Origin of the sequence: Phascolarctobacterium succinatutens, from assembly GCF_958453765.1 — a bacterium.
GTDB classification, from domain to species: Bacteria; Bacillota; Negativicutes; order Acidaminococcales; family Acidaminococcaceae; genus Phascolarctobacterium_A; species Phascolarctobacterium_A succinatutens_B.
On the sequence record NZ_CAUDZA010000006.1, the window covers coordinates 1 to 56,506 of the forward strand.

A 56,506-nucleotide genomic window follows, 5' to 3' on the forward strand; every position below is an offset into this window, starting at 1 on the left:
GCAGTCATGTATTCATCAGCCAGAAGCAGGGTGTTCTTGGCTTCTTCAATTTTTTGCTTGGCAGCGGCGGTTTCCGCTTCCTCGAAGCCGTAAGCGCTACGCATTTCGGCGTCAATGCTTGTGTTTTCGTAGGCAGGGAAGGTTACAGCCGACACATCATTCAAACGCTTAAACTTCAAGATGGTGCGCGTGTGTGTCTCGACATTATAGCTAGCTTCTTCGATTTCTGCGAAAAAGCTGCAGGCCTCAATGTCGCCGCGTTTGATAAGCTCAAAGGTGTCGCGGCCGTCCTGGGTGTCTGCAATGTCAGCCGCAAAGTCAAGTCCGTGCTCCGTTACGGAGAGCTGCAGAGTGTTGTTCTTTGTGCGTGCCAGCAGCTTGTCAGTCTGATGGTTGCGTGTAAAGACGCAGTCAGACATGTCGCAGCCGTCAAGAGCGTGTGCGTCGATGATTTCACAATAGTCAATATCACCAATGCTGAACAGAACCGTCTTTTCACCGAAAAGCATTGCCGTTCCCGCAATTCGCCGCTGTTTATTATCGCTGTCGTCAGCGGCCGGAGCGGACCGAATGCAGAATTTAGGATTATACGGTGACGCGTAAAGCTTAGTGTTTTTTGTATCACTCACTCTTTTTCACCTCCTTCCACCTGTTCAGCGCCGATTTTGCCAGCCTGGTACTGGTTAGCAAGCTCTGCGTCAATATAGTTCAAAGATACCAAGCGCTTTTCGCCGCCCTCTACGGGGGCAAGGTTGAAGATTTCCCTTGCTTCGTTAACAGAGAGCATTCCGAACGGCATCAGTTCTTTGGTCAGGGTGATTTTGCTGCTTGTAGATGCATACTGCAGGCGGTTAGCTTCAAAGTGAATTCTGTTGCCTACAGCAATTTCTCTTTGCGTAAATATTTTTCTTGTAAGCTCCAGCCCTAAGCGGATCGCAATGGGTTCAATGACGCTTTCATAGAAAGCGCCCCATTGCTCTTCATTGTAGCGGGCCATTAAGATGTCCTCACTGACGTGGAAATAGGCCATTATGTCCTTGCGCACAACTTCCATTTGCTTGTCATCGGCCACGGTCGGCTGATTCTTCAGTTCGATGTATTCTGTTCTGGTGTCCAGCGCCGCAATGCCGCCATTATTGGATAGATTCATATAGTCTTTCACGAAGGCTTCCTGCTGCTTCTTTAAGTCATCATTATGCAGGTTTACATTTGATTTGATGATGCCCTTTAAGCGGTTATTGTTGTTTACCGCCGCCGCGAAGCCTTTGTTGACGATGTTCAGCAGGCCGATTTGCGGCTTTAGGGTTCTTTCGTTGTCCTCTCCGAAAAGGTCACTGGGGCCGAAGAAGCGGCGTAGATGGCACAGCTCTTCATAAGGGACAGTCATGCGAAAGCCGTTTCCAAACGTAAAACGAACGAAAAGCATCTTGTTTGATTCAAGAAATTCTGCCTGTGCATAGGCGATAGGGTAGAGGCCTATAGGATTGCCGCGCAGGTCCTTCGCAATATAAATAAAAGCGTTATTGTCTTTTGCCCATAGCGTAACAACTTTGTAGATGAATTCAAAGCTGTTCATGTACTCGTTGGGAGAGATTTCAAGCAGCGCCTGCAGCCTGCTGTCGCCGTCCTTGATGCCTCCGTCTATGATGCGCTGTACTTTGGGCTTCAGCTTGGCCGCATTCTCTGCCAGGCAGTCTATGCAGACGCGCGTAAACAGGTTTTGGTAGCTCTCAGCGCCGCCAGCCTGCGCCAGATTTACGTCCTGATTCAGAGACACAAAGCGTACAAGGTTGACGGGTTCCGCTGCCGGTGTCGGGTTTCGGCCGAAGATTTTACTATACATTGAGCGGAATATATTCATGTTTTCCTCCTAAACTAAAGCGTGAAAGAATTGTAATCTGCCAGGTGTTTTTCCATAGTGACGTAAGCGTCCAGCAAAGAAGCTGTACCGTCAATACGTCGGAGCTGATTGGCTTTCATAGGCTGTATATTGCCGTTGATGTCTATGTCAATGGCAGTGTTGGAAAGGCACCATTTCAAAATAGGGTTATTGTTGTAAATGATGCGTTTGGCTTTCAAGTCCGCGCCCATGTTGTGCATAGGACTGGAAAGTGTTTTTTTGCCTTGAATTACCTGCTCCATTGCTTCATGGCCGAAGTTGCTAATCATGTCGTCAACCCAGTATTTTGCGCTCCAGCTGTCATAGCCACACCAGAGCATCATCATGCCGTATTTGTTCACCAGCTCGCAGAACCATGCTGTCACGTCTTCGTAGCGAATTTTACTACCGGCACAAACGCGCATGAGGCCTTGCTGCACCCATAGATTATATTGGATTTTATCCTGTTCGCTGCGTTCTTCCAGCAGATCTTCGGGAAGCCAATACATCTGCATGACATATATAGGGCCGTCAGCCTGCTTTTTGAAGATGGCCGTCGCACAGGTTAAGTCCGTCGTGCGTGATAGGTCCGCTCCGCCGATAAAATAACGCGGTTTTAGTTGTTCGATGTTAAAGCGCTCTTCGTTATTGAGTGCCTCGAATGTCAGCCATGCACTGCCGGAGGTTTCACGCATATTGAAGTCCTTGCAAAGCAGGTTCTTGACAAGTTCCGGATTATGCTGCGCCTTTTTTACCTTGTTTTGCAGCTGCGCAAGGCTTTTTATGGTGCCTAAGCCAGGATTAGCTTTTATAAAGCATTCCGGCTTTTGCCATTCCTCGCGGTCGTCCAGTTCATAAACAAAGAAAAGGACATGTTCGTCTATATAGCTGCCGTTATCGTAACCATTGATAATGTCTTGAGCTTCGCTGTATTTAACATCAAAAATGCCTTCACGCACTGTTCCGGCGGTTGAGATAATCAAACACAACGGCTGCTCCCTGGCGCTCATACCGTCTACGAGTACGTCATAAAGGTTTCTGTCCTTGATGGCGTGCAGCTCGTCAATGATGGCCGCGTGTAGGTTTAGGCCGTCAAGCGTATTGCTGTCGCTGGACAACGGCCTGAATGTGCCGTCATTGAGCTTGCATTGTATTTCGCTGACAAGCAGCTTCGCCCGGCGCATTAAGGACGGGCTTTTCTGTACCATGCGTTTAGCTTCCAGCCAAACTATTTTTGCCTGGTCCTTCATTGTAGCAGCGCTGACGATTTCAGGGCCTTTTTCTTTATCGGCAAAAAGCATGTAATTACCGATGGCGCTTCCTATTGTGGATTTTCCATTCTTGCGTCCGACAATAAGCACGCTTTCGCGGTATTTTCTAAAGCCTGTCGTCTTTTCTACAAAGCCAAACGTGGCTGCAATGAAGGCTTTCTGCCATAGCTCCAGCCGGATGCCTTTACCGCCATTCCTGCCCTTGCTTTGCTTGCAGTATTTTTCGATAAAGGTAATAACCTTTTCCGCCTTTGCGCTGTCATAGATATACGGCCCGTCGGTATCGTCAAGGTCAGCGCAAAGCTTCTCCAGCGTGCGGGTGATTTTATGGCAGGCAATAATATCGCCGCGCTGGATGGCTGCGTAATATTCCCTGATAGGGTTAGCTGTTGCAGAAGTCTTCAAAGCCGTCATCCGGAGGCTTGCTGCTGGTATCGGAACGGGCCAGAAAGTCCGCCAGCTGCTTCATGATTGTCTGGTAATTTTTGTTGATGGAGTTATACAGCCTTGCCTTCGGACGCTCGCGCTCATAGGGCGGAGTGTTCTCCGATTGTGTGAACATTTCCGTAAGGCCATTCTGTTCAAGGTCTTTTTCCATGTCCTCCAGCTGTACCTTCATCCAGGCTGCCCTTTTGACAAGTCCGGCCAGGTATTCCTTTTCTTCGTGGTTACGTGCAGCGAAAATCTTATTCAGACGTGTAACCTCGCGCCGAACACGGCTGCTGGATGTCAAGGCTGCAGCTTTTACCTCTGGTTTTACCGCTTTTTCTTTTTTCTTAGGTGTTGCCATAAGCGCCGCCTCCTTTCATGTTTTAAGCTTCGCCGTTGTTGGCTTCGTCAGATACTTGCACAAGCTGGCCATTAGCGTCAAACGCCAGCCCGCGCCGCGTGGAGCCGAATTTCTGATAATGTTCGATGTTGTGGCATTCCTGGCAAAGGTATTCCAGGTTAGCCGGGTTTAGGCTGATGCTGTGGTCTGTGATGTTGTCGGGCGTTAATGCTGTTTTGTGATGCACGATTTTGCCGGGTTTGGCAATTCCGCGCCGCCTGCAGCGTTCACAAAGGCCTTGTACGCTTGTGATGTATGCCTTGCGGCATTTAAGCCACGCTTTTGACTTGTAAAATTGTTCCGCCCATGGTTTCATGCTTTTGCCTCTCTTTAATGTATTTGCCTATATCTAAAATAGCACACAAGCAGGTGACAAGGAGCGACATGTTTATGTGTTCGAATATGCGCATGTGATTTTTGTACAGAAAAACAGCTAAAAATAAAAAACTCTTCCAATAGTGCCGCAAAAAATTCCTTGCTTTTTCTTTCTTGTCATTTCTTTGGCTGAAAAAACCCTTGCTTCAGCGCCGAAAAGCCAGCGCCAAAGCCATATTCGGCGGTTAGGGAGTAAGGATACCACCAATTTTTTAGGGAGGGGGCCTTACGCGCGACCAATTTATTGTGTTAAGGTAGCGCGCCGGTACGGCGTTAAACGTGAAAAAAATCTCGATACGGGGGGGCTTGCATATCGTTGGCTAATTGTCAGAATATTCACTGATTTACGAATAAAAAAGAGCGGCTTGAACCGCTCGTGTGTTTGATTATATTTTTTTCTTGCGTTGTGCTGCCTTGGCAGCCGCTTCCAGGGCTACTCCATGAAGCCGTTGTGCCTGGCGCTCTGAATAGTTGATGAGCCTGGCAATCTCCGACCATCCTTTGCCGTGCAGATAGCGTTCGGCTAAGATGGTCTTGCAAGCCCGAGTCTTTTCCGGATCATGTTGGCCGTGCTTTGAAATCAGCAGGCTGTCTATGATTCTTTGTGCAGCGCGGTAGAGCTGTTTGTGTTTGTTAATCTTTGCCAATTGCTCAGCCTTCAGGTCTGAGTAGCTTTGCGGCTCATTGATTGTTTGCTCCAGGTGCTGCAGATGCTCAAGCTGGCCTTGCAGCCTGAGCACGTCCTGTTCTGCTACGATTACGCTTTGTAGTTTAGTTTTGATTCCTTGGCTGTCCATATTTTTCTCCCTCCGGTTTCAGATAGACAAACACTTCTAGCCTTGGCTCTTTGCGGTCTATGGTGAAGTCCATATCGCGAGCCAAGGCGAATTTATCGTTAGGATATACGCCAGCATCTTCCAGCGCATCCATGAGCAGCTTATGTGCATTATGCATATCTCTTGTTCTGCCGTCAGGCCAATAGGCAACCAGCTCGACAACTACCTTCACGCCTTTTGCCGGAGTCTGCCAGCCTTGCCGCCGCACTTCGGCCAGCGCCGTGAACCTGGCGTATTCCTTCCAGCTGCGGGCCTGTGGTGTGAGCACGCGGTCACGCTGGTTCGGTCTATAGTTTGGCGCATAGCAATGGTTCACGCTTGGAGGTATATCCAGCGTGATTCTAAGAGTCTTTTCCTGTGGCTCTGTTGATGTGTTTTTTTGTGGCATGGCTATTCCTTCTTTCTGGGGAGATTTTTATACAACGGTAATATTGATATGGCCAACCGGTCCATTCGCTTACACCGCTTACGATGCTGTCGGTTATTACCGTGTAGCCCTTTGGTGCTGTCGGATATTCACGCCAGCTGTCGGCCTTAACTTTGTAATTTTTTTCTATAGGCTTCTTCAGGTTCCGTGACGCACACCAGCGCTTGTGATGCACGCAGCGTTCCGGATCATTGAAAGTTTTATTTGTTTGCTTAATCAGATAATGAGCCAGGCGGTCATAATCGCCGCTGTTGTCGAGGTTGGTCGTGTGGATGCGGCCATGTCTCCAGGATGCAGCAATGTCAGCAAGGTCTATGCCCTTATTGATTACAAGATGATGATGCATAGACTTCTTGCCATACTCAGTTACGGCAATATATTTGAATTCCAGGGCGGCTCTTTTATATTTTTTCCTCATGGATAAAAGAAAAGCAGACAGGTCTTTCTTAGCAGCTTCAGGGTTGAGCGCTCTGTTCTCCGGGCTGTAGGTAAGGATAAGGTGGTAGTCGTTGGCTCCAAAGTTGGTATTGATCAGGCGAGAAAGCTTTTTCTGAGCGCGGCGTTCGTTAACCTTGGCCATGGCTTCAGATGTTTTTTCTATGCGCGGTCCTCTGGTCATATTTTTGCCCTTATAATTAAAGCTACAAGTTTTTTCAACTTCCAGGACTTCGCCGCAATAGATTTCTTTTTTCTTGTACACAATCAATCACCACCGGAGTCAAAGAGTAAATTTCTTTCGCAGCCCTATGGGTGCGATTAAGTTAATATGCTATATCAAGCTAATGCGAGGGGTTTAACCTCGCAGCTTTCTACTATAATATATATTTGTTTTATCGCGCACTTTAGGGCGCGGGCTGGATAAAGTGATATACTTCTTCTTTGGTTCTGCGCCATCTGTTTGCTTGTATATAACATATCGGCAGAAGCAGCCTGCGCCCTGTAATGCGCGTAAATTATTTAATTGTTTTTCCTATGGAAAACTTCATGGGTGCCGTCTATAAGCTCTTTTTCTTCTTGGCTAGTTTCATAGCCCAAGCTTTCCAGCCAGGTATAAAGTGCAATAATATCAGGCCTCTTGCGGTATACGGGCCGCTTTTTCGAGTCCCAGCCGTAGTAGCCTCTAAAGTCTGTACTATCAGCAAAGAGCTGATAAACACATTGAGTTACGTTGTTCCGCTTTAATTCATGCACCTTGTTGATAATCGCGATGCATCGTGCATCGTGTGAGCTGTAGGCTTTTTCAGGTATTCCTAAAACTTTAGCCAAGCCCTGATTGATTTGATTTGTAGTGTAGCGCGGTGCTTCTGATACAACTGCATACACAGCTCCCTGTAGGGCGAGCATTATCTGTTCGTTGGAATGACAGTAGAAGTTTTCAACGAAGTGCTTACGCAGCTCATAATATTTTTGGCTAACTGCTTCCAGATCAGCCCAGGCTTTGGCTATGTTTTCGCGCTCCTTCTGAGCTTCCTTTGAAGATTTTGCCGGGGCATGTTTTACTTTGGAATAAAATTCTAAGTTCTTTTCGCCTCTATCGTAATAAATATAGTGATGTCTCTGGCCTTCTGGAATGGTAGGCAAAGCAGCAATAAAGTTTTCGTCAACCTTGTCGCCTTCAGGTACCTTTACAGATGCCAATAATTTATATTTGCTGGCGTTCCAGACATCTGTTCTGGAAAGGACGGTAGCATTATTTAATTGCGGAATGCTTTTAATATCTTCCATGAAGGTCTTTTCTGCCTCTTCGGCTAAGGCTGATTTTACTGCAGGCATGAAGCCGAACGTGCCAATCTTTTCCAGCAGCTCGTTACGCTTTTCTTCGTCCTTCACTTTGCTTAATGCTTCAAATTCTACAAGCTTTGGCTGGCGTTCTTCGTAGGCTTTTTTTACTTTCGTCTTGTCAAACTGTGTAAGACGCAGGCTATCGCGCACGGTCGTTTCCGAAAAGCCACTGTATTCGCTGATTTTTCCGACTGGCCAGCCGAATTCTAACTGCAGCTGTTGAAAGCCAAGGCCTTCTTCCAGGGGCGTGAGCTGTCGGCGTTGCATGTTTTCATGGAGCATCAGGGCGATTTGTTCCGCCGGTGTTATCTCCATATCGATAGCGCAAGGCAATTCTTTAAAGCCTGCAGCCTTCGCCGCTGCCATGCGTCTATGGCCAATGATGACGGTATAGCTATCGTCAAGCATATCGCCGTTCTCGTCGCGATCAGGGACAACAGTAAGATTCTGTTTTATGCCGACGGCCTTAATGCTTTCGACCAGCTCCGAAAGGTCTCCTAGGTCTTTTCTGGGGTTATGCGGATGCGGGTGCAGCCATTCAATAGGCAGGTTAAAAACGCAGATTTTAGGTTTGTTGTCTATTCCGAACATGGTATCCTCCTTTGCAAATAGGCCGGGGACAGCGCCATGTTGTCCCCGGTTTTGGTCTTACTTATTTATTGAACGTCAACGATTTCGATGCCAACAAGGTAATTTGCCAGCTTGTCGCGGTGGACAGTCAAGGTTACATCGCCAGCGGTAACGTCAACAACATCGTTTATACCATCATAGAGAATAGTGCCTTCTACCGGTTCAAAGTCATCGCTGAGCCAGGAAGAGTCCTCATCAGTGTAAACAGCAAGGATTTCTGCTGCGCTGTCATCCTGCATATAATGGCGGGTTACAAGTTTGTTGCCGCCAAAGAGGTGAGTCAGCTCTACAATGTGGACCTTCTTTGCATCGCGCAGGGGTACATAATTTTTAATCATAATATCGGCTCCTTTCGTGCCTAAAAATATTTATTTAGAGAGGCAGAATAGCCTCGCATTATATTTCTTCATATACTCTTTATCTCAACCTTTTGGCCAACATTTATTATGTTTCCATTCTCTGATACGCTCATTGCGCATCGCACGACATTCAGCCGCTGCTTTGGCCTTAGCCTGGCGCTTCCCGTTCAGCACAGCCAAAACAAATTTATACTTTTTGTAATCGCTGCATATTCTGCCGCAACCCGGTGAACGCACGTCGCATTCTCTACAGGGGCACGCTATTGATATGTCATATGCTTTCGCGCCACCAAAAGCCGTAGCTGCTTTAATCATCTTGCTTATACGTCCTTTCTTCTTCCGTCGCAGAGCGCAGGCCGCAGCTGTTATTCTTCATCAAGATAGCCGCCACGTTCGTAGGCGCGTTGTGCTTCGTCAATAGTTGGCTGCTGGCGTTTGCCACAATAGGCATATTTGAAGGCTTCTTCTTTGAGCGACTCCATCAAGGCCTTTTCGGTCGGCAACAGCAGCTGCATAGGAATTTTCTTTTCTCCCTGTTGCCGGATAAGGGTTTCAGTACAGTAAAATTTTTGTGTCACAATCTGGAGCGGTGTAGGGCAAAGAGCCATGCCTTCCAGCAGGACAACGAGCTGCATACCGTAGCCGTATTTTGTGCTATCCAGAAAGTTTACCTTCGTAACTCTCAATATAATGTTTTGGCCATCGGCATTCTGCAGCGGGAATTCCAGGAAGCGGGCGGCTACGCTGGGGAGCAGCGCCCACAGTTTGCGAAAATCTTCGTGCGGCTTATCCGCGCGGCTGACAATGTTTTCCTCCGGTTCTGCATCTGCAGGACAGACGGTGTAGCGGATTTGAGTGCAGCCGCCTTTGCTCAAAATATATTTGACATCGTAGTTTTCCGTCATATTCTCACGTCCTCCTATTGTGCTGCAGCTTCATGCTTTGCTGCCTTCCAGGCGAGAAAGTCAGCGTATACGTCGGGATGGGTGGCGTAGTAGTGCTGAATGTAATCGCAAAGGGTAAGAGCACTTCTTTGAGTGATTTTGCCGGATGTACTGTTGATGATGATTTCTTTTTTCTTGCGTGCCATGATGCCCTCCTATTTCTTTAGCGTATACAGCGGAATGCGCAGCACATCGCCGGGCTGAATGAGCATGTAGCGGCTGTTGCCGAGGCCGTTTTCTTCGATGATGTAGAAAATCATTTCATCAAGATCATAGCGGTCTTGCTTTTTCAGGTACTTCAAAGCGAGGTCATAAACAGTGCCGCTAACGCCAACGGTGGCTGTGGTGTAATTACATACATAGCGGCTATCATCGTACAGACGCCAGCCATAGGCAAGGCCGACACCGATGCCCGCGCCAAGCAGAGCCGCGATAAGAATGGAGATAATTGTTTTCATGATTTGCTCCTTTCTGCTGTTACCAGCGCCGTGTCTTCCACGAAATTTTATGGGTGATTCTGATTTGAGGGTGGTTGACAATATCGCCGGAGCTTCTAAAATCAGCGGGCGCAGCACAAGGCTTTTCAATAGCAGCTTTTTCCTCTTCCTGCAGGTGGCAGTGCTTTTTCAGTTCAAGCACGCGGCCGCAACGCAGCCAAAGCAGATATGCAAAGCGGCGCAAGGGGATTTTACGGACAGCGCCAACGCCAATAACTACAATGTTAGTTATCTTTCTTTTCACGGATTATCGCCTCCTTACTCAGTCTGAAAAAGCGGTTGCTGGCGTAATTCACCAGCTTTTCATAAAGCTGCAGCTGCTCGATAAGCTCCATTTTGTTGCATTGGTGCCAAAAGTGCTTAGTGTGGCCATTTTCTAACGGCTCCTGCTTTTTTATCTGCTCAGCAACGCTTGCGAGCTGCTTGTCATTAGCGATAGCCTTCTGCAGACGTGCGGCCGTGCTTTTGGGGATGATGATATAGCAAAGGTCATTCTTCATTTTGTTCTGCCTCCGGAGCCAGCCAGGGATACTTTGCATAAATTTGCTTGAGAATGCTCTGAGCTGTATCAATGCTGCTGTGCAGGCGGTTGATGGTAAATTCCTGCATGGCAACATAGTCTTTGTTGTCTTTATGCGTTTGGATTTCCGCCAATCTGTTTTTCACTGCCATGTGGCAGCGGATGTTATTGCAGCGAAGAGCGTTGATAAGCTCAAAGGTCTGCATAGAGTCGAGCTTCAAGGTAAGAAAAGCCTTCGGCGTTTGGCCATTGTTATTCTTTTGCATGTTGTCCCTCCTGATGTTAATAGTCGCGCAGCTGCTTCAGCAGGCTTTTGGCGGCTTTGATTCTTTCTGTATAATCCTTGACGGTCGGACCGGTGCAGTTTTCATCTGTCTGCTTCAGTGACTGGAGTTTGTCGCTGACAACTTTGATGTAATTGCAAAGGCCGCGTTCTACTACGTTGTATTCTGCCGGAGTTTTGATTCTGAGTGTTTTGGTTACTGTTTTTGACATAGTATTCTCCTTAGAAGTTACGCAGCTGCTGTAGCAGGCCTTTGGCTGCCGCGATTTTTTCCTGATAATCTTCGATGTTGCCTTGTACTACATCTATGTGATTCTTCTGCAACCAATCTAATTGATGGCCGGCGAGCTGGATGTAGTTGCAGAGTGCAATGTCCAGAACGCAAACATCTGCCATTGATTTGACTACGAGATTCTTTGCCATGATGTACCTCCTAGATTACGATTGCCGTGATATAATAAAGTTAAAAACGAAAGCGGGTGTTTGGTTTGTATTCTTTAAGAAAAGCTGAGTATAAATTACTCAATACCATTTACCAGCAGCCAGGTGTCAGTATTGAAAGGCTGTCAAAGATACATGGGTTGCCTTATGAGTTGGTTGTTCAGACTATGGAGCCGATGGAATTAGCCGGCTGAGTGCAGATTAGTTATTACGATATGGATAACTGCCGCAAAGGCTCCCGCTATACCATAGAGCCGCCCGGTTTAATAGCTTTGGCAGATTACAAGGAAAAGAAGAGAAGCTCCTTCTGGGATCTGTTTGAGGACAGATTCTGGAAGGGTGCAACTCTTTCAATCTCCATAGCAGCGCTCATTATATCCGGGCTGTCCTATTACCACAGTTTGAAGACTGAGGAAAAGGTCAGGATAGAGATAAACAGCGCTACCAGCGCCATCACCATCGGCAGCCAGTCCCAAAATGTCAACGATTCCAGAAATTCGTTCGAGAAGAACGGAATGCAGTTGAAGAAATAGAGCTTCAGAATGCTCCAGTCTATGCCCTGCTGCGCAGGGCTTTTCTTTTTGTCATCGTTCATGTGTGTGCCTCCTGATGCTTTTCGTACTCTGCTTGAGAAATTAATAAGCCTGATTCACTAATAGTTATCATTTCCGGCGGTATTCCAAAAGTCTTCTGGATGCTGTCAGCCAGCCGATAAGCTTCTAACTGTGTTGTAAAGCCGCCTATATTAATATAGTGCTGCTTTAAGACGCAGTTTTTTTCTTCACGCTTGCCAAAGAGCTTGCGCAAGAATACGCTTATTCCCATGCCCTTTTTGTTGTCGTTCATGTTTGCACCTCTCTTTGTCGCGTGTTATGCGACTAACTGAGTAAAAAAAATAGCATTAACATCATCGCCTTGAATATCAACGATGTCGATTATTTTGTCAACGTCCTTAACCAAAAGCCCTTCACCGTTATGTTTCAGTTTTCTATACAAAGTCGAAGGACTAATGTTCATACGGCGAGCGATTCCGGGAATAGTTAAGCCAGCTTCGCAAATTTTTCCTTTCAGTTTTTTCACATCTACCATAATAAAGCTCCTTTCTATTTATTCGCATATATGCGATTTACTTAAGTTTATCACCTAAGCTTTATTGTGTCAACTGAATTTTCGCATGAAATGCGATTTATTTTCTTTTTTTGCGTTTCTTGTTGCAGATTTGCAAATTTGTAGTATAATCTTCTTAGAGGTGATTTACATGAATATTGGTGAAAGAATAAAGGCTCGCCGTTTGGAATTAGGTTTGACTGCCGACCAGTTAGCTGAACGCGTTGGAAAAAATCGTGCAACTATATATAGATACGAAAACGGAGAAATTGAAAATATGCCGTTGTCTATTATGGCGCCACTTGCTAAAGCATTAGGAATAACTCCTGCTGAGTTATTTGGTAGGTCTTTAGGTGGTGATGTTAGTAGTTCTGAATTTGAGTTAATAAAAAAATATCGCCAGCTAAACGCCAGCGATAAATTAGAAATACGCAACATGATTGATTTTAAGCTTTTCCGGTATGCTCAATCTTCAGAGGAAGAAGAAAGCAATTGCGTATAATTCATTGCGGGAGGAAGAAGTAAATGCAGCTGTTCGGAAAAGCCGGATAACTGCAATGTGAGAAAAGTTCACATTGCAAACAAAATACAAAAATGCCGCCAGCGCGGTGCTGACGGCGGATGATAATGTTTAAGTTTCTTTCAACGTATATTCTTTTAAAATCATGTCTTTGTCCTGCCAAATGATGTAGCGCACTTCTTGCAGGTCTTCCATGCCATAGCCTTCTATCTGGCGCAAGGAAAAAGACTTCTCGCTTTTTATGAAGTGCTCGCCCCAACCAGACGCGACAAGAGCGCCAGCCTTATACGCTTCGTAGTAATGCGGCTTGTTGTCGCAGCCAAGCTTTTCCAAAATTGTTTCTTCAACGAATATCGGATTTTTCCCAAAGTAAAAATTTATAATGTTGGCCAGCGCAACGGCTTTATCGCGTAGCCATACAGGCCATAAAATACCTAAAAGAGCAGCGCAGATAATAGTACAGGCAATACGTGTTGATTCGCTCAGCGACAAGCCCTGCAAGCTGCAAATATTGTCAAGGCTCGCAACTAAAAGCCATGCTGTACCACCGAAAAGAAAATACGCCAAAACTTCATTATTCAACTTTTCTTTTTGAGGATTTCCGTTCATCAGTTTACAAGCTGCTAAGCCTATGAACCCCGGAACAGCTTGTGCAATGTTTTGCAATAAATTTAACTCCATAATATCACTCCGTTCTGAAAGAAGGTGAAGTAATGCGTAAGCCGAACCCTGTGCCGCCTGGCACGGTTACCAGAAGCGACAACTTTTCAATGCCATTGCCTCCGGTAAAGCAAAAGCCATCGCCACAGCCGCCTAAGCAAAAATAAATTTTATCGTGCTTGTTGTTTCGTGATTCTAGCCTCTGGCTATATTATATCATGTATTTTCTAATATCAATATGACTAGTTTTTAAAATAACGCCAGTAAGGTGCTGGCTGTTAGGAAGAAGAGAATTGCATATAATTCATTGTGGGAGGAAGAAGTAAATGCAGCTGTTCGTAAAAGCCGGATAACTGCAGATAACAAATATAATACAAAAATGCCGCCAGCGCAGTGCTGGCGGCAAAGAAGGTATTGAAGCAAAAATATCAATCACTATATATTGTGTTGTTAAGATGGGTAACTTTAGTATTTTAACACAACGCTTTTGAAAAAGCAAGTTTTTGTTGACAAATTTAATTATTCTGCTATAATGATTAGTACAGCGATAGTGCAGAACCTGAGGGCGATGCACGGAGGCTTGCTAATCTGCGGATTGGCAAGCCTTTTTTCGTTATATAGGAGGAATTTTATGGATAAGCCATTCAAAACATATCGGCAGCAGTTGACAATTCTTAGAGGTCGTAACCTTGTTATTAAAGACGGCAGTAAAGCAATACAGATTTTAAAAAATGAAGGCTATTATAATATCATCAACGGTTATAAAGATATATTTCTCGATATGCCGCAAACCAAACAGTACGGTGACGATAGATATAAGGCAGGCACTACTTTCGAGCATATATATGCGCTTTATAATTTTGACAGGAATATGCGAGCTATATTATTAAAGTATATTTTGAAAATGGAAACTTCGTTGAAAACGAAAGTCGCTTATTATTTCTCGCAGACGTATAAACAAAACTTCAATTATCTAGATATAAATAATTTCGATAGTTCTAACCCGCAGACTGCTACCAAACTTATAGCAGACTTATCTAGCGTAATAACGAAAAATACAAAGAAGGGTGCGCTAGGCGACCAGTTTTATCATTATCTCGACAAACACAAAGAGCTTCCCTTGTGGGTGTTGGTTACAAAGATGACATTAGGCAATATTATTCATTTTTATAATGGCATGACCATGCAGACTAAACTTCTAGTTATAAATGAGATTATAAGCACTTACGAAAAAACATATCGAGTCAAGCTGCTTTTAACGCCGGAACAGGAAGAAAAATTCGTCTCTAATATGTTTGCTTTTATTAACATTTTTAGAAATGTTTGTGCTCATGAGGAGCGGCTGTATAGTATTACGGTAAAAAATAATAATAAAGTCCCTAATATAGCACTATTTCATAAAACACTGCCTAGTAACTTTTCATCGCATTTTATTGATTGTGTTATAATTTTAGGCTTATTTTTGAGCAAGCGCGACTATGCTGCTATGGTTGGAGAATTTTCTGCCGAAATAGCATCTTTCGCTAAAAAATTGCCGCAAAATATGTTTAATAGTGTTCTTATAAAAATGGGATTTTCTAAAAACTGGAAAGATGATTTTAAGCTAAACTAAGATATTAACAGGAGGAATTTTATGGAATATGTAGCTATTGATTTTCAAACGGCCAACAAGTGGCACAAAAGCGCATGCTCTGTCGCTCTGGTTACGGTGAAAGACGGAAAGATTATTGATACTTTTTACAGTCTTATCCGTCCCGGTATTTTGCATTTCGACAAAGAAAATACGGCTTTGCATGGTATCACAAAAGAGATGGTGAAGGATGCGCCGTATTTTGATGAGCTGTGGCCGCTGATTAAGGAAAAAATTAACGGCAAAACGCTTGTCGCGCACTATGCCAAGTTTGACATGGACGTGTTGGCGGAAGAGCTGGCAGGCAACGAGCTTGCTTTCCCAAGCTGTCCCGTGTTTTGCACGTGCGTGCTTTCGCAAGCAATGTTCCCGGAGATGCCTCATCATCGCCTGCAGGACGTTACCGATAAAATAGGCTTTAACCTTGAGCAGCGTTATAACGCTATGGCGCACGCCAGAGCCTGCGTAGCTATCGTGGAATATGCCCTGAAAGCAACAGGCGCTGAGTTTTTGCAGGACGTGGCCGACGCTTATCACTTTCACCTTGGCTATATAGGCAAGGATATTGTGACGGATTGTGAATTGAAGTACGGCCGCGCTCGAGCTTATGATGAAAACGCTTCCTTCGGCAAGCAAGCAGAGACTTACAACGATATGGATAATGCCACATATTTGAAATACTGGGGACCGTCTTTTGCTATTATGGTTATATTTAATTCCATAAATGCAGAATGGGCAAGGGCTATAGGCTCCATCGGAACGCTTGGGCTGATTTATGCAACTTATTTACGATTCAAGGGAACGAAAAGGCCGTTTTTGTATGGCTTTGTTAATATTTTCTTCACGGCCGGCGTTTTGGGCTTCTTTGATGTAGGCCGCGCCCCGAAAAAGTAGAGCAGCGGAACAAAAATGGCAAATGACAGGCAAATAAGAAGGTGAAATATCCCAACGATTGCTATTTTCAATATTTTGGGACGTAATGAAAGGAGGGTAAAGCGTGGTTAAATGTATGAAAAGCGTGGCCGAGCGTGCCGTTCCTGCTGTTATCTATGCGCGGTATTCCTCCAGCCACCAGCGTGAGGAAAGCATAGAAGGCCAGGTGCGCGAGTGTCGCGAGTACGCCGAGCGCGAAGGCTACAGCGTGCTGCAGGTTTACGCCGACAGAGCCATTACCGGCCGTACGGATGAACGCCCGGAGTTTCAGCGGATGCTTGCCGATGCGTCTAAGGGCGTGTTTCAGGCTATCTTGATTTACAAATATGATAGGTTTTCCCGCAACAGGTATTCCTTCGCGGTTTGGGAAACTAAGCTGAAGAAGCATGGAGTTAAGGTTATATCAGCCAGGGAAAACGTGGCCGAGGGTGCGGCCGGCATTGTGCTGAAGAGCGTGCTGCAGGGCATGGCCGAATGGTACAGCGTCGACCTGTCCGAAAAGGTTACGCGCGGGATGAAGGAGAACGCCTTAAAAGCAAAATGGACCTCCGGCACTGTCCCCTTCGGATATACAAGGGACGCAGAGCAGCGCTTAATAATAGATCCGGAGCGCGGCGAATATGTACGCCAGATTTTCGAAAAGGTTTTGACCGGAGAAAAGTATGTAAATATAGCCAACTGGCTGAACATGTTAGGCGTGCGCACTGCCAGAGGCGCAGCCTGGAATAAAAGCAGCTTTACTTGGATGCTGAAAAATGTTGTCTATACCGGTTTATTCCGGTGGAAGGACATAGAAATAAAAAACGCCGTACCGCCTATTGTCAGCAAGGAGCTGTTCGAGGCAGTGCAGCGTAAACTAAAAACTTATGGAAGAAGGGGAATAAACGTGCAGAAGAGTGATAAATATTTACTTACTCCTAATATTATTTGTGGTGAATGCGGCGGACCGATGCATGGAATGAGCGGCAAGAGCAGAAGCGGTGAGCTTTATTATTATTATGCCTGCGCCAACAAAAGAGCAAAAAGAACCAGCTGCAGCATATCACCGCTGAACAGGGACGAGCTGGAGCAGGCCGTTTATAATTGTGCCCGTGAGGTGCTTTTGCATGAGGAAAATATCAAGCTGATAGCTGAGCAGGCCGAGGCTGTTGCTGAAGCTCAGGTTGATAACGAGCTGGCCGAAATGAAGGCTGAGCGCTCCCGCGTTAAGAAGAGCATAGCCAACTACGCCGCCGCCATCGCCAATGGTGCCACCAGCGGAACCATTATTGAGCTGATAAACGCCGCCGAAGCCAAGGCTGCCGCCCTGGATGAAGCTATAGCAGAGCGTGAGTTGGTAACAGCACCGCCGAAGGTTAGCAAAGAAGCTATAGAATACTTCCTGCGCAACATCGCCGCTGCTCCGGACGATAAAATGAAAGAAAAGGTCATCAGCACCATGGTTAACTCCGTTGTTGTCGAGCGCGTACCGGATGAAGGCACAAAAAAAGACAGTGACGAAAAATATTCCATCACTGTCAGATTTAATTTTACCGATACACCGCAATTATCTGCGCTGCAGTCCTTCGATGTTCGCGAAAAGTCTAAAATGGTGACCTCGGCAGGACTCGAACCTGCGACCTTTTGATTCGTAGTCAAACGCTCTATCCAGCTGAGCTACGAGGCCAACAACAATATTTATTTTAACTGCAAGAGGCTATTTTGTCAATACTTTTTTGTGAAAAAATCTTGACTGTTTTTTCCTGGCGGGATATAATTTAGCTAATATATATGTGGCTGCTTTGCAAGGAAGCATCAGGAGGCGTATATTTGGTCTGCATTGGGATGCTTGCCGGTATGGGCGATGGGGAATTGTAATGACAGCACAAATGGTTTTGTATTATATGTTGTTGAAGTCTGCACGATTAGGTCTGATGTGAGGCAGTATAGGGATACTGCCAGCGATGACGTTGTATTTCTTTAACAGGCATGTATAATTTAAAGGAGGATTTTTTGTGCCTGTTTCTTTAGTCATCTTAATATTGTACATTGTTGCTTTGTTCGCTATCAGCTGGTATGCTAAAAAACGTAGTGAAGGAAACAACGAAAACTTTGCTCTTGCGGGACGCAGACTTTCTGCGCCTTTGATTTGTGTTACTATCATCGGTCTGGCTGTCGGCGGTGCGTCGACTATCGGCGTTTCCGAGCACGCCTTCCGTGTTGGTCTGAGTGCCGGCTGGTATACGATTGCCTGGGCTTTGGGCGCGATTGTTATGGGTTTGTTCATGGCTAAAAAATATCGTGAACAGAACATTACGACTATCACCGAGCTTATTGAACGCCATCATACCAAGGGCGCGGTAATCTTGGGCGTTTTCTGCCAGATTGTTATTCAGTTGGTAATCATCAGTCTGCAATATATTGCGGGTGGCAGTATTCTGCACGCTATCCTGCCGGATATCTTTGATTTCCATACCGGTATGATTGTCAGTGCCATCACCTTTATCGGTATTACCTTTATTGGTGGTATGTGGTCTGCATCCTTATCTAATGTATTGAATATTATTCTGATTTACGTAGGTATCTTGGCGGCAACGATTATCCAGTTCAAAAAAATTGGCAGCATGGATCATCTGGCTGCTGCTTTGCCGGCTAATGTGCCCTGGTTCAGCTTCATTGACGGTGTTGGCCCTGTAACCATCACCAGCTGGGTTGTAACCCTTATTACCGTAAATCTTTCTCTGCAAAGTATTCTGCAGATTTCTTTAGGCGCTAAAGACGCTGCAACTGCTAAGAAGGGCTTCGTCTGGGGCGGTATTCTGATGCTGCCGGTAGGCGTTCTGGCTGCCTTCCTTGGTCTTGTTGCTAAGGCTATGTATCCTGATGCGCAGGCTGCATTGGCGCTGCCGCAGGTTATCGTAGGCCTGCAGCCGGTGTTAGCAGGTGTTACGCTGGCAGCTCTGTGGGCTGCAGATGTATCTACCGCCTGCAATCTGCTGCTTAGCGCCGGTACTTTGTTCTCCAGCGATATCTATAAGCGCTTCATCAATCCGCAGTGCGACCAGGCGCGTCAGCTGCTGATGACACGTGCCTGCATCATTATCAGCGGTATTCTTACGTTGGGACTTGCTATGAGCGTATCCAGCATTTTGGGTACGATTATGATTGGTCTGTCCCTGACTGCTGCCTTCAGCGTTATTGTTATAGTAGCGCTGTTCTTCCCGCAGTATGCTTCCAAGGCCGCAGGCTTCTGGACTCTGCTGGCAGGCCTGGTGCTGCTGGTGCTGTGGCAGCTTACTCCGGCAGTACGCATTTTCCCGAACGTAATCTATATGGAATGGCTGGTATGCATTGCTGCTTATGCTATTGCTGCAATTGTTTGCCCGGCCAAAAAAGCAGTTGCTGCCGAAAGCAACTGAATAAAAAAGTATATTTGAAGATGAAGAGCCATCTCCGTTGTTCCCTGTGAATGCGGAGATGGCTTTGTTTATGATGTTATAAAAAAATCCCGTCAACAGGCTTGCGCTCTGTAACGGGATTTTATCTTTTATATTTATATTGTCGGGGAGAAGCATGAACGGATTAAGTGTTTCAACGTATATACTTAATCAGGGACATTGTCATGCTTTTGCTTTATGAGCAATTAAACGATTTGCTCACCATGGTAGCGTTCGCCGTCATTGTCAGGCAGCAGGCCGTAGCGTTCGGTCCACAGAGTTTTGTATTTCAGCGCCTGAGCGTGGATAGCGGCGATACCTTTTTCGTCCAAAGTTTTGATAACCTTGGCAGGAATGCCGGCAACCAGGGAATTCGGCGGTACGATGGTGCCTTTGGTTACAACGGCACCGGCAGCAACGATAGAGCCGTGGCCGATTACAGCGCCGTCAAGTACGGTGGAATGCATGCCGATGAGGCAGTGGTCCTCAACAGTGCAGGCATGCAGCAGAGCGCAGTGGCCTACAGTTACATAATCACCGACTATGCAGGCGTATTTATCGGCAACGTGCAGCACGCTGTTGTCCTGGATATTGCTGTAGCGGCCAACCTCGATGCGGTTAACGTCGCCGCGGATAGTAACGCCGGGCCAAACGCTGGCGTACTCTTTAAGCTCAACCTTGCCAATCAGGGTGGCAGTATTAAAGGCATAGGCCTTTTCATCAATTTTGGGGGCTTGTGCTTCAAATTTAAAAATCATGGTATCACCGCTTTCTGTAAATTGGCTGCCTTCGCGGCAGTCTTGAAAGATAAACAATTTCTTCTCACACTATTATTATCATATGAGCAGATAATAAAGTCAAGGCGTTCACATTTATTTTGCAGATGTGAAGGATTATAACATAAGATTTTCGGAGAGGACGCGTAGGCGTTCTTTTTTTGTGCCTGCAGGTGCAAAAACGTGCTATGCTTGGCACGGATTTCTGTTGTCAAATAGTCTAAACTATATACAGGTTCTGGTGAAGAACTTGAACTAATAGGGTATTATGAGCCTATGAAGTTAAGCTAAAAAATACTCTTGGTGGCATAATATAATAAAGGGGGTTTTTAGATGGTAGATAATATGGCGGAGCTTGTGTATCGCAAAATGGGTGCGAAAATCAGATATTATCGCCAGTTAAAAGGTATTAACCAAACAGATTTTGCTATTAAGGTGTCTATTTCTTCCCAATATCTGAGCAAAATAGAAAACGGCAAGCGGATTCCAAGCCTGCCTGTGCTTTTGAGTATTGCAGAGGCCTTGGAGGTGGAAGTAGCGGAGCTGTTGGACGGTAAAAATGTGTAAAATCTTTATTGGTAGTAATTTGTATGGTGAGTAATTTTTGTATACATTGGAGGAATCCTGCACAGGCTTGTACCTTACCAATGATAAATTGAAGCGGAAAATTACCGCAGATTACGCAATTCCCGGACGTTGCGACGATGGTTCCTACACCTCGTCGTTGGTTCGCCGCAGCACCTTCTACACGCAGTCAGCGTTGCGCGAGCTGCTCAGCAGCAGATATGGTGCCGGCAAGAGCATGGACGAGCTGGTGAAGCTGGCCTTGCAGGATGGCCTGCCTGTGTATGAGGTAAAGCGAGAGGCTTGATGGGTGCAGGAAGCGGCAGCTCTGGGGGCTGTCGCTTACCATAAAAATAAGCGCAAGTCTAAAAGGCTGTTTTAGGCGAGCAGCTTTGCAACTTCAAGTTGTTGGCACAGATTAACTTAAAAGCAGAGAAAAACTCAGTCAGCTTATTAGCCTAGAAAAACAGATTATATACCTAAAAAATTATTTATATAAACTGCTAATATAATATAGAGAAGTTTTAGCAAGAGGTGATGACGTTGTTTGCTGCGCGTTACAAGAATATTGGATTGAAAATAGCATATTACAGAAAAAAGAGAGGCTATACGCAAGCAGAGTTGGCCGAGCGGATTGGCATGAGTGTTGCCTATCTTGGGCAGATTGAGCGAGGGAACAGAGGCAACAGCTTTTCTTTGGAAACGCTGTACCAGATTGCTGATGCGTTGAAGATAGATGTTAATTTGCTGATAAAAAATGAAATGTTGGCTTGATAGGTGGTAGTTGCTGTGTCTTTACAAACTGAGTTCAGGAATATATTAGAAAAAATAAAAAGAGATCAAGGTACGCATACTAAAATTGCTGTCGTCGGGCAACCGGGTGCTGGTAAATCAAGTATCATCAATGCGCTTATCGGACATAAAGTTGCGAGAACAGGTCAAGGAACAGATATTACTCGAAAAGGTGTGAGATATCGTTATGAGTTTCTGGAGATAGTTGATTTGCCTGGATATGGAACGACGATGTTTCCACTAAGCGAATGGAAAGAAAAATTCAAGATACATCAATATGACATTATTTTTTTCGTCTTTTCGGGAAAACTAACTGGAGATGATTGTGCTTTATTTGCGAGCGTAGCTGCTTACAACAAATTAGGTCATAAAAGACCTTTGTTGTTAATCAGAAATCATTGTAATGATTTGGCAAGCCATGAAGATAGAGAAGCGATACGACGAGATATTTATGCAAAACTGCCAGAAGGGCTTGTTGGGAAGCTTTGTTTTATTGATTGCAGATATCAAAATGGTATAGATAAATTACGAAATGAAATTTTAAATGAAAAATATAAGGATATTTGGCAATCGAGAATAATAAAGAACTTCGAGAAAGCAAAAGATGAATTTTTGAGGACTAGGAAATCGAAAGCAATGGATTCTCTTTCGACTTATACAAAACTTGCTTGTGCTAATGGTGTAAATCCTTTTTTCGGTGCTGATATTGCAGCAGATGTAGCAATTTATTTTAAAATGTTCGCTGCTATTAAAGAAGATTTTGATATAGAGGATAACGAACTAGAGGGAAGATATTGTGCTTATCCGCTTGCTAGAAAGCTTTTAGAGCTAATGACGAAAAATGGTGTTATTCTTTTGTTAAAGAGTTTTGGCGGAAAACAAGTAATAAAAAGTGTTGGTAAATATATTCCTTTTTTAGGCCAAGCAACAGCAGCTGTGCTTGGGTATACGTTGGCTGAAGATGCAGGAAAAAGTTATATTAAAGATTGTGCGACTTTAGCTTGTCAAGTAATGAATGATGAAATAGCAAACTATAAGCTATATGGTGATCTAAATGGTTCTTCTAAGAAACCAATATGTATAGAAAATTATACACTATATCAATTGAAGGAGTGATTTTTAAATGGTTAATTATCAAGAAGATTTACGTGAGCAAATCAAAAGAAAGTATGAGGAAAAAGAGCATACGGTTGTAAAAATTGCTTTAGTCGGGCAGCCTGGTGCAGGTAAGTCGAGTGTCATTAACAAGTTGATAGGTAAAAATATATTTAAATCTGGAGTATATACAGATACTACAGTGAAAAGTCAAGAAGTATCTTGGAGAGATTTGAGGATAGTTGACTTGCCAGGTTACGACACGAAAAGATTTCCGTTTGAAGACTGGTGCAAACAATTTTCTGTAGAAGACTATGATTTGTATCTGTTTGTGTTTGCCGGTAAATTACATGATGCTGATGGAAAGTTATTTAAAAAATTTAAGGAATGGAATCAATCTAGAAAGCACCCTTATTTTATTGTGCGCAATAAGGAAGATGATATATGGGATGGTGAAAGAACTCTAGAAGAGCTAAAGAAAGAAATTATTGAAGATGTTCATTCTAAAGTAGGGGCTAAAGACATAAAAGTTTATTTTACAAGCTGTAAAACTGGTACTGGGTTCAAAGAATTAAAAAACGACATTTTGGCTTCCGATATTGATGATGTAAAGAAGGGTAAAATTATTGCGGCCGTTAAAGCAGATAGTATTAAAGATTTAGATAGAAAAAGAGCAAAATGCCTGGATGATATTAATGTCTATGCTTGGGCTACAGCTGTGAATGCTTTGAATCCAATTCCTGGGGTTGATGTTAGCTTTGATTTAGCAGCTTTTTATAAGATGGCTAAAGAAATTAGAGAAAGCTTTGGGCTTGATGAAACAGTTATAGAGAAATACATGATTGTATTAGGACCGGTAGGTAAACAACTTGCAGATAAGGTGCTTGCATATCTTACCAAAGAAGGCATAATGTGGGTTATCAAGCAAGTAGCTGGTAAATATGCTACAAAACAATTTGGGAAATATATTCCTTTTGTCGGGCAGGCTGTAGCAGCTTGTGCTGGTTTTGCTATGACCAAAACATTAGGAGAATATTATATAGATAATTGCTTTGAATTAGCGAAGGAAATTCTTGAATATGAAGTAATGAATAGCAAAGATAAAATGAAAAAATGAAAAGCAGTAATGTCTGCAGGAGTTGTCAGCAGTTATCTTCGCTATGATTTGATAAGAATATTGTAGCATCAGGGAGTCCTTAGTGGTAGACGATATTTAGTTTTCAAAGAACAAAATTTACGTTGTAGGCATGGCGGCTTTGGCTTACAAACATATTATACGAGGAGAGATTTACTATGAAAAAGCTAATCACAATTATTCTTACTACTTTGATATTTATTATTGCAGGTTGTGGAAGTTCTACACCGTCATATCAACTTCCTGTTGATAATAAAAATCTTGCCTCATATCTTGCTGATGATCAAATATATGCTTTTTACTGTCCAAACCTTGAAAAAGACATCTGCTATCAATCTGTTATGTACAATGATGCAGATGCTATCAAAAGCGTTACTACAATGGGAAGTGCATTTAATAACTATGGTCTTAGTGCTTCCTGGTTAAAAAAGGATTTGATAAAAAAAACTTGCACTACTATAGTTAGTATATCTGATATACTACAAAGACAATCACATACAGATATACCTAGTGGTCATAACTTAAAAGCATTTAAGTATTATTGTTTTCCGAATGGTGAAGTATCTATCATTGGCTATTACAAAGATGACTGTATTTTACTCATACAGGTATCTGAAAACGATAAATATACGACAGTAAAATGTGATGGTATTCATAGAGAAGCTGCTTCTGCAAGTAACATGGAAATGTTCAATAAACGTGAAAAGTAGTATCAATCAAGCTGTAAGGATATATTGAAGAAAAGTTTTCTGCTGTATCACATTGAACGTACAACCAAGTTGCGATTAGTGTATAAAAACTAGGGTTGAGAATGCTTGAAGTGTGTATTATTTTTCATCTACCTGCTTGCCTCGTGGTGCAGCATGAAGGTGGATGTATGCATGCTTTGAGCTTGACGGAGCAGGTGGAGAAAATGCTCTACTTGCACCAGTTGCACCACTTTTTTCAGCCATTTTGTTAAAAAATCAATAGCTCAGAAATTTTAATATAATATAAATAAAAGAGCCTTGAAATAGCTGTAAATACAATAAAATAAAGGTTTTGAACCCTTACGAAGACTTTACTTACAGGGATATATATTATGGTTAGTGGCGCAGTTTTTCTTTTTGCACCAAATGAAGTGGTTCAAGTGGTGCAGCATGGCGGTTGAGGTACGCATTCTTTGAACTTGACGAATGGGAGATATGTGCTGAATATCTCATCATAATTATCAGAAAATATATTGATTTCTGATAATTGCTCTGCTATACTAATCACATAGACTAGTCTGAAAATTATAAAAAGAAGCAGGTAGAGATATGCAAAATATAATGGAGCGTTACCAAACCTTCAGGCAGATTGTCGATGATATTACTTTGATGAATAACCGCTTTATGAATAAGGTTTTTGACGGCAATATCCCCGCAACGCAGAGAATATTGCGTGTTATTCTTAAAAATGATAAAATTAAAGTACGCAAGGTAAGCGTACAGCAGTGGCTGCAAAATCTTTACGGTCATTCCACGCAGCTGGATATTCTGGCTGAGGATGAGAATGGTACGCAGTTTAATGTTGAGATTCAGCGTAGTGATGAAGGAGCGTCTGTGCAAAGAGCGCGTTTTTATTGTGGTGCGCTGGATATGCACTTTCTAGATACTGGAGAAAAGTATGAGGATTTGCCTGACGCTTACGTGATTTTTATTACGGAAAACGACGCTTTCAAAGAAGGCAGGTCAATCTATAATGTTGAGCGCAGTATTAACGAAAGTGGGAAGGCTTTTGGTGACGGTTCGCATATCGTTTATGTGAATGCTGCCTGCCAGGACGATACGCCGCTCGGCAGTCTGATGCAGGATTTTAATTGCAATGATCCTGCCAAGATGCATTATAAGGAGCTGGCAGATAGAGTTAATTATTTTAAGACTTCGAAGGAGGGCGAGATTGATATGACAGATATTATTGAAGCTTACGCAAATAATAAGGCAAAGGAAGTAGCTGAAAAAGCAGCGAAGAAAATGCTTGCAGACGGTATGAGTCTTGAAGCTGTTGTACGTTATTCTGATCTTTCTGAAGAAGAGGTGCGTGCTCTGGCTGCTAAGCAGAGCGCTTAATAACACCTGGCAACAAAAAACTGATAAAATGTGGCAGTCGTGCTGAGCCGGAGGGCAAGCACGGCTACTTTTTTAGTCATTGGTGAATGGGAGAAGGGAGCTCTATAATAAAGATATGATATGGCAATGACAGTGCTGCTGTTTGACGAACGTGTTTGGTTTGCCAAAGTACTCCAAAAGCGCCGTTCTGGACAAGGGTTTCGAGAGGTGCTGTTGCAACAGTGATTACCGCTTGCGGTATGTAAAAAAGAACTGATTTGAAGAATATGAAAAACTGCTTATTGAAGAAAATATTCTAAAGGTTGATAAATCCCAGGACTGCCAAAGCGGCGGCCTTTTTACATTTACCAAACTATTTGGCAATAATGCTTGCGCAACGTCCTCTAAACGCCGTATAATAGATGAGAGTTTGAAAATCAGAGGTTTATATGAAGAAAAAATATCTATATTTACTTTTGCGCGTGCTGGTTTATCTGCTGGTGCTGGGAGCAATTTTGTATGGCTTGTATGAATCACCGTATAATCCGCATCCGCACAGTGCCGAGGATATCCGCCGCTGGGTGGTGGGCTTCGGTGTGTGGGCACCGCTTATTTATGTAGCGGTGTATACGATTCGCCCGTTGCTTTTATTCCCGACGCTGCTTTTGAATTTAAGCGCAGGCGTGCTGTTCGGTCCGTGGTGGGGAATATTATTCTTACTTCTGGGTGGCTTTGGCTGTGCAAGCTTTTGTTATCTTTTGGGACGTTTCGGAGGCGGCAGCTGGCTGCTGCGTAATTTTGGCGGCAGCTGGGGTGAACGCTTGACGAACTATCTTGTAGGCAGCGGCAGCTTTAAGAAGATGATTATTTTGCGCACGGTGCCGATTTTTCCGTATGATCCAGTGAGTATTATTGCCGGCAGTGTGCGCCTGCCGTTTAAAATTTATGCAGCAGCAACGGTTCTCGGTATGCTTCCGGGGGCCATTGCCTATAACTTTCTGGCAGATGCTTTCGGTACGCCGCATTTTTATGCGGCGCTGGCTGTAACGTTGCTGGCCTTTGGTATACCATTGGTTTGGTGGCAGAAGAATTCGGCATCGCAGGCGTTGGGCAGTTTAAAAAATTTCGGTAAAGGCAGTGATAATAATGGCAAAGAATACAGAGATTGAATTAAAGCTTTTGCTCAGCAGAGAAGGCTTGGAGAAAATGCTGCAGCTGGATTTTATGCAGCAGGCCATGCGTCCGGACAGCTACAAAAAGCGCCGTCTGGTGAGCACCTATTATGATACTGCGGATATGACGCTGACGCAGCATGGTATTGCTTACCGTGTACGTGATAAGGGCGACGGCAGCTTTGAAGCTACCGTAAAGACTTCCAGGCAAAGCAAGGATGGTCTGAGCGAACGTCTGGAGCTGAATCTGCCGCTGACAGAAGCAAAGCCTGAGCTGAATGGCTTTGCAGCGCTTGGACTGGGCTACGAGCTTAGCGAGCTTGCTCCTTCCGGCGTAAAGGCTTTGTTTACGGTTGATGTAGAGCGTATAACCTATATTCTGGATTATGCCGGTGCTGTAATCGAGCTGGCGATAGATAAAGGCGCCATTCATTGCGGTGGAAAAAGCGACAGTATCGATGAGGTAGAATTTGAGCTTATGAGCGGTACTGTGGATGCGTTGCTGGAGCTTAAGGAAAGAATAGCGTCACAGGTGGAGCTGCGTGCGGAAGAACGCAGCAAGTTTGCACGCGGACTGGCGCTTTTGCAGGCACAATAAGGAGCGGAACAATGGCGGAAATATTACATTATCTGCATCAACAGAAGGAAGATAATCTTTCCGTTGTTAATCATTATGGCTACAAGCAGGCGGAGAAGGTATGCCGTTTTCATAGCAGCTTTCCCGAATATACCGTTACGCCTTTAGTGCGTCTGGAAAATCTGGCCAAACTTTTCGGTGTTAAGGATATTTATGTTAAGGATGAAAGCTATCGCTTCGGGCTGAATGCCTTCAAGGTTTTGGGCGGCAGCTACGCTATTGCCTGTGAGCTTGCCAGGCGCCTGCAGCTTCCGGTGGAGGAGCTTACTTATGATAAGCTTATGGCGCCTGAGGTAAAACAAAAGCTGGGCGAGCTGACCTTTGTGACTGCTACCGACGGTAATCATGGAAGAGGCGTTGCCTGGACTGCCAGCCGCCTGCAGCAGAAGGCTATCGTGCTGATGCCTAAGGGAACAGAGCTTGCGCGTCTGGAGGCTATCAAAGCGTTTGGCGCCGAAGCCTATATTACGGATGTCAATTATGACGATACTGTGCGTATGGCAAGAAAAATAGCTGCTGAATGCGGCGGCATCATGGTACAGGATACATCCTGGGAAGGCTATGAGGAGGTGCCTCTGCATATTATGCAGGGCTACACTACCATGGGTTATGAAATAGTGCAGCAGCTGCAGGGAGTGCGTCCGACGCATGTCTTTCTGCAGGCCGGAGTTGGCGCTATGGCCGGTGCTGTAGCAGCTTTTTTTGCTGACTATTATAAAGCAGATAAACCGATTATCACCATAGTAGAGCCTGAAAAGGCGGACTGCATTTTCAAAACGGCAAAGGCTGATGATGGAAAGCTTCATAATGTAACAGGTGCTTTGGATTCGATTATGGCTGGTCTGTGCTGCGGTGAGCCCTGCAGTCTTGCCTGGGATATGCTCCGGCGTTACGCAGATAATTTTGCTTCTATGCCGGATGAATTTGCTGCCTATGGCATGCGCGTGTTGGGCAATCCCTTAAGTGGTGATACTGCTGTTGTTTCTGGTGAAAGCGGCGCAGCAGGCCTTGGTTTTGCCTTGCTGGGCCGTAGTGACGCACAGGCCAACTCTCTTCTGCAGCTTGATGAAAGCTCTGTTGTGCTGTGTATTTCTACCGAAGGTGATACAGCGCCGGCAAAATACAGAAGCATTGTCTGGTCCGGAGAATATAGCCTGGATAAGCTTTCGGGTATCGAAAAATAGCTTAGCGATGCGGCTTACATCTGTTTTCAAAAATAATGCAAATAAATTTATGAAAAGCTGTTGACAAACGGGCCTAAATCCTGTATAATTCTTTTTGTCGCAAACGGATGGGTTCCCGAGTGGTTAAAGGGAGCAGACTGTAAATCTGCCGCGTTTCGCTTCGTTGGTTCGAATCCAACCCCATCCACCAACTTAATATCGCGGGGTGGAGCAGTTGGTAGCTCGTCGGGCTCATAACCCGAAGGTCGGTGGTTCAAGTCCGCCCCCCGCAACCAACTAAATATTGCTGATGTAGCTCAGTCGGCAGAGCGTATCCTTGGTAAGGATAAGGTCACCAGTTCAATCCTGGTCATCAGCTCCAAATGGCGGCGTAGCTCAGTTGGCTAGAGCATGCGGTTCATACCCGCAGTGTCCGCGGTTCAAATCCGTGCGCCGCCACCAATTAGCCACTAAACCTCATTAATAAAATGAGGTTTTTTATTTTATTTGCCGAAAGCAGCAGGATTTTACTGTGAAAGGGCGAATATTATAAGATAGGTCTAGTGTACCTGCTATTTTTAAGTTGATGTATTGATTGGAGGAATTTCAAAAATGGCAAAAGCTAAATATGAAAGAACTAAACCGCATCTGAATATCGGCACCATCGGTCACGTTGACCATGGCAAGACTACTCTGACTGCTGCTATCACCAAAGTACTGGCTGAAAAAGGCGGCGCTGAATTCATGGACTACTCCATGATCGATAAAGCTCCGGAAGAACGTGAACGTGGTATTACCATCAACACTTCTCACGTTGAATATGAAACCGCAACCCGTCACTATGCACACGTTGACTGCCCGGGCCATGCTGACTATGTAAAGAACATGATCACCGGCGCTGCTCAGATGGACGGCGCAATTCTGGTAGTATCCGCTGCTGATGGCCCGATGCCTCAGACTCGTGAGCACATCCTGCTGGCTCGCCAAGTAGGCGTACCTGCAATGGTTGTATTCCTGAACAAAGTAGATATGGTTGACGACGAAGAGCTGCTGGAACTGGTAGAAATGGAAGTTCGCGAACTGCTGAGCTCCTATGACTTCCCCGGCGATGACATCCCTGTTGTTGCAGGCTCCGCTCTGAAAGCTCTGGAAGGCGACCCGAAATACGAAGCAAAAATCATGGAACTGATGGACGCTGTTGACAGCTACATTCCGCTGCCGGAACGTGCAACCGACAAACCGTTCCTGATGCCTGTCGAGGACGTATTCACTATCACCGGTCGTGGTACCGTTGCTACCGGCCGTGTAGAGCGTGGTACTGTTAAAGTTGGCGACACCGTAGAAATCGTTGGTATGAAAGACGAGAAAAAATCTACTGTTGTAACCGGCGTAGAAATGTTCCGCAAACTGTTGGACGAAGCAGTAGCTGGCGATAACATCGGCTGCCTGCTGCGTGGTGTTGACCGTAAAGAAATCGAGCGTGGCCAAGTACTGTCCAAACCGGGCAGCATTCATCCGCACACCAAATTCAAAGGTGAAGTTTATGTACTGACCAAAGAAGAAGGCGGCCGTCACACTCCGTTCTTCAACGGCTACCGTCCGCAATTCTATTTCCGTACTACCGACGTAACTGGCGTAACCGAACTGCCGGAAGGTGTAGAAATGGTAATGCCTGGCGATAATGTAACCATGGAAGTAGAACTGATCACCCCGATCGCTATCGAAAAAGGTCTGCGCTTTGCTATCCGTGAAGGCGGCCGTACCGTTGGCGCCGGCGTTGTTTCCGAAGTAGAAGAGAAATAATTTTTCCGGCATAGTAATGCAAAATACAAGACCGGTCAGCTTATGGCCGGTCTTGATTTTTTAAGACTGATTGCCAAAGAAACGCTTTAGAGTAACTAAGCACTGTTTGTGCAGAAAAAATTTGCGTCAGACGGATATTTATAGTTGACATAAAGTGTTAACTGTGTTACTCTATATTAGCGACAATTTGTGATTGGTTTTATTATTATGTACGTAAGCGAGGTGTAACTAAATGCGTAACCTGATTACTTTGGCTTGCACTGAGTGCAAACAGAGAAATTACCAAACCAACAAAAACAAAAAGAACGATCCTGATCGTATCGAGCTCAATAAATATTGCAAGTTCTGCAAAAAACACACTCTGCACAAAGAGACCAAATAATATTGGCTTGTGCGTAACCGGGTAGTAATAGCAAGGATGTGACAAGATGGCCGTTCCGGAAACTACAGACACTGAGAATAAGGGATTCAGCATTACAACCTTTCTTAGTGAAACTAAAGTAGAATTAAAAAAGGTTACCTGGCCTACCAAACAAGAGCTTATTGCTAACACTATAGTGGTAATTATTGCAGTTGTTTTGTGCGCAGCTCTAATCTGGATTATTGATTCCATCTTTAGTATGTTATTCCGCATGATTTTGCAATAATGAGCTTTAAAGCTTAAGTAAGGAGGGAAGGGGAAGCGTTGCTTTCCGTTTATTCATGGAAGAAGAAAAGCAAGGAAAACATTGGTATGTAATCCATACCTATTCTGGCTACGAAAATAAAGTGCGCGCAAACCTGGAACGAAAAGTTCATTCCTTGGGTATGGAAAATGAAATTTTCCGTATTGAAATACCTACGGAAAAAGAGGTTGAAATCACTTCGGATGGCAAGAAAAAAGTTGTTGAGCATAAAGTTTTCCCAGGCTATGTACTGGTGGAAATGATTGTTAATGAGCGCAACTGGTATGCTGTCCGCAATACTGCAGGTGTAACTGGTTTCGTCGGTTCTGATTCTACCCATCCGACTCCGCTTACAGCTGAAGAAGTAAGGCAGATTATGCCTTCGATGGGTATGGATGTTGAAGCAACTGAAAAACCCGCAAAAATTGATTTTCAGTTACATCAGAGAGTCCGCATCAAGACTGCGCCCTTCATGGATTTTGAAGGCACAATCAGTGAAATCAACGAAGAAAAGGGTAAACTGAAGGTACTCGTTGATATCATGGGACGCGAAACTCCTGTTGAAATTGACTTTACACAAGTTGAAGAAATTGAGTAAGGAGGTGTAATTAAATGCCGAAAAAAGTCGTTAAAATGGTAAAATTACAGGTACCGGCTGCTAAAGCTACTCCGGCTCCTCCGGTAGGTCCTGCACTTGGCCAGGCTGGTGTTAACATCATGGCCTTCGTTAAGGAATTTAACGCACGTACCGAGAAACAAGTTGGCCTCATCATTCCTGTTGAGATCACTGTATTCGAGGATCGTTCCTTTACTTTCGTAACCAAAACCCCTCCGGCTGCAGTTCTGCTGAAAAAAGCTGCTGGTCTGGAAAAGGCTTCTGGTGAACCTAACAAAAAGAAAGTTGCTAAACTGGGTCGTGACAAAGTTCGCGAAATCGCAGAAAGCAAAATGCAAGACCTCAATGCTGCAAACGTTGAAGCTGCTATGAGAATGGTAGAAGGTACTGCACGTAGCATGGGTATTGTAATCGAAGACTAATTTTAAGTAGTCTTCTCAATTTAGTGGGAGGCAAAAGCCGCTTGTACCACATAGGAGGATTTTATAACAATGGGCAAAAAGTATGATGACGCTTTGAAATTAATCGAAGCTGACAAATTCTACTCTCCGAAAGAAGCAGTAGCTCTGGTTAAGAAAACCGCTGCTACCAAATTCGACAGCACTGTTGAAGTTGCTTTCCGTCTGGGCGTTAACCCTAAATACCCTGATCAGCAAGTTCGTGGTGCACTGGTTCTGCCGAACGGCACTGGTAAATCCAAGACTGTTATGGTTTTTGCTAAAGGCCCCAAAGTTGCAGAAGCAGAAGCTGCCGGCGCAGATTTCGTTGGCGGTGAAGAATATGTTGATAAAATCAAGAACGGCTGGATGGCATTTGACGTGTGCATCGCAACCCCTGATATGATGGGTCTTGTTGGTCGTCTTGGTAAAATCCTTGGCCCTCGTGGTTTAATGCCTAACCCGAAGGTTGGTACCGTTACCATGGACGTAACCCGTGCCGTTAAGGAATCCAAAGCTGGTAAAATCGAGTATCGTACCGATAAATCCGGCAATGTACAAGCTCCTATCGGTAAAGCATCCTTTACTGAAGAGCAACTGTTACAAAACTACATGACTTTGGCTGATACCCTGGTTAAGGTTAAACCGGCTGGTGCTAAAGGTCAGTACATGAAAACTATCACCATGTCCTGCACCATGGGCCCTGGCGTTAAAGTTGACGTCCTGAAAGCTAATAGCGATAAATAATTGTAGTTTTACTTAATTTTACTAAATCAGAAGATAATCGGGCCATAGACAGCAGGTGCCACGTGCGTAAGTTTTAACTACGCCTGCCGAGGCTGGAGCGTGAAGATATATTAGACCTTCCGACCTCCGGCTACGGCCGAGAGGTCTTTTTGATTTAATAAAAACATCAAAAAAAGGAGGTGCAATCTAAATGGCAGTTATTAGACCTGAAAAAGTAGCTAAAGTTGCTGAAATTCAAGAGTTGCTTTCTAACTCCAAATGCACTATTTTAGTTGACTTCTGCGGTTTAACTGTTGCTCAGGATACCGAGCTGCGTCGCAAAATGCGTGAAGCTGGCGTTCACTACAATGTAGTTAAGAACACTCTGCTGCGTATTGCTGCAGAACAAGCTGGTATTGAAGGTCTGGAACCTTCTCTGGAGAAAAACACCGCTATCGCTGTTTCCCCGGAAGATCCTGTTGCAGTTGCAAAAATCGTTTGCGAATTCGCAAAAGAAAACAAAGAACTGAAAGTTAAAGTTGGCGTTCTTGATGGCAAAGTTATCGGTGCTGACGAAATCAAAGCACTGGCTTCTCTGCCGCCGAAAGAAGTTCTTATTGCCAAGATGCTGGGCAGCATGAATGCTCCTATCAGCGGTTTTGTCAATGTACTTCAAGGTACTATCCGCAATGTCGTATACGCTCTGGAAGCTGTACGCAAACAAAAAGAGTCCGCTTAATTTGCGGCATGCTGCATAAGGCAGCTTAAAAAATAAAAACTTACTTATTATTGGAGGTAACTATAATGAATAAAGATCAAATCATCGAAGCTATTGAATCCATGACCGTACTCGAGCTGTCCGAACTGGTTAAAGCTCTGGAAGAAAAATTCGGCGTATCTGCAGCTGCTCCGGTAGCTGTTGCTGCTGCTCCGGCTGCTGGCGGCGAAGCTGCTGCAGCTGAAAAAACTGAATTCGACGTAATCCTGACTTCCGCTGGCGCTTCCAAAATCGGCGTAATCAAAGCTGTTCGCGAAGCTACTGGCCTGGGCCTGAAAGAAGCTAAAGAGCTGGTTGACGGCGCTCCGAAAGCTATCAAAGAAAAAATCTCCAAAGCTGACGCTGACGCTCTGAAAGAGAAACTGGAAGCTGCTGGCGCAACTGTAGAAGTTAAATAATCTCGCTGCTACGCTAGTAGCACAATAGATTGTTGATTCGTCTGCAATCCGACTCCCGATGCACTTAGGTGTGTCGGGAGTTTTTTGATTTTCTGCCTCAAAGAATATATAATATTTGAAACGGAACCAGGAGGTGAGTAGGGGATGCAAGTTAATTATCAAGGCAATCGCGACGCAAAAGTAGTCTTGCTTCAAATAATAGGAGAACACGAGTTGCCGTTTATCGAAGAGGAGCTTTCACATATAAAAGCTATAACGAAGAGTACAGATTTTTTGTTTATTACAGTGCAGGTTGATAGTTGGAATGACGACCTTTCACCATGGGTGGCAGAGCCGATTTTTGGAGATGCTGCATTTGCCGGCAATGCGGAAAAACTTCTAACACGCATAAAAAATGAAGTAATTGTTCCGTTATTAAGTGAGCATCAAGATATAAAGATTTTTGCGGGCGGCTATTCCTTAGCCGGATTATTTGTATTGTGGGCAGCCTATCAAACAAATTTATTCGAAGGTATAGCAGCAGTATCTCCGTCTGTGTGGTTTCCTAAATTTGTTGATTTTGTACATAACAACAAAATATTAACCAATAGAGTCTATTTAAGTCTTGGCGATAAGGAGGCAAAGACACGCAACCAAATTCTGGCACAGGTGGAAAATGATATTCGTGATGTGTATCGCACATTGGAAGATTATAGGTTGAGTTGTATTCTTGTTTGGAATCAGGGAAATCATTTTAAAGAACCTGCGTTGCGCATGGCAAAAGGATTTGCTTGGTTGATGAACAATGAAAAGATTCACTCATAAGAACACCCATAGATTGTTGATTCGTCTGCAATCCGATTCCCGATGCACTTAGGTATGTCGGGAGTTTTTTGATTTTGTGAATGAAGCATAGTCATAGTGCAATTCAGCTGCTTCTTATGCTATAATATAAAAAAATGACCTACTATATTGCTGTGTAAAAATGATAGAGATTTTTTATAAAGGAGTTTCATATGCTTACAGACGAAAAACGTAAAAAGCTTTTGGCCGGTGCACTGGCGGTAGTTATGCTGACTGGTGTTGCAGGCTGTGGCAACGATAAAGACAGTGAGTGGAAGAATGATAACTCTGCTCAGAATAATCAAGATGAAAAGAAGGATGAAGATAACGGCGGCGGCTTTTTTCATGGCTTCTTTCCCTGGTACTTCATCGGCCGTACCTTTGGTGTAGGCCCGATGGCAGGTGTGCAAACTGCGCCTGCAGCTAACCAGAAGCAGAATGCTGCACCCGCAGGCTCGTCTACTAATCCTAAACCAAACGTTAACACCGCCAATGGCTCTACTGTGCAACAGGGCACTGCAGGAAGCACGCAAAGTTCCAAGCTCGGCAGTACGGGCACTACAGGTAAAAGCGGTATCGGCAGTGGCATGAGCCGCTCCAGCGGCAGCGCAATTTCCTGAGGTGATGAAGATGTATAAATATCGTAAGCCTGATACCTGGCTTGATAAAATTGATTTGAATATTATGCCATATGTGGATGCGCCGGAGTGGGAAAACCGTTATCCTACTATCAGCGCGCTGCTTATGAGCAATGCCAATAAGCGTGAGCTGCAGCGCATCAGTGCCGGCCTTACAGCAGCACTGTCACGCCTGGCAGAGGCTTTGCGTACCAATAATAATGGCGCAATGCCCTTTAATCTGTTTAATATGACGGATAAGCTCACACCGTATATCCTTGCGGATAACTCGGATCATGTGAGCTATATCAGCCGTCTTGACTTTGTAAAGAATACTGACGGCTGCTATAAGCTGGTAGAGATCAATTCGGATACTCCTTGCGCCTTGCCGGAAACATTTTATGCCAACAAGGTAGCGGAAGCATATTTTGCTAAGGAGTACGGCCTGCATTTGCAGCCGCGTTCGGATGGTGAGGAACTGCCAGAGCCATTTTTAAAGCTGTTGGAACAGCCTAAATATGCAGATAAGGATGTAGTACGCATTGCTTTTGCTGCTGATAAAAGCTACAACGAGGACTGGGCTAACGCCAAATTTTTATTTGAGCGCGTGCAAAAGGTGCTGCGTGAACGCATTTTAAGCAAGCAGCCATTCGTTTGTCGTCTTGTCGGCCTGGATGAGCTGATTGTACATGATGACGGAGTTTACATTCCCAATGAAATCTTCAAAAGTAAGGAAGATAAGCTTGATATACTGTATCGTCTGCATCCGCTGGAGCTTTTGATGGATGATGAAAGCGAGGATGGCTATCCTGTTGGCTTAAAGCTTATGGAGTTAGCTAATTTCGGTGCTGTTGATCTGGTTAATCCGGTAAAATCCATTGTACTGCAGAATAAAGCACTGCTGGCACTGGCATGGTATTTATATCAGCATCGTCTGTTCTGGACACCGCAGGAGGAAGAACTGTTGGCTGCGCATTTAACGCCGACCTATTTGGACAGCAAGCCGCTTTCAGGACAGCGTTATATAAAAAAACCTATCTTTGGGCGTGAAGGTGCAGGCATTGCTATTGTAGAGCCTGATGGTGCGCTGAGCTACGAGGCGGAGGAATGCGATGACTGCGATTTGATTTACCAACAGTTTGTTCCTTCAGCAGATGTACAGCAGGAAACAGATAACGGTGAGGCAACCGGCAAGTATACTTATTCCTGCTTTGTCATTAACGGTAAAGCGTCGGAGACCTTTGTGCGTTTACAGCCGGGAGAAATTACCGGCGTGGAAGCATATTTTGTACCTGTTCTCGATGAAATATAAGAATTTGAGGAATATCCGAAATGAATATCCAAGTATATCAATCTTTTTTGACTGTTGTACAGTGCCGCAGCTTTACGCAGGCTGCGAAATATCTTAATTTTACCCAGCCTACAATCAGCAATCATATCAACGCTTTGGAAGAAGAATACGGCGTTATTCTTTTTACCAGAGATGGCAAGAATGTTTATCTGACGCAGGCCGGCAAAAATTTTGTACCGATAGCGCAGCAGCTGATGGCTGATTATCAGAAAAGCCAAGAGGTAATGCGTCAGTTCCAAAAGAAAAATTACAGCCTGAAAATCGGCGTTTCTACTCAGGGCATAAACTTTTACCTGTTGCCGGTTTTGCTGAAGCTAAAAAAAGAATTTCCCGAGCTGGATATAGAGGTCAACCGCTGCATGACGGTAGAATCGACGATAAACGATGCTTTTGTACAAAAGCTGTATGATTTTGCCTTTGTGCATATTGATGTGCAGCCGCTTTATACCAAGCGTGTACAGCTTTGGAATCAGCCGATGGTTTTTGTAGCCTCCAAAGAACTGTATGAACAGATGGGAGAAAACAATAATATTTATGATTATCCCTTTATTGCCTATCCTGCAAGCGAGGTATATTATAAGCATCTGAAATCTAAGGTTGATTTCACGCGTCTGCAAAGTATATTGACCTTCAGTGATTCGGAATCCGTGCTGATGGCAGTTGAGCAGAATCTTGGTATAGCCTTGACACCGCGGGTAAAAGTAATGAAGGAACTGCAGCAGGGAACATTAGTCGAATTCCCGGTCAAGTATTCGGGAAATATGCCTATTTCGGTTCTTTATGATTATGAATTTAACTTTACCTTGCCTACGAAACGCTTTTTGGAGCTTTTAAAAGAGTCGCAGGAAAAGATAAAGGGTTAATTTACTTTCTGTTCTTTATATAAGAATAATTTATCAAAATACTATAACAGGAAAAGTAATCTTATTGACTTTTTAATTTAGGACTTCTTCAACGTGCTTGAAGAAGTCCTAAATTTTTAGTATAAAAAAGCGCATGGTTAAGCAAATGTCCACGAATTATAGTACAAATTTTGTATACAAAATACAGAACGGCGAATAAATTGCTTATGTATACAAGAAAAATTCCAATAAGTATAGATAAAGAAAACTGTTGAGATAATTAAGCTATAATGATAAAATTTTTATAGATAGCGTTGCTTGCGCAAAATTAAGCCGGCTAGATTACCGGCAGAAACGAGGGTATTATGTCAAAGGATATGCAAAAAACTAAAGAAAAAACAAATAGGCGTATGCCAACCTTTACGGAATCCGTTATTCCTATTATTGCCATGATGGTTATTTTGACTGTCGGCAAAGGTTATCTGGGTTACGCAACCGAGCCGCTGCTGCTTTTGGTAGCTGCTATTGCCGGCCTGATTGCTTACCGCGTTGGTGTTACCTGGGATGAAATGATGGACGAAATCTGCCAGAAGATTGCCAAGGGCATGCCGGCAATCCTGATTCTGACCTGCGTTGGTGCGCTGGTTGGTACCTGGATGGCTTCCGGTACTATCCCGATGATGATTTATTATGGCGTACAGATTGTAAACCCGACCTTTATGCTGGTAACAGCTTTCCTGATTACCGCAGTAGTATCTATTGTAACCGGTACCTCCTGGGGCTCCGTTGCTACCATGGGTGTTGCACTGATGGGTATTGCCAGCACTTTAGGTGTAAACCTGGCAGCTACTGCCGGTGCTGTAATCGCCGGTTCTTATTTCGGTGATAAAATCTCCCCGCTGTCCGATACCACTAACCTGGCACCGGTTGCAGCAGGTTCTACTCTTTATGAGCACATTGCTCACATGTTCTGGACTACCGTTCCGGCAACTATTATTTCCCTGGTTGTTTATGCTTTCGTAGGCTTAAAGGGCAATATCGGCGGCGATGTTTCTTCCGAAGCAGTAAGCACCATGCTGACTCAGCTGGATGGCATGTACAACTTTAACATTCTGCTGATTCTGCCTGTACTGCTGATTCTGGCAGGCTCTATCTTTAAAAAACCGACTCTGCCGGTTATGATGGCTTCCACTGTTCTGGCTGGCGCTGAAGCATTGATTTTCCAAAACATCAACCTGAAAAATCTGCTGCTGGCTACCGTAAAAGGCTTCAAAATTTCTATGCTGACCACTCCCGGCTTTGACCCGGCTACCGCTGCTCCTCAGATTATTAAGCTGTTGAACCGCGGCGGTATGGCTGAAATCATGGGCACCACTCTGCTGGTATTCTGCGCATTCTGCTTTGCCGGTATCATGAGCAAGGCCGGCTGCCTGGAAGTAGTTCTGCAAAAAATCCTGACCTTTGCTAAGAGCACCGGTGATCTGATTGCTTCCACCGTTGCTTCCTGTATTACCATGGGCCTGTGCACCGGTAACTCCTACCTGTCCATTCTGATTCCCGGTGAAATGTTCCGTGATGCTTATAAAGCAAGAGGTCTTGCTGCGAAGAACCTGTCCCGTACCTTGGAGGATGCAGGTACTGTATTTGTACCGTTGGTTCCCTGGTCTGCAGCAGGTGCTTATATGACCGCCTGCACCGGCATTGAAACTCTGGATTATGCACCGTGGGCAATTCTCTGCTACACCGGTTTCATTATCGCTCTGTTCTACGGCTACACCGGTATCGGTATTGCTAAGCTGGAAGACGAAAAGAAATAAGCCGGTTGCGCAAGCAAGTCGGCAGTACTGAGCAACTGCTTAGTATACAATGAAAGGAAAAGTGACACATTTTGATTAAGTTAATTAGAAACGCTGACGTTTATGCACCTGCGCATCTTGGTAAAAAAGATGTGCTGGTTATTGCAGATAAGGTAGTGCGTATTGCTGATAAAATCGAAGGCTACGAAGGTATGCCTGAGGTTGAGGTATTTGATTTCAGCGGCAAAAAGCTGTTGCCCGGTTACATTGATATGCATATGCATATCACCGGCGGCGGCGGTGAGCAGGGCCCTGCTTCCCGCGTACCTGAAGCAATGCTGAGCCAGATTACCAGCTGCGGTATTACAACCGTTCTGGGCCTGCTGGGTACAGACGGTGTAGCCAGAAGCGTAGAAAACCTGGTGGCTAAGGCACGCGCACTGACGGAAGAAGGCATTACCGCCTACTGCCTGACCGGTGCTTACGGTATCCCTTCTCCGACCATTACCGGTTCTATCGAAAAGGATATCATGATGGTTCCACCGATTATCGGCACCAAGATTGCAGTAAGCGATCATCGTAGCTCTAATCCTCAGGGACCTGAGCTGATTGAGGTTGCTACCGCAACCCGTCGCGGTGGCCTGCTGGCTAACGTTGCCGGCCTGGTAACCATGCACATGGGCTCCGGTATCGGCAAGCTTGACCCGCTGTTCTACGCATTGGACCATTCCGATGTTCCTGCAAAGAACTTCCTGCCGACTCATATGCTGCGTACTCGCGAGCTGATGGAAGAAGGCGCAAAGCTGGTACGTCGCGGCGGTTACTTCGACATGACTGCCGGCAGCACTGATGAGGATATGGAAATCGGCGCAGAGCAGATTATGGAAATCCTGAGCTGGGAGGGTATGAGCACTGATCATCTGACGATGAGCAGTGATGCTTTCGGTTCCCAACCTAAGTTCAATGAAAATGGTGACTGCATTGGTCTCACCTACTGCTCTCCTAAATATCTGCATCTGACGATCAAGAGTCTGGTACGCCGTGGCCTGCCGTTGGAAGAGGCTATCAAGCTGCTGACCTCTACACCTGCCGAGCTGCTCGGCAAAACCGGCGTTAAAGGCTGCGTTGCAGTCGGCGCAGATGCTGACCTGTTGGTGTTGGACGAAAACCTGGATATCGACGCATTGTTTGCTAAAGGCCAGGTTGCACTTCTGGATAAAGAGATTGTACTTAAAGGCCGCTTTGAATAAGCTGCGGCTATGCGAATACAGACACATCGAAGATGGTGTGTCTGTATTTTTTTGACAAAAATCTTGACAACTTGCGTAATTTATGATAACATATCATACTACATCATTATTATTTTTGCAGGTGTAAATTTTGACAACAAATACTGCCGGGTCAGTGGTTGAACGGCGTATCTTGCTTATAATGAAAGATGAGGCAGATCATCGAAGACAACTGACAAGGTCCTTGTGGTAAGAACCTTGTTGTTTTTTTGTCACGCATGATTCGCCGAGTTTAGTGTGCTGATAATACAAGAAGGGGTGAGGAATTACATGTTTAAACCGGTTCCAGTAGGTGATAGGACTCGGTATAGTTATGCAAGAATCAATGAAATTTTGGCAATGCCTCATTTGATTGATATCCAGAGAAAATCCTACGAATGGTTCGTTCAAAAGGGCCTCATGGAGATTCTGCATGACATTTCTCCTATTAAAGACTTTGCAGGTAATCTGGAGCTTTCCTTTGAAAGCTTTGAATTAGGAACTCCTAAATACAGCGTTGAAGAGTGCAAGGAGAGAGATGAATCCTATTCTGCACCGATGAACGTTAAAGCACGCCTGATTTTCAAAGACAAGGAAAAAGGCGAAATTAAGGAATCCTCTGTATTTATGGGTGACTTCCCGCTGATGACCGATACCGGTACCTTTGTTATCAACGGTGCTGAACGTGTTATCGTCAGCCAGCTGGTGCGTTCTCCCGGCGTTTACTATAGTGTAACTATGGATCCCAGCGGTAAGAAGATTTACGGTACTACTGTAATTCCTAACCGTGGCGCTTGGATTGAATATGAAACTGACATTAATGATATTATTTCTGCTCGTGTAGACCGTACTCGTAAGGTTCCGGCAACCGTGTTGCTGCGTGCTCTTGGCTTGTCTTCCAATGATGAGATCCTGGCTTGCTTCGGCAATCATCCTGCGCTGCTGGCAACTCTGGAAAAGGATACTACCACTAACAGAGATGAAGCTATGCTGGAGCTTTACAAGAAGCTGCGTCCGGGCGAGCCTGTTATTCTGGAAAACGCCGTACAGCTGATTGAAAACACCTTCTTCGACAGCAAGCGTTATGACCTGGCTAATGTTGGCCGTTATAAGCTCAACAAAAAGCTTGGTTGGCGCAACCGCCTGAGCGGTACCGTACTGGCTGAGGCTATTGCTGATGAAGAAACCGGCGAAATCATCCTGCCAGCAGGCACTAAGATGACCGATGAAAATCTTGATAAGATTGCAGAGAGCGGCATTTATAACGAACGCGGTCTGCGTGCTGTCAAGATTCAGAACCATGAAGAAGAAATGCTTCTGATGTTCACCACCGGTATCGATGAAAAAATGCATACCGTTACCAATGAGGATGTATTTGCTTCCTTTAACTATTTGCTGAACCTGATGGATGGCCATGGCACTGGCGATGATATTGACCATTTGGGCAACCGTCGTGTACGCTGCGTTGGTGAATTGCTGCAAAACCAGTTCCGTATCGGTCTCTCCCGTATGGAGCGTGTAGTAAAAGAACGTATGACCATTCAGGACAACGAGGTTATTACCCCGCAGGCTCTGATTAACATCCGTCCTGTTGTTGCTGCTATTAAGGAGTTCTTCGGCAGCAGCCAGTTGTCCCAGTTCATGGACCAGAACAACCCTCTGGCAGAGCTTACTCATAAACGTCGTCTGTCTGCCCTCGGCCCCGGCGGTCTGTCCCGTGAGCGTGCAGGCTATGAAGTCCGCGACGTACACAACTCCCACTATGGCCGTATGTGTCCTATCGAGACGCCTGAAGGTCCTAACATCGGTTTGATCGGTTCTTTGTCCACCTATGCTGTTATTAATGAATACGGCTTTATGGAAACTCCGTACCGTGTTGTTGATAAAGAAAATAAACGTGTAACTGAAGAAATCAGATACATGACTGCGGACGAAGAAGATAAATATATCGTAGCACAGGCCAACGAACCGTTGGATGATGACGGCTACTTCCTGGGCGAGCGTGTTACCGCCCGTGCTAAGGATGATGTCCTCTCCATTACTCCGGATAAGGTTGACCTGATGGACGTTTCTCCTAAACAGGTAGTATCTATCGCAACCGCGCTGATTCCGTTCTTGGAGAACGATGACGCTAACCGTGCTCTGATGGGTGCGAACATGCAGCGTCAGGCTGTACCTCTGCTCTGCACTCAGGCTCCGATTATCGGTACCGGTATGGAATACAAGGTTGCTTCCGACTCCGGTGTCTGCGTTCTGGCTAAACGTGCCGGCGAAGTTATCCGCGTAGTAGGCAACGAAATCCGTGTACGTGCAGAAAACGGTGAAGTGGATGTATATCCGCTGCTGAAATTCAAACGTTCCAACCAAGGTACCTGTGTTAACCAGCGTCCTATCGTTTTCAAAGGCGACAAGGTTACCGAAAAGCAGATTCTGGCTGATGGCCCTGCTACCGATCATGGCGAGCTGGCTTTAGGTCACAACGTAATCGTTGCCTATATGCCTTGGGAAGGCTATAACTACGAGGATGCTGTTCTGCTGAACGAGGATCTGGTAAAGGCTGATATCTTTACATCTATTCATATTGAAGAATATGATTGTGATGCCCGCGATACCAAGCTTGGTAAAGAAGAAATTACCCGCGAGATTCCTAACGTATCCGACGAAGCTCTGAAGGATCTGGATGAGCGTGGTATTATCCGTATCGGTGCCGAAGTACGCCCCGGCGATATTCTGGTAGGTAAGGTTACTCCGAAAGGCGAAACCGAGCTGACTGCAGAAGAACGTCTGCTGCGTGCTATCTTCGGTGAAAAAGCACGTGAAGTACGTGACAGCTCCCTGCGTGTACCGCACGGCGAAGCAGGTAAGATTGTCAGCGTTAAGGTATTCAGCCGTGAAAACGGCGATGATCTGCCGCCGGGAGTAAACGAACAGGTTCGTGTACATATTGCTCAGAAACGTAAGATTTCCGAGGGCGATAAGATGGCAGGCCGTCACGGTAACAAGGGTGTCGTTTCCCGTATTATGGCACGTGAGGACATGCCTTTCCTGCCGACCGGTGAACCGGTACATATCGTACTGAACCCCCTGGGCGTACCTTCCCGTATGAACATCGGACAGGTACTGGAGAACCATTTGGGCTGGGCAGCACGTGCGCTGGGTATGGAAATTGATACTACCAACCTGGCAGCTAAGCTGAATGCCGTTGAAAAAACTGGCGCAGCAGAAGGTACTCCGGAATTTGAAGCAGCCTTCAAGGAAGAGCTGGCTAATTCCGAAACCGCTAAGAAATTAGAGCATTACGGCTACGATTATGAAAAATATGGTATGCCGGAAACTGTTGAAATTGATAAATTCGGTGGCAAGAGCGTAAAAGCAGTACAGATTTCCGTACCTGTATTCGACGGTGCGCATGAGCAGGATATTGCTGATGCACTGGAGCTTGCAGGCATTGATAAAACTGCTAAGACCACTCTGTATGACGGTCGTACCGGTGAACCCTTCGATAACCCTGTTACCGTTGGTCTGACCTATTACCTCAAGCTTCACCATTTGGTTGATGATAAGATCCATGCCCGCAGCACCGGCCCGTACTCCTTGGTTACCCAGCAGCCGTTGGGTGGTAAAGCACAGTTCGGCGGCCAGAGATTCGGTGAGATGGAAGTTTGGGCGCTGGAAGCATACGGCGCTGCTTACACCCTGCAGGAAATCCTGACTGTTAAGTCCGATGACGTTGTTGGCCGTGTTAAGACCTACGAAGCAATCGTTAAGGGCGAAAATGTACCTGATCCTGGTATTCCTGAATCCTTCAAGGTACTGGTTAAGGAATTGCAGTCCATCGGTCTGGATATCAAGGTTCTCAACGAGGACGAGGAAGAGGTTTCCTTGCGCGACGATGAGGATGACGATATTGCAACGACCGCTCGCGAGGTTGATTTAGACATCAACGGCCAGGTTGTTGAAAACGCACCTGAAAAGCCTGTTGATGATTATGCTGATAATGACGCTACCGAGGATGATAGTGATTCTGGGGACATCATTGCCGATATGGGTAATTTCACTATTACCGATAATCCCGATGGTGACTTAGATGATCCGACTAATATGTAAGAGAAGGGAGCGAATGATTCTTGATCGACGTAAATAATTTTGTGTCTATGCGTATCGGTTTGGCTTCTCCGGACCAGATTAGAGCCTGGTCCTACGGCGAGGTAAAAAAACCCGAAACCATCAATTACAGAACCCTGAAGCCGGAACGGGATGGCCTGTTCTGCGAAAGAATCTTTGGCCCTACTAAGGATTGGGAATGTCATTGCGGCAAATATAAACGCATCCGTTATAAGGGTATTATCTGCGACAAGTGCGGCGTTGAAGTTACCCGCAGCAAGGTTCGTCGTGACCGTATGGGTCACATCGAATTGGCTGCGCCGGTTTCCCATATCTGGTACTTCAAGGGTATCCCCAGCCGTATGGGCTTGATTCTGGATATTTCTCCGCGTAGCCTGGAAAAGGTTTTGTATTTTGCAAGCTTCATCGTACTTGACCCGGGTGAAGGCACTGACCTGGTTAAAGGCCAGTTGCTGACCGAGCCTGAGTACATGGAAAAACGTGATAAATATCCTGAAGCAGGCATCCGTGTAGGTATGGGCGCTCAGGCTATTAAAGAGCTGCTGGAAGCTATTGATCTGGAAGCTTTGACAGAGCAGCTGCGCCATGAAATGAAGGAGCTGAGCGGTCAGCGCCGTGTACGTGCTATCCGCCGCCTGGAGGTAGCTGAAGCATTCCTGAAATCCGGCAACCGTCCTGAATGGATGATTATGGATGTAGTTCCGGTTATTCCGCCTGAACTGCGTCCTATGGTACAGCTGGATGGCGGTCGTTTCGCAACCTCCGACCTGAACGATCTGTATCGCCGTGTTATTAACCGTAACAACCGTTTGAAACGTCTGCTGGAGCTGCATGCGCCTGATATCATTGTCCGCAATGAAAAACGTATGCTGCAGGAAGCAGTAGACGCTTTGATTGATAACGGCCGTCGCGGCCGTCCGGTTACCGGCCCCGGCAACCGTCCTCTGAAATCCTTGTCCGACATGCTCAAGGGTAAACAAGGCCGTTTCCGTCAGAACCTGTTAGGTAAACGTGTTGACTATTCCGGCCGTTCCGTAATTGTTGTAGGTCCTGAGCTGAAAATGCATCAGTGCGGCCTGCCGAAGGAAATGGCTCTGGAGCTGTTCAAACCCTTCGTTATGAAGCGTTTGGTAAACAGCGGTGAAGCAACTAATATTAAGAGTGCTAAGCGCATGGTAGAGCGTGCTACCAACGCTGTATGGGACGTTCTGGAAGAGGTAATCAAAGAACATCCTGTACTGCTGAACCGTGCACCGACTCTGCACAGACTGGGCATTCAGGCTTTCGAGCCTATCCTGTCCGAAGGCCGTGCTATTAAGCTGCATCCTCTGGTATGTACCGCTTATAACGCTGACTTTGACGGTGACCAGATGGCTGTCCATCTGCCGCTTTCTGTTGAGGCTCAGGCTGAAGCACGTATGCTGATGATGTCTGTAAACAACATCCTGGCACCGAAAGACGGCAAGCCTGTTGCTGTTCCTACCCAGGATATGGTTTTGGGCTCCTACTATCTGACTATTGAAAAGACCAGCAAGGATGACCCGAACGTTAAGGGTGAAGGAACCCGCTACAGCAGCGTGGATGAAGCTCAGCTGGCTTACTTCCACCATGCGGTAGATCTGCAGGTACCTATCGAGGTTTATATTCCCAACAGCGAAATCTATGATGAGGAAAAGGGTGCAGCTGTCGGCGAAACCGGTATGTCCCTGGTAGTTACAACTGTAGGTAACACTATTTTCAATGGCGAGCTGCCTCTGGAAATGCGTTACTATCATAAAGAAAAAGATCAGGTTGTTGAGAAGCGCCTGGATGCTTCCGGTAATATTGTGGAAACAACCGTTGAAGTTGAGCGTTGGCATCTCGGCAAGCTGATTGACAAGAAAGAATTGGGCAGACTCGTTGCTAAGGCTCACAAGCTGTACGGCAACCTGCGTACTGCCGAGATTCTGGATATTGTTAAGAAAATGGGTTACGATAATGCTTGTAAATCCGGTATTTCTATCGCAACCTCCGATATTCAGATTCCTGCTGAAAAAGAAGTTATTCTGGAAGCAACAGAGCATGAGGTTGATAAGGTTGAGCGCCTCTTCCGCCGTGGTTTGATGAGCGATGACGAACGTTATCGTAAGGTAATTGACCTGTGGAACGAAGCAACCGATAAGGTTACCGATAAGCTGATGAAATCCACCATGAACAAGTTCAATCCTGTTTCCATGATGGCTGACTCCGGTGCCCGCGGTAACAAACAGCAGATTCGTCAGCTGGCCGGTATGCGTGGTTTGATGGCCGATCCTTCCGGTCGTATCATTGACCGTCCTATCAAATCTAACTTCCGTGAAGGCCTGACCATTTTGGAATACTTCATTTCTTCTCATGGTGCTCGTAAAGGCTTGGCCGATACCGCACTGCGTACCGCTGACTCCGGTTACCTGACTCGTCGTCTGGTTGACGTTGCACAGGACGTAATTGTCCGTGAGGATGATTGCGATATCGTTGGTATGAACCTGGTTAAGGAACGCAGCCGTCTGAGCAAGGCTGTTCTTGGTGCAAGCCAGAACAAAATCCGCGAAAAGGTTATGGGCCGTACCCTGGCTTCCGGCGTACTTGATGAAGAAGGCAACCTGATTGCTGAAGCAGATACCAACATCACTGAAGAGCTTTTTGCTAAGCTCAATGATGCCGGTGTTGAAGAAATCAATCTCTATTCCGACGAAGATATGAACGGTGAGGATATCGAAAATGTCCGCATCAACATCAGTGATACCTTTGCTCATAATGTGCTGAAGGAAGCAATGATGCATAACTTCAACGGCAAAGAGGTAGCAGCAGATATTGTTAACGGTGCAGGCGAGGTGCTGGCACATACCGGCGAAACTATGACCGAAGACATTATCAACGCTGTTCTGGCTGACGGTACCGTTAAGGAGCTGCGTATCCGTAATAACGAAATTGCCGGCATTGAGGTTGAGGCAATTACCGAAGGCAAAAAAGAGAAAACCATCATTGAAACCCTGCATGACCGTATCATTGGCCGTAACCTGGCTGAGGATATTCTGGATGAAAACGGTGAAATTCTCTATCATATCAATGAATATGTTACCGAGCCTATGGCAGAACGTATCTGCCAGCTGCGTGAAAAGGTTAAAATCCGTAGCGTACTTACTTGTAAGGCTAAATTCGGCGTTTGCCGCAAATGCTATGGCCGTAACCTGGCAACCGGTAAGAACGTTGATGTTGGTGAGGCAGTCGGCACTATTGCCGCACAGTCCATCGGCGAACCTGGTACTCAGCTGACCATGCGTACGTTCCATACCGGCGGCGTTGCAGGTGCAGACGATATTACCCAAGGTCTGCCTCGTGTCGAGGAGCTGTTCGAAGCACGTAAACCGAAACATCCCGGCATTCTGTCCGAGGTTGCAGGTCACGTACATATTACTCAGGAAGGCAACAGCCGCAAGGTAACCGTAATGGCACTGGATGGCGAAAACCAGGAATACCAGATTCCTTACGGCGCTAAGCTGTCTGTTGTTGAGGGAGAGGAAATCGCTAAGGGCGACCGTCTGACCGAAGGTTCTCTTAACCCGCATGACGTACTGCGTATCAGCGGCGTGAAGGCTACCCAGAACTATCTGGTATCTCAGGTAGTAGGCGTTTATAAGTCTCAGGGCGTAGATATCAACAGTAAGCACATCGAGGTTATGGTTCGTCAGATGATGCGTAAAATCCGCATCGAGGAATCCGGTGACACTACAATGCTGCCGGGTGAAGACGTTGATGTGGCAGAATTTGAAGAGCAGAATACCGAGATGCTGGAAGCAGGCAAGACTCCTGCAGAAGGCCGTGCTATCCTGCTGGGTATCACCAAAGCTTCTTTGGCTACCGACTCCTTCCTGTCCGCTGCTTCCTTCCAGGAAACCACCCGCGTACTCACCAATGCCGCTATCAAGGGCAAGGTTGACCCGCTGCTGGGCCTGAAAGAAAACGTTATCATCGGTAAGCTGATTCCGGCAGGTACCGGTATGAGCCGTTATCGTGATATCAAAGTTAAATATAATGTTCCGATGCCCGAAGTTGCAACTGCTGAAACCGCAGCAGAGGAAACTACCGATAAGGAATAACGTATAAGCAAGCGCGCCTCAAAGCCTCAAGCTCTGAGGCGCTTTGCTCTTTAAGGAGAACGAATTTATGCTGATAAAAAAATTCCCTGTTCCCTGCCGCGTTGATTATGTTCCTTCTCCCTATGAGCCGGATGAGGACGGCGTGCAGGATGTCGGCTATTATAACGGCAAGCTGAGTGATGGCCGTGCCTATCGCCTAGAATGCTGGCGTATGGACGATATGCTGATGCTGACAGTAATGTTTTCCGACTGCTGCCTTGAGGGCTACAGACGTGAGGATATGGCGCTTTTGCTGGAGCTGGAAGATATCGTATGCTTTACAGGTACCAGCCGTAAGCTGCAGGCCACACGCACGGAGGATGACCGCGGACAGACTGTATGGGCCATTAATATAATGTTGGCTAATAAAAAAGGCACCTATGCGGAAATTGTGCCGTCATTGAACAGATATATCATGTAAGACAATCGCTGCTGAAGGCAAAGCCTTGGCAGCGATTTTTTCAGTTAAAATTAATTTTACATGTCTATACTGCATTATGATACAATAGCTGTAATGGAGGCGGAAGCAATGAAGATTTTATTAGCTGAGGATGATATAAATTTAGGCAAGCTTTTGAGTATGCTGCTGAAAAAGCAAAATATAACCATAAACTGGGTGCAGGATGGCGAGGCTGCCTATGATGCTGTGTATGCCGACGGTTATGATGTGCTGGTTCTGGACTGGATGATGCCTCTTTTAAGCGGCCTTGACCTGTGCAAGCGCCTACGTGAGGAGGATTATCAGGGCAAAATATTGCTGCTGACGGCAAAGGATACCTTGGCGGATAAGGTGGAGGGATTAAACAGCGGTGCGGACGACTATCTGGTAAAGCCTTTTGAGCTGGAGGAGCTGGTGGCGCGTCTGAACGCTCTATGCCGCCGCCAGGGACAGTACAGCGCGGAAAAGCTGCGTTACGGTGCTTATACTTTGGAAAGCTCTACCTATTGCCTGGCATACGGTGAGCGCCGTGTGGAGCTGCGCCCGCGTGAATTTAAGCTGCTGGAGCTGCTTTTGCGTAACCGCAGGCAGGTTATGCCGCGTGCGGTGCTGCAGGAGCGTATCTGGGGCATTGACAGCGATGTGACGGACAATAATCTTGACGTGCATATCCGTCTGCTGCGTAAAAAGATTATGGAGCTGAACGGAGAAGAGTTAATTAAAACGATGCGGGGCGTAGGCTATTATGTGGAATAAGCCTTTTGAAAAGCTGCGCAGGCGTATGACCTGTTTATATGCAGTCATCTTCGGTGCTTTGATTTTGGTAATTGTGGCTGCTGCCTATACCTTTATCTGGTGGGAGATATTGGCGCATGAAAAGGAAAACCTTGTAGCGCAGATTTACCATGAGGGCGAGGAATGGGTGGAGTCCGAGGAGGCTCCCTGTTCTGAAGCAGCTATCCGCAGCGGCAAGATGCTTGCTTACTTTGTGGATGCGGACGGTACGAGAGTTATTTTGAACCAGCTGGGGCAGGGCGAGGCCGGACAGAAAATCATACAGCATAAAGCTGACTGGCCGAAAGAGCTGAATACATCGCGCCTTTTGCGGATGCATGGAGCAAACGGCGAGCGTTATCGTTATTTGGCTGCTGTTGCTCCTGTTATTGATGGTGATAAGCAGGTTGGCAGGCTTTATATGTTCAAGAATATGGAGTTTTATTACCATGCTGCTTATAAAACATTGTTTTTGCTTTTGTGTATTGCCCTGGTGCTGTATTTTGCCGCCTGCTATTTCGGCTATTGGCTTGCCGGCCGCAATATACGTCCGCTAAGCAATATGTATGCCAAGCAGCAGCAGTTCACGGCAGACGCTTCGCATGAGATGCGCACACCGCTTGCCGTTATGAAGCTGGCTGTACAGGGACTGCAGGAGGATGAGGACAGCAGGCTGAGCGATTTTGCTAAAGAGTCGGTAGCAATGCTGCAAAGCGAATCTGAAAGACTTAGCCGTCTGACGGAAAATCTTATGACACTGGCACGCAGTGACGAGGATTTTCTGCCGGTGTATACTGCGCAGGTGGATATGACGGCAATGTGTAAAAAGGTTGCAGCGCAGATGACGCTTTTGGCAGCGGAAAAAAGGCTGCAGTTGAAGCAGGAAATCCAGGATAATCTGATAATGCAGGGTGATGAAATGGCTTTATCGCGCTTGCTGATTATTTTGCTGGATAATGCTATGAAGTATTCACCGGAGCAGACGCAAATTACTCTGCGTGCAGCCAAGGTGAAAACGCATCTGGTACTGGAGGTACGTGATGAGGGCTGTGGCATCAGTGACGAAGATAAGCAGAAGATTTTTGACCGCTTCTTTCGTGTGGACAAGGCTCGCAGCCGCAGTCAGGGTGGTCTGGGCTTAGGCTTGTCGCTGGCGTTGGCTATTGTGCGGCAGCATGGCGGCAGCATCAAGGTCCTCGACAACAAGCCGCGGGGAACTATCATATATGTGAAGCTACCGATGGCTGCAAAGTAATCCTTAAGCTTTCTTACAAGCTGAAATTAAGATGAATACCCCTTTCAGTAATCATTAAGTGAAGGTGTTTATACTGTGCTTAATGAAAAGCGGAGTGTAAAAGCTCTGCTGCTGAAGGGGGATTTTCTTATGCCACGAAAATATTGGCTGCTGCTTTTTACAGCTGCCGCAGCATTGCTTTTTGCGGGTAATGGCAGCCTGCTGATTACAGACAGCGTAGAATCTAATTATACCTTGACGGCGAAGGAAATGGTGCTGAGCGGCGATTGGCTGTCACCGCAGATTTACGGTCATTATTGGTATGATAAGCCGATTTTCTTTTATTGGCTGACGGCGTTGGCTTATAAAATGTTTGGCTTTACTGAATTTGCCTCGCGCTTCTTCCCAGCGTTGTTCGGTTTAGGCAGCGTGGCATTATTGGCGTGGGGCGGCAGCAAGCTGGAAAATGTGCGCAGCGGTTTCATCAGTGCATTGGTACTGCTGAGCAGTGTAGAATTTTTTCTGATCAGCAAGTCGGTGATTACAGATGCTGTATTGTTCTTTTTCTTCAGTGCGACATTGCTGTTTTTCTATCTTGGCTATCGTGACGGCAGGGCGCGCTATTGGTACATTATGTATGCTGCAGCAGGCTTTGCGGTTTTGACTAAGGGTCCGATTGGCGTGCTGCTGCCGGGATTGATTATTACGTTATTCCTGTTGTGGCAGCGTGATTGGCACGTACTGAAGCGCATGCATCTTGTAAGCGGCACATTGCTTTGTGTGGCGGTTGCTGTGCCTTGGTATGCTGTAATGTACAGTCTGCACGGCAGTGATTTCCTCAATACCTTCTTCGGCACACACAACTTCCTGCGCGCAACGGTATCGGAACATCCGCGTGACGATGTATTTTATTATTATACGCTGGTAAATCTGCTGGCGCTGTTTCCGTGGAGCGGACTTGTTCCATGGACTGCTTATAAATGGTGGCGGCAGGGACAGCGCAGCCTGGAAGAACAGCAAAAATTTTTACTGCTGTGGGCACTTGTTGTTTTCGTTTTCTTTCAATGTATGGCAACGAAATACATCACATATACCTATCCGCTGCTTTTTCCGGTCAGCCTTTTGCTGGGAAGCATGCTGGCAAAATATACGGACTGTGTGGATGGCGGTTATATGATATTTGTCGGCGGAGGCTTTGGTTTGCTGCTTGTGGGAGCATGGTTTGCGGTAAGTCATCAGCTTATAGCATCTGAGCTGCTGTTCTTGCTGCCGCTGGCGCTGATTATCGGCGTGATGCTTGATTATATACTGCGCTTAGTGACGGGCGAGCGTGTCTGCAGTATTGCGGCTATGTCGGCAGTATTTTATATTGCGCTTATTTTCAGTCTTGCTATACCATTCAGTGAGCAGCGCAGTGCGAAGAATTTGGGTGAGATGCTGACGGAAAATGATGTACATGAGGTAGGCTTATATGGCAAATATCCTACTTCTGCAGTTTTTTACAGCAGCAGTAAAATTGTCAAGCTGATGCATGAGCGTGAGGTTGCAGGCTATGTGCCTAAGGATTTTTCCTGGACAAGCAAGAACGTTATGCCTTACGCAACACTGGAGCAGAATCCGTATCGTTTTGTTGTTGTTACGCCCAAAAGCTATGATAGATTTATTGCTCAACAGAATAAAAAATGGCAGGTTATTGATGCCGATAAAAGTTGGATTGTGCTGAGAATGAAAAAGGGGTGAGCTGAGCTATTATTGTCTATATAACCGATAAGTGCCTGTGACGTGATGTTGCAGGCGCTTTTAATAATTTTTTGATAAATTAAAGTGTATTTAAGCTTAAAATATTATGCTATAATAAGAAAATGATAACTGAATTGGAGGGGGAAGCATGCACAATAAAAATTCCGCTATGGCGTTTATCGTGCTGCTTGGTGTTGTCAGCTTGTTCAGCGATATGACACATGAAGCGGCGACAAGTATTAAGGGAGCGTATTTATTAATTTTAGGAGCAAGTGCTTCTACCATCGGTTTTATCTCCGGCATAGGCGAGCTTTTAGGCTATGGCCTGCGTTATCTTTTTGGCCGATTAGTTGATAAAACGCACAACTATTGGGGCTTTATGATTTTAGGCTATGCTGTAGACGTTTTTGCGGTGCCGGCATTGGCGCTTGTGCATCGTGACGGCTGGATAGCCGCCTGTGTACTGCTCGTTGTTGAGCGCATCGGCAAGGCGATAAAAAAGCCTGCGAAGAACACAATTCTTTCCTTTGCGGCTTCACAGGAGGGTGTAGGTAAAAGCTTTGCTATTCAGGAAGCCCTGGATCAGCTTGGTGCTTTTATCGGTCCTCTGCTGCTTTATGTAATAATGCTTTATAAAAATGGTGATGAATACGAGGTATATAATGCAGCCTTTGCTTTTCTGACGTTGCCGGCAGTCTGTACAATTGCTTTTTTACTGTTTGCTAAAAGCCGTTTCCCGAATCCGGAAGCCTTTGAGCCGGAAGCTAAGGAGAACAAAAAGAATAGCTTTGTAGGCAGGAAAAGCTTTTATTTGTATCTTGCAGGTATCAGCTGTTTTGCTTTCGGATTTGTAGATTTTCCGCTGGTGACTATGCATTTGGCAAAAAATAAGCTTTTTGATGACAGTATTTTGCCGTTGCTTTATTCCGGTGCGATGCTTGTGGATGCGGTGGCAGCGCTTTTCTTTGGCTGGCTGTTTGACAAAATGCGCACGAAGGCATTGGTTATTTCTACTGCGATTTCCGCGTTCTTTGCTGTGTTTGCTTTTGGCGCGACTTCGCCTGCTATGATTATGCTGGGTATTGCTTTGTGGGGTGTAGGCATGGGCGCTCAGGAATCAATTATGAAGGCTGCGGTTGCCACCATGACGAGCAAGGAGCATCGTGCCAGCAGCTACGGTGCGTTCGAATTTTTCTTTGGCTTAGCGTGGTTTTTGGGCAGCTGGCTGTTGGGAGCTGTTTATGATTATTCATTGAATACCTTCATCATTGTTTCTGTTGCGGCACAGCTTATTGCTTTCCCCTGTTATCTTTTAAGTGAGCGCAGCTTTGCAAGTGAAAATTGCCAATAATTTGCTTCAAACGTTACAGTAGCTTATGTATTCGTGTATACATAAAAAATTATTGAAAAAAGACTTGCGTTCTTCAAAAAGTGTGTTATAATAGCGTACATAAGTAAATAACGAGTGGATGATGTATATGGGAGAAGGCACTGCCTACCGAAGGAGCAAAACTCTCAGGTGCTTAATTTTAAGCAGGAACCGTATGCTGACACAACTCTGGAGAGTCCCTTAAATGGGCGCCGAAGGTGCAAAGATGTCTTCTGAAATTCAGAAACGTCCTTATCTCTCAGGCCAGTGGACAGAGCAAAGCTTATGTGATGGCGCTATTGCCTATCATATGTCATTGACTTTTACCGGAGTATTTTTTGTATACTCCGGTTTTTTATTTGCTTATAAATAATTAATGGGAATTTAAAGGGAGATGTTTGAATCATGTTGGAAATTTTGAATGAAATTGATGCGTTTGTCTGGGGTCCGCCGCTTCTGGTACTTTTGGTTGGTACCGGTATTCTGCTGACCTTCCGTCTGAAGTTGCTGCAGGTTTTCAAGCTGCCGCAGGCTTTGGGCCTGATCTTCAGTGCCAAGAACGATGGCAGTGGTGACGTAAACAGCTTTAAAGCATTGTGTACCGCACTTGCTGCAACTGTTGGTACCGGTAACATCGTTGGTGTTGCAACTGCAATTAAAGCAGGTGGCCCGGGCGCTTTGTTCTGGATGTGGATGGCAGCCTTCTTCGGTATGGCAACCAAATATTCCGAATGTCTGTTGGCTGTAAAATATCGTACTGTCGATGCTAACGGCAATATTTCCGGTGGTCCGATGTACTACATTGAAAATGGTCTTGGCAAAAAATACAAACCGTTGGCTGTTATGTTTGCTGTATTCGGTGTTCTGTGCGCATACTTTGGTATCGGTACCTTTGCTCAGGTAAACTCCATTGTTGAAATTACCCAGATTTCTGCAGGTATTCCTGTTGTTTACACCGGTATTGCTCTGACTGTTGTTGTTGCTGCTGTAACCATCGGCGGTCTGAAATCCATCGCAACTGTTGCTGCAAAGGTAGTTCCTGCTATGGCTCTGCTGTACTTCCTGACTACTGTTGGTATCATGATTGTTTTTGCAGACCAGGTTCCTGCTGCAATCGCAACTGTACTTAATTCTGCTTTCACTCCGACTGCTGCTCAAGGCGGTTTCCTTGGTGCAACCGTTATGCTGGCAATGCGCAGTGGTGTTGCCCGCGGCGTATTCTCCAACGAATCCGGCTTAGGTTCTGCTCCTATCGTAGCTGCTGCTGCTAAAACTAAATGGGCTGCAGAGCAAGGCTTGATTTCTATGACCGGTACTTTTATTGATACTATCATCATTTGTACTCTGACCGGCTTGTCCCTGGTTGTCAGCGGTGTATGGTGCGGACCTCTGAACGGTGCTGCAATGACTGAATCTGCCTTCACCATGGCGTTCCCTGCATTTGGCAGCATTCTGCTGTTGGTTGGCCTTGTACTCTTTGCTTTCACCACTATCCTTGGCTGGAACTACTACGGTGAACGCTGTGTAGAATATCTGATGGGCGTAAAGGCAATTCTGCCGTACCGCATTATTTTCATCTGCCTTATTGCCTGCGGTCCTTTCCTGAAGCTGGAAGAGATTTGGGTTTTGGCGGATATTGTTAATGGCCTGATGGCTATTCCTAACTTAATTGCTCTGATTGCTTTGTCCGGCGTAGTTGTTGCCGAAACCAAGGCTTATCAGAAGCATCTGGATGAAGAAAAGAATAAATAAGTAAGCCTAGTATTTCATCTTTATATAGCAAAGCGGCGTTGTGCGACTCTCCCCA

General features: G+C 45.5%; 60 protein-coding genes, 5 tRNA genes, 1 riboswitch and 1 other annotated feature. Of the genes, 41 read left to right on the top strand and 24 right to left on the bottom strand.

The features are described from left to right. From Q7Q81_RS03835 to Q7Q81_RS03935, 21 genes are all read right to left on the bottom strand, one after another. A partial coding sequence (locus tag Q7Q81_RS03835; RefSeq protein WP_304273819.1) for an HK97 family phage prohead protease occupies window positions 1-629 on the bottom strand: 629 nt, incomplete at its 3' end. After that, window positions 626-1,861, bottom strand: coding sequence for a phage portal protein (locus Q7Q81_RS03840; protein WP_304273821.1), 1,236 nt, complete (start codon window positions 1,859-1,861; stop codon window positions 626-628). The genes Q7Q81_RS03840 and Q7Q81_RS03835, both read right to left, overlap by 4 nt. Window positions 1,862-1,875: 14 nt before the next feature. Beyond that, window positions 1,876-3,564, bottom strand: a complete 1,689-nt coding sequence (locus Q7Q81_RS03845) for a terminase large subunit (RefSeq protein ID WP_304273823.1) — start codon at window positions 3,562-3,564, stop codon at window positions 1,876-1,878. Further along, a complete protein-coding gene (locus Q7Q81_RS03850; protein ID WP_304273825.1) occupies window positions 3,533-3,940 on the bottom strand; it encodes a hypothetical protein in 408 nt (135 codons plus the stop codon). Before Q7Q81_RS03850 ends, Q7Q81_RS03845 begins: the two co-directional genes overlap by 32 nt. A 22-nt stretch (window positions 3,941-3,962) precedes the next feature. Next, the gene (locus Q7Q81_RS03855) at window positions 3,963-4,295 is read right to left on the bottom strand and encodes an HNH endonuclease (RefSeq protein ID WP_293850725.1); all 333 of its coding nucleotides are present in this window, start codon (window positions 4,293-4,295) and stop codon (window positions 3,963-3,965) included. A gap of 445 nt (window positions 4,296-4,740) precedes the next feature. Further along, the gene (locus Q7Q81_RS03860) at window positions 4,741-5,151 is read right to left on the bottom strand and encodes a hypothetical protein (RefSeq protein ID WP_304273827.1); all 411 of its coding nucleotides are present in this window, start codon (window positions 5,149-5,151) and stop codon (window positions 4,741-4,743) included. Then, the gene (locus tag Q7Q81_RS03865; RefSeq protein WP_304273829.1) at window positions 5,126-5,506 is read right to left on the bottom strand and encodes a RusA family crossover junction endodeoxyribonuclease; all 381 of its coding nucleotides are present in this window, start codon (window positions 5,504-5,506) and stop codon (window positions 5,126-5,128) included. The genes Q7Q81_RS03860 and Q7Q81_RS03865 overlap by 26 nt, the downstream gene beginning before the upstream one ends. 25 nt (window positions 5,507-5,531) lie before the next feature. Continuing rightward, entirely contained in the window at window positions 5,532-6,317 is a 786-nt protein-coding gene (locus Q7Q81_RS03870; RefSeq protein ID WP_304273831.1) for a rolling circle replication-associated protein, read from the bottom strand. 257 nt (window positions 6,318-6,574) lie between these two features. After that, on the bottom strand, window positions 6,575-7,990 hold the full coding sequence (locus Q7Q81_RS03875; RefSeq protein ID WP_304273833.1) for a ParB/RepB/Spo0J family partition protein: 1,416 nt from the start codon (window positions 7,988-7,990) through the stop codon (window positions 6,575-6,577). A 65-nt stretch (window positions 7,991-8,055) separates the two neighbouring features. Further along, window positions 8,056-8,367: a hypothetical protein gene (locus Q7Q81_RS03880; protein WP_304273835.1), complete on the bottom strand. Its 312-nt coding sequence runs from the start codon at window positions 8,365-8,367 to the stop codon at window positions 8,056-8,058. 386 nt (window positions 8,368-8,753) lie between these two features. After that, on the bottom strand, window positions 8,754-9,293 hold the full coding sequence (locus tag Q7Q81_RS03885; RefSeq protein WP_304273837.1) for a hypothetical protein: 540 nt from the start codon (window positions 9,291-9,293) through the stop codon (window positions 8,754-8,756). A gap of 14 nt (window positions 9,294-9,307) precedes the next feature. Then, on the bottom strand, window positions 9,308-9,478 hold the full coding sequence (locus Q7Q81_RS03890) for a hypothetical protein (protein WP_304273839.1): 171 nt from the start codon (window positions 9,476-9,478) through the stop codon (window positions 9,308-9,310). Window positions 9,479-9,487: 9 nt separating this feature from the next. Next, complete coding sequence (locus Q7Q81_RS03895) at window positions 9,488-9,790, bottom strand: hypothetical protein (protein ID WP_304273841.1); 303 nt, start codon at window positions 9,788-9,790, stop codon at window positions 9,488-9,490. A 19-nt stretch (window positions 9,791-9,809) separates the two neighbouring features. Then, window positions 9,810-10,073: a hypothetical protein gene (locus Q7Q81_RS03900; RefSeq protein WP_304273843.1), complete on the bottom strand. Its 264-nt coding sequence runs from the start codon at window positions 10,071-10,073 to the stop codon at window positions 9,810-9,812. Further along, a complete protein-coding gene (locus Q7Q81_RS03905) occupies window positions 10,054-10,329 on the bottom strand; it encodes a hypothetical protein (RefSeq protein ID WP_304273846.1) in 276 nt (91 codons plus the stop codon). Before Q7Q81_RS03905 ends, Q7Q81_RS03900 begins: the two co-directional genes overlap by 20 nt. Next, the gene (locus tag Q7Q81_RS03910) at window positions 10,319-10,615 is read right to left on the bottom strand and encodes a hypothetical protein (protein ID WP_304273848.1); all 297 of its coding nucleotides are present in this window, start codon (window positions 10,613-10,615) and stop codon (window positions 10,319-10,321) included. The genes Q7Q81_RS03905 and Q7Q81_RS03910 overlap by 11 nt, the downstream gene beginning before the upstream one ends. Window positions 10,616-10,631: 16 nt before the next feature. Next, the gene (locus Q7Q81_RS03915; protein WP_304273850.1) at window positions 10,632-10,844 is read right to left on the bottom strand and encodes a hypothetical protein; all 213 of its coding nucleotides are present in this window, start codon (window positions 10,842-10,844) and stop codon (window positions 10,632-10,634) included. A 10-nt stretch (window positions 10,845-10,854) separates the two neighbouring features. Beyond that, window positions 10,855-11,055 (bottom strand): hypothetical protein, encoded by a 201-nt coding sequence (locus Q7Q81_RS03920; protein ID WP_304273852.1) that lies wholly within the window; start codon window positions 11,053-11,055, stop codon window positions 10,855-10,857. A 409-nt stretch (window positions 11,056-11,464) separates the two neighbouring features. Next, window positions 11,465-11,668 carry a hypothetical protein gene (locus Q7Q81_RS03925; RefSeq protein WP_304273853.1) on the bottom strand — a complete coding sequence of 68 codons (204 nt, stop codon included), beginning with the start codon at window positions 11,666-11,668 and terminating at the stop codon, window positions 11,465-11,467. Continuing rightward, a complete protein-coding gene (locus Q7Q81_RS03930; RefSeq protein WP_304273854.1) occupies window positions 11,665-11,919 on the bottom strand; it encodes a hypothetical protein in 255 nt (84 codons plus the stop codon). The genes Q7Q81_RS03925 and Q7Q81_RS03930 overlap by 4 nt, the downstream gene beginning before the upstream one ends. Before the next feature lie 24 nt (window positions 11,920-11,943). Continuing rightward, a complete protein-coding gene (locus tag Q7Q81_RS03935) occupies window positions 11,944-12,162 on the bottom strand; it encodes a helix-turn-helix domain-containing protein (protein WP_303707313.1) in 219 nt (72 codons plus the stop codon). Between the two features lie 169 nt (window positions 12,163-12,331). Between Q7Q81_RS03935 and Q7Q81_RS03940 the strand changes: the two genes are divergently transcribed. After that, window positions 12,332-12,682, top strand: coding sequence for a helix-turn-helix domain-containing protein (locus Q7Q81_RS03940; RefSeq protein ID WP_021719936.1), 351 nt, complete (start codon window positions 12,332-12,334; stop codon window positions 12,680-12,682). 129 nt (window positions 12,683-12,811) lie between these two features. Here Q7Q81_RS03940 and Q7Q81_RS03945 read toward each other — a convergent pair whose 3' ends face one another. Then, window positions 12,812-13,381: a hypothetical protein gene (locus Q7Q81_RS03945; protein WP_304273856.1), complete on the bottom strand. Its 570-nt coding sequence runs from the start codon at window positions 13,379-13,381 to the stop codon at window positions 12,812-12,814. Window positions 13,382-13,991: 610 nt separating this feature from the next. On the opposite strand from Q7Q81_RS03945, the gene Q7Q81_RS03950 reads away from it, so the two are divergent. From Q7Q81_RS03950 to Q7Q81_RS03960, 3 genes are all read left to right on the top strand, one after another. Next, complete coding sequence (locus Q7Q81_RS03950; protein WP_303711206.1) at window positions 13,992-14,972, top strand: Abi family protein; 981 nt, start codon at window positions 13,992-13,994, stop codon at window positions 14,970-14,972. 21 nt (window positions 14,973-14,993) lie between these two features. Continuing rightward, entirely contained in the window at window positions 14,994-15,884 is an 891-nt protein-coding gene (locus tag Q7Q81_RS03955; RefSeq protein ID WP_304273857.1) for an exonuclease domain-containing protein, read from the top strand. A gap of 103 nt (window positions 15,885-15,987) precedes the next feature. After that, on the top strand, window positions 15,988-17,550 hold the full coding sequence (locus Q7Q81_RS03960) for a recombinase family protein (RefSeq protein WP_304273859.1): 1,563 nt from the start codon (window positions 15,988-15,990) through the stop codon (window positions 17,548-17,550). Here the strand turns inward: Q7Q81_RS03960 and Q7Q81_RS03965 are convergent. After that, a tRNA-Arg gene (locus tag Q7Q81_RS03965) sits at window positions 17,513-17,589 on the bottom strand. The genes Q7Q81_RS03960 and Q7Q81_RS03965 overlap by 38 nt on opposite strands. Window positions 17,590-17,917: 328 nt before the next feature. On the opposite strand from Q7Q81_RS03965, the gene Q7Q81_RS03970 reads away from it, so the two are divergent. Further along, the gene (locus tag Q7Q81_RS03970) at window positions 17,918-19,321 is read left to right on the top strand and encodes a sodium:solute symporter family protein (RefSeq protein ID WP_304273860.1); all 1,404 of its coding nucleotides are present in this window, start codon (window positions 17,918-17,920) and stop codon (window positions 19,319-19,321) included. Window positions 19,322-19,545: 224 nt separating this feature from the next. Here Q7Q81_RS03970 and Q7Q81_RS03975 read toward each other — a convergent pair whose 3' ends face one another. Beyond that, window positions 19,546-20,094 (bottom strand): gamma carbonic anhydrase family protein, encoded by a 549-nt coding sequence (locus tag Q7Q81_RS03975; RefSeq protein WP_371816691.1) that lies wholly within the window; start codon window positions 20,092-20,094, stop codon window positions 19,546-19,548. Between the two features lie 354 nt (window positions 20,095-20,448). On the opposite strand from Q7Q81_RS03975, the gene Q7Q81_RS03980 reads away from it, so the two are divergent. The 36 genes from Q7Q81_RS03980 to Q7Q81_RS04155 all read left to right on the top strand — a co-directional run bounded on the left by Q7Q81_RS03980 (window position 20,449) and on the right by Q7Q81_RS04155 (window position 56,451). Further along, the gene (locus tag Q7Q81_RS03980; RefSeq protein ID WP_293725137.1) at window positions 20,449-20,682 is read left to right on the top strand and encodes a helix-turn-helix domain-containing protein; all 234 of its coding nucleotides are present in this window, start codon (window positions 20,449-20,451) and stop codon (window positions 20,680-20,682) included. Window positions 20,683-20,719: 37 nt separating this feature from the next. After that, window positions 20,720-20,986, top strand: coding sequence for a hypothetical protein (locus tag Q7Q81_RS03985; RefSeq protein WP_304273861.1), 267 nt, complete (start codon window positions 20,720-20,722; stop codon window positions 20,984-20,986). Window positions 20,987-21,216: 230 nt separating this feature from the next. After that, complete coding sequence (locus Q7Q81_RS03990) at window positions 21,217-21,453, top strand: helix-turn-helix domain-containing protein (protein ID WP_293725145.1); 237 nt, start codon at window positions 21,217-21,219, stop codon at window positions 21,451-21,453. A gap of 15 nt (window positions 21,454-21,468) precedes the next feature. Then, window positions 21,469-22,587, top strand: a complete 1,119-nt coding sequence (locus tag Q7Q81_RS03995) for a GTPase (protein ID WP_304273862.1) — start codon at window positions 21,469-21,471, stop codon at window positions 22,585-22,587. 7 nt (window positions 22,588-22,594) lie between these two features. Further along, window positions 22,595-23,683 carry a GTPase gene (locus Q7Q81_RS04000; protein ID WP_304273864.1) on the top strand — a complete coding sequence of 363 codons (1,089 nt, stop codon included), beginning with the start codon at window positions 22,595-22,597 and terminating at the stop codon, window positions 23,681-23,683. 176 nt (window positions 23,684-23,859) lie between these two features. Continuing rightward, window positions 23,860-24,411, top strand: a complete 552-nt coding sequence (locus Q7Q81_RS04005) for a hypothetical protein (protein ID WP_293725133.1) — start codon at window positions 23,860-23,862, stop codon at window positions 24,409-24,411. A 588-nt stretch (window positions 24,412-24,999) separates the two neighbouring features. Continuing rightward, window positions 25,000-25,791 (top strand): Rpn family recombination-promoting nuclease/putative transposase, encoded by a 792-nt coding sequence (locus Q7Q81_RS04010; protein ID WP_304273866.1) that lies wholly within the window; start codon window positions 25,000-25,002, stop codon window positions 25,789-25,791. Between the two features lie 428 nt (window positions 25,792-26,219). After that, a complete protein-coding gene (locus Q7Q81_RS04015; protein WP_304273868.1) occupies window positions 26,220-26,939 on the top strand; it encodes a TVP38/TMEM64 family protein in 720 nt (239 codons plus the stop codon). Continuing rightward, window positions 26,917-27,540, top strand: a complete 624-nt coding sequence (locus Q7Q81_RS04020) for a CYTH domain-containing protein (RefSeq protein WP_304273870.1) — start codon at window positions 26,917-26,919, stop codon at window positions 27,538-27,540. Before Q7Q81_RS04015 ends, Q7Q81_RS04020 begins: the two co-directional genes overlap by 23 nt. 11 nt (window positions 27,541-27,551) lie before the next feature. Further along, window positions 27,552-28,763: a diaminopropionate ammonia-lyase gene (gene dpaL / locus Q7Q81_RS04025; RefSeq protein WP_304273872.1), complete on the top strand. Its 1,212-nt coding sequence runs from the start codon at window positions 27,552-27,554 to the stop codon at window positions 28,761-28,763. 105 nt (window positions 28,764-28,868) lie between these two features. Beyond that, window positions 28,869-28,953 (top strand) — tRNA-Tyr (locus Q7Q81_RS04030). Between the two features lie 9 nt (window positions 28,954-28,962). After that, window positions 28,963-29,038 (top strand) — tRNA-Met (locus Q7Q81_RS04035). A 10-nt stretch (window positions 29,039-29,048) separates the two neighbouring features. Beyond that, window positions 29,049-29,124 (top strand) — tRNA-Thr (locus Q7Q81_RS04040). A gap of 3 nt (window positions 29,125-29,127) precedes the next feature. Further along, window positions 29,128-29,204 (top strand) — tRNA-Met (locus Q7Q81_RS04045). Between the two features lie 150 nt (window positions 29,205-29,354). Further along, the gene (gene tuf / locus Q7Q81_RS04050) at window positions 29,355-30,545 is read left to right on the top strand and encodes an elongation factor Tu (protein ID WP_009145072.1); all 1,191 of its coding nucleotides are present in this window, start codon (window positions 29,355-29,357) and stop codon (window positions 30,543-30,545) included. A gap of 232 nt (window positions 30,546-30,777) precedes the next feature. Beyond that, window positions 30,778-30,927: a 50S ribosomal protein L33 gene (gene rpmG / locus Q7Q81_RS04055; RefSeq protein ID WP_009145199.1), complete on the top strand. Its 150-nt coding sequence runs from the start codon at window positions 30,778-30,780 to the stop codon at window positions 30,925-30,927. 46 nt (window positions 30,928-30,973) lie between these two features. Next, on the top strand, window positions 30,974-31,192 hold the full coding sequence (secE, locus tag Q7Q81_RS04060) for a preprotein translocase subunit SecE (RefSeq protein WP_009145198.1): 219 nt from the start codon (window positions 30,974-30,976) through the stop codon (window positions 31,190-31,192). A 55-nt stretch (window positions 31,193-31,247) separates the two neighbouring features. Beyond that, the gene (gene nusG / locus Q7Q81_RS04065) at window positions 31,248-31,808 is read left to right on the top strand and encodes a transcription termination/antitermination protein NusG (RefSeq protein WP_303711023.1); all 561 of its coding nucleotides are present in this window, start codon (window positions 31,248-31,250) and stop codon (window positions 31,806-31,808) included. A gap of 14 nt (window positions 31,809-31,822) precedes the next feature. Next, window positions 31,823-32,248, top strand: coding sequence for a 50S ribosomal protein L11 (gene rplK / locus Q7Q81_RS04070; RefSeq protein WP_009145196.1), 426 nt, complete (start codon window positions 31,823-31,825; stop codon window positions 32,246-32,248). A gap of 69 nt (window positions 32,249-32,317) precedes the next feature. After that, window positions 32,318-33,010: a 50S ribosomal protein L1 gene (rplA, locus tag Q7Q81_RS04075; protein WP_021721101.1), complete on the top strand. Its 693-nt coding sequence runs from the start codon at window positions 32,318-32,320 to the stop codon at window positions 33,008-33,010. Window positions 33,011-33,034: 24 nt separating this feature from the next. Beyond that, window positions 33,035-33,170 (top strand) — a sequence feature (ribosomal protein L10 leader region). Window positions 33,171-33,200: 30 nt separating this feature from the next. After that, entirely contained in the window at window positions 33,201-33,728 is a 528-nt protein-coding gene (gene rplJ / locus Q7Q81_RS04080) for a 50S ribosomal protein L10 (RefSeq protein WP_009145194.1), read from the top strand. A gap of 65 nt (window positions 33,729-33,793) precedes the next feature. Then, entirely contained in the window at window positions 33,794-34,165 is a 372-nt protein-coding gene (gene rplL / locus Q7Q81_RS04085) for a 50S ribosomal protein L7/L12 (RefSeq protein ID WP_009145193.1), read from the top strand. A 144-nt stretch (window positions 34,166-34,309) separates the two neighbouring features. Beyond that, window positions 34,310-34,969 (top strand): hypothetical protein, encoded by a 660-nt coding sequence (locus Q7Q81_RS04090; RefSeq protein WP_304273873.1) that lies wholly within the window; start codon window positions 34,310-34,312, stop codon window positions 34,967-34,969. Window positions 34,970-35,160: 191 nt separating this feature from the next. Further along, window positions 35,161-35,607, top strand: coding sequence for a hypothetical protein (locus tag Q7Q81_RS04095; RefSeq protein WP_304273874.1), 447 nt, complete (start codon window positions 35,161-35,163; stop codon window positions 35,605-35,607). A gap of 10 nt (window positions 35,608-35,617) precedes the next feature. Further along, on the top strand, window positions 35,618-36,916 hold the full coding sequence (locus tag Q7Q81_RS04100) for a glutathionylspermidine synthase family protein (protein ID WP_304273875.1): 1,299 nt from the start codon (window positions 35,618-35,620) through the stop codon (window positions 36,914-36,916). 20 nt (window positions 36,917-36,936) lie between these two features. Beyond that, on the top strand, window positions 36,937-37,818 hold the full coding sequence (locus Q7Q81_RS04105) for a LysR family transcriptional regulator (protein ID WP_299823248.1): 882 nt from the start codon (window positions 36,937-36,939) through the stop codon (window positions 37,816-37,818). Between the two features lie 344 nt (window positions 37,819-38,162). Further along, the gene (gene nhaC, locus Q7Q81_RS04110; RefSeq protein ID WP_304273877.1) at window positions 38,163-39,614 is read left to right on the top strand and encodes a Na+/H+ antiporter NhaC; all 1,452 of its coding nucleotides are present in this window, start codon (window positions 38,163-38,165) and stop codon (window positions 39,612-39,614) included. Between the two features lie 71 nt (window positions 39,615-39,685). Continuing rightward, entirely contained in the window at window positions 39,686-40,843 is a 1,158-nt protein-coding gene (gene iadA / locus Q7Q81_RS04115; RefSeq protein WP_304273879.1) for a beta-aspartyl-peptidase, read from the top strand. 309 nt (window positions 40,844-41,152) lie between these two features. Further along, window positions 41,153-44,968 carry a DNA-directed RNA polymerase subunit beta gene (gene rpoB, locus Q7Q81_RS04120; protein WP_210684811.1) on the top strand — a complete coding sequence of 1,272 codons (3,816 nt, stop codon included), beginning with the start codon at window positions 41,153-41,155 and terminating at the stop codon, window positions 44,966-44,968. Between the two features lie 20 nt (window positions 44,969-44,988). Further along, entirely contained in the window at window positions 44,989-49,104 is a 4,116-nt protein-coding gene (gene rpoC, locus Q7Q81_RS04125) for a DNA-directed RNA polymerase subunit beta' (RefSeq protein WP_304273881.1), read from the top strand. A gap of 67 nt (window positions 49,105-49,171) precedes the next feature. Continuing rightward, entirely contained in the window at window positions 49,172-49,564 is a 393-nt protein-coding gene (locus tag Q7Q81_RS04130) for a hypothetical protein (protein ID WP_304273883.1), read from the top strand. A gap of 108 nt (window positions 49,565-49,672) precedes the next feature. Further along, the gene (locus Q7Q81_RS04135; RefSeq protein WP_304273886.1) at window positions 49,673-50,338 is read left to right on the top strand and encodes a response regulator transcription factor; all 666 of its coding nucleotides are present in this window, start codon (window positions 49,673-49,675) and stop codon (window positions 50,336-50,338) included. Then, a complete protein-coding gene (locus Q7Q81_RS04140) occupies window positions 50,328-51,611 on the top strand; it encodes a sensor histidine kinase (RefSeq protein ID WP_304273888.1) in 1,284 nt (427 codons plus the stop codon). Before Q7Q81_RS04135 ends, Q7Q81_RS04140 begins: the two co-directional genes overlap by 11 nt. Window positions 51,612-51,740: 129 nt before the next feature. Then, window positions 51,741-53,330, top strand: a complete 1,590-nt coding sequence (locus Q7Q81_RS04145; RefSeq protein ID WP_304273890.1) for an ArnT family glycosyltransferase — start codon at window positions 51,741-51,743, stop codon at window positions 53,328-53,330. A 148-nt stretch (window positions 53,331-53,478) separates the two neighbouring features. Then, window positions 53,479-54,681 (top strand): MFS transporter, encoded by a 1,203-nt coding sequence (locus tag Q7Q81_RS04150; RefSeq protein ID WP_304273892.1) that lies wholly within the window; start codon window positions 53,479-53,481, stop codon window positions 54,679-54,681. A 197-nt stretch (window positions 54,682-54,878) separates the two neighbouring features. Further along, window positions 54,879-54,984, top strand: a riboswitch (glycine riboswitch). A gap of 120 nt (window positions 54,985-55,104) precedes the next feature. Then, window positions 55,105-56,451: an alanine/glycine:cation symporter family protein gene (locus Q7Q81_RS04155; RefSeq protein ID WP_304273894.1), complete on the top strand. Its 1,347-nt coding sequence runs from the start codon at window positions 55,105-55,107 to the stop codon at window positions 56,449-56,451. The last annotated feature ends 55 nt before the right edge of the window (window positions 56,452-56,506 follow it).

Bases quoted from the DNA above. Each gene is read 5' to 3' on its own strand.
- Q7Q81_RS04020 (WP_304273870.1), top strand. From the start codon at position 26,917: ATGGCAAAGAATACAGAGATTGAATTAAAGCTTTTGCTCAGCAGAGAA.
- Q7Q81_RS03910 (WP_304273848.1), bottom strand. From the start codon at position 10,615: ATGCAAAAGAATAACAATGGCCAAACGCCGAAGGCTTTTCTTACCTTG.
- Q7Q81_RS04005 (WP_293725133.1), top strand. From the start codon at position 23,860: ATGAAAAAGCTAATCACAATTATTCTTACTACTTTGATATTTATTATT.
- rplJ (WP_009145194.1), top strand. From the start codon at position 33,201: ATGGCAGTTATTAGACCTGAAAAAGTAGCTAAAGTTGCTGAAATTCAA.
- Q7Q81_RS03925 (WP_304273853.1), bottom strand. From the start codon at position 11,668: ATGAACGATGACAAAAAGAAAAGCCCTGCGCAGCAGGGCATAGACTGG.
- Q7Q81_RS03845 (WP_304273823.1), bottom strand. From the start codon at position 3,564: ATGACGGCTTTGAAGACTTCTGCAACAGCTAACCCTATCAGGGAATAT.
- Q7Q81_RS04135 (WP_304273886.1), top strand. From the start codon at position 49,673: ATGAAGATTTTATTAGCTGAGGATGATATAAATTTAGGCAAGCTTTTG.
- rplK (WP_009145196.1), top strand. From the start codon at position 31,823: ATGCCGAAAAAAGTCGTTAAAATGGTAAAATTACAGGTACCGGCTGCT.
- Q7Q81_RS03875 (WP_304273833.1), bottom strand. From the start codon at position 7,990: ATGTTCGGAATAGACAACAAACCTAAAATCTGCGTTTTTAACCTGCCT.
- Q7Q81_RS04150 (WP_304273892.1), top strand. From the start codon at position 53,479: ATGCACAATAAAAATTCCGCTATGGCGTTTATCGTGCTGCTTGGTGTT.
- nusG (WP_303711023.1), top strand. From the start codon at position 31,248: ATGGAAGAAGAAAAGCAAGGAAAACATTGGTATGTAATCCATACCTAT.
- Q7Q81_RS04100 (WP_304273875.1), top strand. From the start codon at position 35,618: ATGTATAAATATCGTAAGCCTGATACCTGGCTTGATAAAATTGATTTG.
- Q7Q81_RS03950 (WP_303711206.1), top strand. From the start codon at position 13,992: ATGGATAAGCCATTCAAAACATATCGGCAGCAGTTGACAATTCTTAGA.
- Q7Q81_RS03880 (WP_304273835.1), bottom strand. From the start codon at position 8,367: ATGATTAAAAATTATGTACCCCTGCGCGATGCAAAGAAGGTCCACATT.
- tuf (WP_009145072.1), top strand. From the start codon at position 29,355: ATGGCAAAAGCTAAATATGAAAGAACTAAACCGCATCTGAATATCGGC.
- secE (WP_009145198.1), top strand. From the start codon at position 30,974: ATGGCCGTTCCGGAAACTACAGACACTGAGAATAAGGGATTCAGCATT.
- Q7Q81_RS04095 (WP_304273874.1), top strand. From the start codon at position 35,161: ATGCTTACAGACGAAAAACGTAAAAAGCTTTTGGCCGGTGCACTGGCG.
- Q7Q81_RS03920 (WP_304273852.1), bottom strand. From the start codon at position 11,055: ATGGCAAAGAATCTCGTAGTCAAATCAATGGCAGATGTTTGCGTTCTG.
- Q7Q81_RS03860 (WP_304273827.1), bottom strand. From the start codon at position 5,151: ATGGACAGCCAAGGAATCAAAACTAAACTACAAAGCGTAATCGTAGCA.
- Q7Q81_RS03890 (WP_304273839.1), bottom strand. From the start codon at position 9,478: ATGGCACGCAAGAAAAAAGAAATCATCATCAACAGTACATCCGGCAAA.
- Q7Q81_RS04105 (WP_299823248.1), top strand. From the start codon at position 36,937: ATGAATATCCAAGTATATCAATCTTTTTTGACTGTTGTACAGTGCCGC.
- Q7Q81_RS04000 (WP_304273864.1), top strand. From the start codon at position 22,595: ATGGTTAATTATCAAGAAGATTTACGTGAGCAAATCAAAAGAAAGTAT.
- dpaL (WP_304273872.1), top strand. From the start codon at position 27,552: ATGGCGGAAATATTACATTATCTGCATCAACAGAAGGAAGATAATCTT.
- Q7Q81_RS03955 (WP_304273857.1), top strand. From the start codon at position 14,994: ATGGAATATGTAGCTATTGATTTTCAAACGGCCAACAAGTGGCACAAA.
- Q7Q81_RS03885 (WP_304273837.1), bottom strand. From the start codon at position 9,293: ATGACGGAAAACTACGATGTCAAATATATTTTGAGCAAAGGCGGCTGC.
- Q7Q81_RS03935 (WP_303707313.1), bottom strand. From the start codon at position 12,162: ATGGTAGATGTGAAAAAACTGAAAGGAAAAATTTGCGAAGCTGGCTTA.
- Q7Q81_RS03940 (WP_021719936.1), top strand. From the start codon at position 12,332: ATGAATATTGGTGAAAGAATAAAGGCTCGCCGTTTGGAATTAGGTTTG.
- Q7Q81_RS03855 (WP_293850725.1), bottom strand. From the start codon at position 4,295: ATGAAACCATGGGCGGAACAATTTTACAAGTCAAAAGCGTGGCTTAAA.
- Q7Q81_RS03915 (WP_304273850.1), bottom strand. From the start codon at position 10,844: ATGTCAAAAACAGTAACCAAAACACTCAGAATCAAAACTCCGGCAGAA.
- Q7Q81_RS04145 (WP_304273890.1), top strand. From the start codon at position 51,741: ATGCCACGAAAATATTGGCTGCTGCTTTTTACAGCTGCCGCAGCATTG.
- Q7Q81_RS04155 (WP_304273894.1), top strand. From the start codon at position 55,105: ATGTTGGAAATTTTGAATGAAATTGATGCGTTTGTCTGGGGTCCGCCG.
- Q7Q81_RS03895 (WP_304273841.1), bottom strand. From the start codon at position 9,790: ATGAAAACAATTATCTCCATTCTTATCGCGGCTCTGCTTGGCGCGGGC.
- Q7Q81_RS03930 (WP_304273854.1), bottom strand. From the start codon at position 11,919: ATGAACGACAACAAAAAGGGCATGGGAATAAGCGTATTCTTGCGCAAG.
- rplA (WP_021721101.1), top strand. From the start codon at position 32,318: ATGGGCAAAAAGTATGATGACGCTTTGAAATTAATCGAAGCTGACAAA.
- rpoB (WP_210684811.1), top strand. From the start codon at position 41,153: ATGTTTAAACCGGTTCCAGTAGGTGATAGGACTCGGTATAGTTATGCA.
- Q7Q81_RS04090 (WP_304273873.1), top strand. From the start codon at position 34,310: ATGCAAGTTAATTATCAAGGCAATCGCGACGCAAAAGTAGTCTTGCTT.
- Q7Q81_RS04015 (WP_304273868.1), top strand. From the start codon at position 26,220: ATGAAGAAAAAATATCTATATTTACTTTTGCGCGTGCTGGTTTATCTG.
- Q7Q81_RS04130 (WP_304273883.1), top strand. From the start codon at position 49,172: ATGCTGATAAAAAAATTCCCTGTTCCCTGCCGCGTTGATTATGTTCCT.
- Q7Q81_RS03840 (WP_304273821.1), bottom strand. From the start codon at position 1,861: ATGAATATATTCCGCTCAATGTATAGTAAAATCTTCGGCCGAAACCCG.
- Q7Q81_RS03980 (WP_293725137.1), top strand. From the start codon at position 20,449: ATGGTAGATAATATGGCGGAGCTTGTGTATCGCAAAATGGGTGCGAAA.
- Q7Q81_RS04010 (WP_304273866.1), top strand. From the start codon at position 25,000: ATGCAAAATATAATGGAGCGTTACCAAACCTTCAGGCAGATTGTCGAT.
- Q7Q81_RS03990 (WP_293725145.1), top strand. From the start codon at position 21,217: ATGACGTTGTTTGCTGCGCGTTACAAGAATATTGGATTGAAAATAGCA.
- Q7Q81_RS03945 (WP_304273856.1), bottom strand. From the start codon at position 13,381: ATGGAGTTAAATTTATTGCAAAACATTGCACAAGCTGTTCCGGGGTTC.
- rpmG (WP_009145199.1), top strand. From the start codon at position 30,778: ATGCGTAACCTGATTACTTTGGCTTGCACTGAGTGCAAACAGAGAAAT.
- nhaC (WP_304273877.1), top strand. From the start codon at position 38,163: ATGTCAAAGGATATGCAAAAAACTAAAGAAAAAACAAATAGGCGTATG.
- Q7Q81_RS03850 (WP_304273825.1), bottom strand. From the start codon at position 3,940: ATGGCAACACCTAAGAAAAAAGAAAAAGCGGTAAAACCAGAGGTAAAA.
- Q7Q81_RS04140 (WP_304273888.1), top strand. From the start codon at position 50,328: ATGTGGAATAAGCCTTTTGAAAAGCTGCGCAGGCGTATGACCTGTTTA.
- rplL (WP_009145193.1), top strand. From the start codon at position 33,794: ATGAATAAAGATCAAATCATCGAAGCTATTGAATCCATGACCGTACTC.
- Q7Q81_RS03905 (WP_304273846.1), bottom strand. From the start codon at position 10,329: ATGAAGAATGACCTTTGCTATATCATCATCCCCAAAAGCACGGCCGCA.